At 45.6% G+C, this 44,422-nt stretch carries 47 protein-coding genes; 23 read left to right on the top strand and 24 right to left on the bottom strand.

What is annotated here, in order from left to right; all coding sequences use genetic code 11:
* The first annotated feature begins 210 nt into the window (after window positions 1-210).
* The 21 genes from ACZMIG_RS13815 to ACZMIG_RS13715 all read left to right on the top strand — a co-directional run bounded on the left by ACZMIG_RS13815 (window position 211) and on the right by ACZMIG_RS13715 (window position 21,531).
* Window positions 211-1,605 (top strand): hypothetical protein, encoded by a 1,395-nt coding sequence (locus tag ACZMIG_RS13815; protein WP_022163521.1) that lies wholly within the window; start codon window positions 211-213, stop codon window positions 1,603-1,605.
* A gap of 146 nt (window positions 1,606-1,751) precedes the next feature.
* Window positions 1,752-2,324 (top strand): TerD family protein, encoded by a 573-nt coding sequence (locus ACZMIG_RS13810; protein ID WP_022163522.1) that lies wholly within the window; start codon window positions 1,752-1,754, stop codon window positions 2,322-2,324.
* A 3-nt stretch (window positions 2,325-2,327) separates the two neighbouring features.
* Window positions 2,328-2,996 (top strand): TerD family protein, encoded by a 669-nt coding sequence (locus ACZMIG_RS13805; protein ID WP_487889706.1) that lies wholly within the window; start codon window positions 2,328-2,330, stop codon window positions 2,994-2,996.
* Window positions 2,997-2,998: 2 nt separating this feature from the next.
* On the top strand, window positions 2,999-3,637 hold the full coding sequence (locus ACZMIG_RS13800) for a stress protein (RefSeq protein ID WP_083610475.1): 639 nt from the start codon (window positions 2,999-3,001) through the stop codon (window positions 3,635-3,637).
* Window positions 3,638-3,652: 15 nt separating this feature from the next.
* The gene (locus tag ACZMIG_RS13795) at window positions 3,653-4,375 is read left to right on the top strand and encodes a TerD family protein (protein ID WP_022163525.1); all 723 of its coding nucleotides are present in this window, start codon (window positions 3,653-3,655) and stop codon (window positions 4,373-4,375) included.
* Window positions 4,376-4,381: 6 nt separating this feature from the next.
* Complete coding sequence (locus ACZMIG_RS13790) at window positions 4,382-5,020, top strand: vWA domain-containing protein (protein WP_022163526.1); 639 nt, start codon at window positions 4,382-4,384, stop codon at window positions 5,018-5,020.
* Window positions 5,021-5,081: 61 nt separating this feature from the next.
* Window positions 5,082-5,720, top strand: coding sequence for a vWA domain-containing protein (locus tag ACZMIG_RS13785; protein ID WP_022163527.1), 639 nt, complete (start codon window positions 5,082-5,084; stop codon window positions 5,718-5,720).
* Window positions 5,721-5,733: 13 nt separating this feature from the next.
* Entirely contained in the window at window positions 5,734-6,387 is a 654-nt protein-coding gene (locus ACZMIG_RS13780) for an AIM24 family protein (protein WP_022163528.1), read from the top strand.
* 14 nt (window positions 6,388-6,401) lie between these two features.
* Window positions 6,402-7,448 (top strand): TerY-C metal binding domain-containing protein, encoded by a 1,047-nt coding sequence (locus tag ACZMIG_RS13775; RefSeq protein WP_022163529.1) that lies wholly within the window; start codon window positions 6,402-6,404, stop codon window positions 7,446-7,448.
* A gap of 3 nt (window positions 7,449-7,451) precedes the next feature.
* Window positions 7,452-9,020, top strand: coding sequence for a PP2C family serine/threonine-protein phosphatase (locus tag ACZMIG_RS13770; RefSeq protein WP_022163530.1), 1,569 nt, complete (start codon window positions 7,452-7,454; stop codon window positions 9,018-9,020).
* A 12-nt stretch (window positions 9,021-9,032) separates the two neighbouring features.
* Window positions 9,033-10,532 (top strand): helix-hairpin-helix domain-containing protein, encoded by a 1,500-nt coding sequence (locus ACZMIG_RS13765; RefSeq protein ID WP_022163531.1) that lies wholly within the window; start codon window positions 9,033-9,035, stop codon window positions 10,530-10,532.
* Window positions 10,533-10,536: 4 nt separating this feature from the next.
* Window positions 10,537-11,700, top strand: coding sequence for a DUF2569 family protein (locus tag ACZMIG_RS13760; RefSeq protein ID WP_022163532.1), 1,164 nt, complete (start codon window positions 10,537-10,539; stop codon window positions 11,698-11,700).
* Window positions 11,700-12,737, top strand: a complete 1,038-nt coding sequence (locus tag ACZMIG_RS13755) for a PrsW family glutamic-type intramembrane protease (RefSeq protein ID WP_022163533.1) — start codon at window positions 11,700-11,702, stop codon at window positions 12,735-12,737. Before ACZMIG_RS13760 ends, ACZMIG_RS13755 begins: the two co-directional genes overlap by 1 nt.
* A 1-nt stretch (window position 12,738) precedes the next feature.
* Entirely contained in the window at window positions 12,739-13,572 is an 834-nt protein-coding gene (locus tag ACZMIG_RS13750; RefSeq protein ID WP_022163534.1) for a hypothetical protein, read from the top strand.
* 194 nt (window positions 13,573-13,766) lie between these two features.
* On the top strand, window positions 13,767-14,165 hold the full coding sequence (locus ACZMIG_RS13745) for a hypothetical protein (protein WP_022163535.1): 399 nt from the start codon (window positions 13,767-13,769) through the stop codon (window positions 14,163-14,165).
* Window positions 14,166-14,198: 33 nt separating this feature from the next.
* Window positions 14,199-14,624: a hypothetical protein gene (locus ACZMIG_RS13740; protein WP_022163536.1), complete on the top strand. Its 426-nt coding sequence runs from the start codon at window positions 14,199-14,201 to the stop codon at window positions 14,622-14,624.
* Between the two features lie 103 nt (window positions 14,625-14,727).
* A complete protein-coding gene (locus ACZMIG_RS13735) occupies window positions 14,728-15,066 on the top strand; it encodes an SPFH domain-containing protein (protein ID WP_390891789.1) in 339 nt (112 codons plus the stop codon).
* A gap of 15 nt (window positions 15,067-15,081) precedes the next feature.
* The gene (locus tag ACZMIG_RS13730; RefSeq protein WP_022163538.1) at window positions 15,082-17,766 is read left to right on the top strand and encodes a calcium-translocating P-type ATPase, PMCA-type; all 2,685 of its coding nucleotides are present in this window, start codon (window positions 15,082-15,084) and stop codon (window positions 17,764-17,766) included.
* Window positions 17,767-17,880: 114 nt separating this feature from the next.
* Window positions 17,881-18,357 carry a DUF1810 domain-containing protein gene (locus ACZMIG_RS13725; protein ID WP_234983983.1) on the top strand — a complete coding sequence of 159 codons (477 nt, stop codon included), beginning with the start codon at window positions 17,881-17,883 and terminating at the stop codon, window positions 18,355-18,357.
* Entirely contained in the window at window positions 18,354-19,424 is a 1,071-nt protein-coding gene (locus tag ACZMIG_RS13720; protein WP_022163540.1) for a hypothetical protein, read from the top strand. The genes ACZMIG_RS13725 and ACZMIG_RS13720 overlap by 4 nt, the downstream gene beginning before the upstream one ends.
* Window positions 19,384-21,531, top strand: a complete 2,148-nt coding sequence (locus ACZMIG_RS13715) for a hypothetical protein (protein ID WP_022163541.1) — start codon at window positions 19,384-19,386, stop codon at window positions 21,529-21,531. Before ACZMIG_RS13720 ends, ACZMIG_RS13715 begins: the two co-directional genes overlap by 41 nt.
* A gap of 62 nt (window positions 21,532-21,593) precedes the next feature.
* Here ACZMIG_RS13715 and ACZMIG_RS13710 read toward each other — a convergent pair whose 3' ends face one another.
* The 12 genes from ACZMIG_RS13710 to ACZMIG_RS13655 form a co-directional block, all read right to left on the bottom strand.
* Window positions 21,594-22,088, bottom strand: a complete 495-nt coding sequence (locus ACZMIG_RS13710; protein WP_487889707.1) for a PcfJ domain-containing protein — start codon at window positions 22,086-22,088, stop codon at window positions 21,594-21,596.
* 12 nt (window positions 22,089-22,100) lie between these two features.
* Entirely contained in the window at window positions 22,101-22,868 is a 768-nt protein-coding gene (locus tag ACZMIG_RS13705) for a TFIIB-type zinc ribbon-containing protein (protein WP_487889705.1), read from the bottom strand.
* Between the two features lie 3 nt (window positions 22,869-22,871).
* Entirely contained in the window at window positions 22,872-23,294 is a 423-nt protein-coding gene (locus ACZMIG_RS13700) for a PcfK-like family protein (protein ID WP_022163543.1), read from the bottom strand.
* A gap of 19 nt (window positions 23,295-23,313) precedes the next feature.
* Window positions 23,314-23,799, bottom strand: a complete 486-nt coding sequence (locus ACZMIG_RS13695; RefSeq protein WP_022163544.1) for a hypothetical protein — start codon at window positions 23,797-23,799, stop codon at window positions 23,314-23,316.
* A gap of 383 nt (window positions 23,800-24,182) precedes the next feature.
* A complete protein-coding gene (locus ACZMIG_RS13690) occupies window positions 24,183-24,725 on the bottom strand; it encodes a hypothetical protein (protein ID WP_022163545.1) in 543 nt (180 codons plus the stop codon).
* A complete protein-coding gene (locus ACZMIG_RS13685; RefSeq protein WP_022163546.1) occupies window positions 24,722-25,267 on the bottom strand; it encodes a topoisomerase C-terminal repeat-containing protein in 546 nt (181 codons plus the stop codon). Before ACZMIG_RS13685 ends, ACZMIG_RS13690 begins: the two co-directional genes overlap by 4 nt.
* Before the next feature lie 35 nt (window positions 25,268-25,302).
* Window positions 25,303-26,019: a hypothetical protein gene (locus ACZMIG_RS13680; protein ID WP_394334110.1), complete on the bottom strand. Its 717-nt coding sequence runs from the start codon at window positions 26,017-26,019 to the stop codon at window positions 25,303-25,305.
* Window positions 26,020-26,039: 20 nt separating this feature from the next.
* On the bottom strand, window positions 26,040-27,224 hold the full coding sequence (locus ACZMIG_RS13675; RefSeq protein WP_022163548.1) for a DUF3991 and TOPRIM domain-containing protein: 1,185 nt from the start codon (window positions 27,222-27,224) through the stop codon (window positions 26,040-26,042).
* Between the two features lie 36 nt (window positions 27,225-27,260).
* Window positions 27,261-28,595 carry an ArdC family protein gene (locus ACZMIG_RS13670; RefSeq protein WP_075316819.1) on the bottom strand — a complete coding sequence of 445 codons (1,335 nt, stop codon included), beginning with the start codon at window positions 28,593-28,595 and terminating at the stop codon, window positions 27,261-27,263.
* Complete coding sequence (locus ACZMIG_RS13665) at window positions 28,579-28,809, bottom strand: hypothetical protein (protein ID WP_022163551.1); 231 nt, start codon at window positions 28,807-28,809, stop codon at window positions 28,579-28,581. Before ACZMIG_RS13665 ends, ACZMIG_RS13670 begins: the two co-directional genes overlap by 17 nt.
* A 55-nt stretch (window positions 28,810-28,864) precedes the next feature.
* A complete protein-coding gene (locus tag ACZMIG_RS13660) occupies window positions 28,865-30,106 on the bottom strand; it encodes a MutS N-terminal domain-containing protein (RefSeq protein ID WP_022163552.1) in 1,242 nt (413 codons plus the stop codon).
* 12 nt (window positions 30,107-30,118) lie between these two features.
* On the bottom strand, window positions 30,119-30,898 hold the full coding sequence (locus ACZMIG_RS13655; protein ID WP_200806319.1) for a DUF3945 domain-containing protein: 780 nt from the start codon (window positions 30,896-30,898) through the stop codon (window positions 30,119-30,121).
* 83 nt (window positions 30,899-30,981) lie between these two features.
* Here ACZMIG_RS13655 and ACZMIG_RS13650 point away from each other — a divergent pair, with 83 nt between their 5' ends.
* Window positions 30,982-31,596 carry a glucosaminidase domain-containing protein gene (locus ACZMIG_RS13650; RefSeq protein WP_022163554.1) on the top strand — a complete coding sequence of 205 codons (615 nt, stop codon included), beginning with the start codon at window positions 30,982-30,984 and terminating at the stop codon, window positions 31,594-31,596.
* Between the two features lie 78 nt (window positions 31,597-31,674).
* Complete coding sequence (locus ACZMIG_RS13645; protein ID WP_022163555.1) at window positions 31,675-32,724, top strand: Abi family protein; 1,050 nt, start codon at window positions 31,675-31,677, stop codon at window positions 32,722-32,724.
* 57 nt (window positions 32,725-32,781) lie between these two features.
* Here ACZMIG_RS13645 and ACZMIG_RS13640 read toward each other — a convergent pair whose 3' ends face one another.
* From ACZMIG_RS13640 to ACZMIG_RS13585, 12 genes are all read right to left on the bottom strand, one after another.
* Entirely contained in the window at window positions 32,782-33,480 is a 699-nt protein-coding gene (locus ACZMIG_RS13640) for a conjugal transfer protein TraX (protein ID WP_258973830.1), read from the bottom strand.
* 14 nt (window positions 33,481-33,494) lie between these two features.
* A complete protein-coding gene (locus ACZMIG_RS13635; protein WP_022163557.1) occupies window positions 33,495-35,819 on the bottom strand; it encodes a type IV secretory system conjugative DNA transfer family protein in 2,325 nt (774 codons plus the stop codon).
* Between the two features lie 21 nt (window positions 35,820-35,840).
* Window positions 35,841-36,314 carry a hypothetical protein gene (locus ACZMIG_RS13630; protein ID WP_022163558.1) on the bottom strand — a complete coding sequence of 158 codons (474 nt, stop codon included), beginning with the start codon at window positions 36,312-36,314 and terminating at the stop codon, window positions 35,841-35,843.
* Window positions 36,311-37,198, bottom strand: a complete 888-nt coding sequence (gene traN, locus ACZMIG_RS13625) for a conjugative transposon protein TraN (RefSeq protein WP_022163559.1) — start codon at window positions 37,196-37,198, stop codon at window positions 36,311-36,313. Before traN ends, ACZMIG_RS13630 begins: the two co-directional genes overlap by 4 nt.
* A gap of 49 nt (window positions 37,199-37,247) precedes the next feature.
* Window positions 37,248-38,447 carry a conjugative transposon protein TraM gene (locus ACZMIG_RS13620; protein ID WP_022163560.1) on the bottom strand — a complete coding sequence of 400 codons (1,200 nt, stop codon included), beginning with the start codon at window positions 38,445-38,447 and terminating at the stop codon, window positions 37,248-37,250.
* On the bottom strand, window positions 38,444-38,935 hold the full coding sequence (locus ACZMIG_RS13615) for a hypothetical protein (protein ID WP_022163561.1): 492 nt from the start codon (window positions 38,933-38,935) through the stop codon (window positions 38,444-38,446). Before ACZMIG_RS13615 ends, ACZMIG_RS13620 begins: the two co-directional genes overlap by 4 nt.
* A gap of 11 nt (window positions 38,936-38,946) precedes the next feature.
* Window positions 38,947-39,543: a conjugative transposon protein TraK gene (gene traK, locus ACZMIG_RS13610; protein ID WP_075316817.1), complete on the bottom strand. Its 597-nt coding sequence runs from the start codon at window positions 39,541-39,543 to the stop codon at window positions 38,947-38,949.
* A gap of 18 nt (window positions 39,544-39,561) precedes the next feature.
* Window positions 39,562-40,689, bottom strand: coding sequence for a TraJ family protein (locus ACZMIG_RS13605; RefSeq protein WP_258973828.1), 1,128 nt, complete (start codon window positions 40,687-40,689; stop codon window positions 39,562-39,564).
* Between the two features lie 47 nt (window positions 40,690-40,736).
* Window positions 40,737-41,420 (bottom strand): DUF5045 domain-containing protein, encoded by a 684-nt coding sequence (locus tag ACZMIG_RS13600; RefSeq protein ID WP_022163564.1) that lies wholly within the window; start codon window positions 41,418-41,420, stop codon window positions 40,737-40,739.
* Window positions 41,410-42,111, bottom strand: coding sequence for a hypothetical protein (locus tag ACZMIG_RS13595; protein WP_022163565.1), 702 nt, complete (start codon window positions 42,109-42,111; stop codon window positions 41,410-41,412). The genes ACZMIG_RS13600 and ACZMIG_RS13595 overlap by 11 nt, the downstream gene beginning before the upstream one ends.
* 24 nt (window positions 42,112-42,135) lie before the next feature.
* Window positions 42,136-42,876, bottom strand: coding sequence for a hypothetical protein (locus tag ACZMIG_RS13590; RefSeq protein ID WP_022163566.1), 741 nt, complete (start codon window positions 42,874-42,876; stop codon window positions 42,136-42,138).
* Window positions 42,870-44,422, bottom strand: a 1,553-nt coding sequence (locus ACZMIG_RS13585; protein WP_487889704.1) for a TraG family conjugative transposon ATPase, incomplete at its 5' end; no start/stop codon positions are given. The genes ACZMIG_RS13590 and ACZMIG_RS13585, both read right to left, overlap by 7 nt.

The raw sequence follows: 44,422 nt of genomic DNA, 5'->3' as shown, positions 1-44,422 counted from the left end.
TCTCTTAAAAAGAGAAGTACACTCAAGATGGTTAAAAACAACTTTTTCCATCTTTTCCCCAATAATAGGAAAGTATTATTATGGGAATAATATAAGAAATTAAAAAAGAAAATGCTTGAATATCAAAGTCTGACATGTAAAAGCGGCAGCTCTATTATTTAAGTCTTATCGAAATTTCTTTTACATCTTGGGTTAATAAACAAAAAAGATATGAGGCAGATAGAAAGAGCAAGTGTTGTAAGAATCGTCTCTGATTTAATAAAAGCAGATGGCATAATAGATATAAGGGAAATAGATTTTTTTGATGCCCTTAAAGAGAAATATGGCATTATAGAAGAGGATGAAATATTTGCTGAATCATGTACTTTGTCCCAATCTTTAAGTGTTATAGCCAATTTTGATGAAAAAGATAGACATTCTTTAATGAACGACTTTTGGAAGACTACCATGTCTGACGATTTTTGTACAAAAGAAGAAGCCTTATTACTACTTGCCTTACGCCTAAATCTCACTGTTAAAATACCTAATGAAGTTACTGTTCTTTCTGTTGAATCCTCTACATTAAATTTCGAGAAATCGCAGATTTTATATTTGGAAAGCGAATATAATAGTGTAACGAATAATCAAATGAAGCTATTGTATCGGGAATTATGTACGGAAGTGAGATTGGCTGGCTTTGAATTGGTATATCTACCCAAACTCTCAGAACACTATAATAGTATTTTGGAAGCCGATTTACTTCGGATTGCAAAGTTCCTTTATCCAAAAGTGAGTAATGAACGTATATATACTATTGTAAAACAGGTGCAAAATTTATCTACCGCATCTTTTTGCTGTGATCATTTGGCAACTAAATTATCTATTAAAGAACTTCGTGTTATCAATCCGTCATTTCTTATTAAAATAGGGGAATCGATTGTTAACGATAAAAATATCTCTAATTTTCTATTAGTAGAGATAGTGGATAATCCATTATTTACGATAAGAATGATCTTGGATTTATTTGCCGAGAGTTATCATAACCTACGTTTGAATTATATACAAGAGGACAAAGGAAGATTCGTTTTTACAGGTTATTATAAACTGATTTTTGATATCCTAATGCTAAGGAAAAGTGTAAGAAGTAGTGTTGTGGTAGATCCTATGCGAGAACGAATATATTTTCCTGAAGCGGATGTTATGTTAGAGAAAGTACATAGACGTGAGAAAGCTCTATATGCTTTATTTCTAATGGAGTCTGCCAGTGGAGGAATTAATTTCAATCAGCCGCAATCTCCCAAACAAATGGAGCGATATGAGAAACGCATGAAAGCAATTATACATAAGTATCAATTAATTTATAGAATGTTCGGAGGAGATGAAGATAAAGCCCCTAATATTGGAGTTCCAGAAATTCGGCTTCCTATGATAAGTTTATTGAAACGGCAACTCTCAAAATTAGATAATGTGCTGTACCATGTAGATGACTATATGATACAACGGAATATATATGGTAATTATGCCGTGAATATATCTTCTTCATTATGCCTTTGTTGTGGGGCTGAGAAAAACGATATCAAACTCTTCACTGAATCGGAAGATTGGATAAAGATAGCGGCATTATAGGTAGTGGTTAAATAGGGTTCAAAGGTTGCAACCATAGTTCTTGTATTTCGAGTGATAACAGTTGTAACATTTCTGAAACCAAGAATATAAGAGAAGTCATTTATAATTTTGCATCAAAAGAAATTCAAAATTAAAACAACAGTATTATGATTAATCTTGAAAAAGGACAAAGAATCAGCATGGACAAAGGTCTTACGCTGGTGGGCGTTGGTCTCGGATGGGATCCCAATAAAGGAACAGGCTATGATTTTGATTTGGATGCTTCGGCATTTATGCTTGGTAGTGATGGGCAAGTTCCAGCACAAGAATATTTTGTGTTCTATGGTAATCAAAAATCACCCGATGGTTCTGTAGAATCGAGTGGTGATGATTTAACTGGAGGAAACAGCGATGGTGGTGATGACGAGACATTAAATGTTGATTTAACCAAAGTTAGCTCAAATATACAAGAAATTATATTTACTGCAACTATTTATAAGGCAGAAGAACGTAGGCAAAACTTTGGACAAGTACGCAACTCGTATATTCGCATATATGATGCTAAAACAAATATGGAAATCGCTCGTTATGACCTAGATGAGGATTTTTCAATTGAAACAGCTGTAGAATTTGGGCGTTTATACCGTCGTGGTACTGAATGGAAATTTGAGGCTATGGGGACAGGTAATAAAGGAGGAATGCAATCACTCGTTCATAAATATGCGAGTAAATACGAATAACCCATGGCTATCAATCTTGTAAAAGGACAACGGGTAGAAATAGACAACAGCTTATCCCACTTGAAAGTAGAAATGGGCTGGAAAGTCAATCCCAATGCCAATCCGCCTTATGATTTGGACGCTTCTACATTTTTGTTAGGTAATAGCGGACAAATTGAACATGAGTACAATTTTGTATTTTACGGTTCTTCAAACAAAGTTCCTGCTTTGGATAATGAAGAAAAACAAATATATGACGGGAATGGTAATCCTGTCTATCGCCCATGCTCAGTAGATAAAAGTGTGCTTGGTTCTATTGACGATCTTGGTGATGATGAAGACGATACAGGTGAAGGAAGCGAAGAAATTGATGTTGACTTGACTAAAACATCTTCAGCTGTAAAAGAAATACTCTCCACTGTAAGTATCTATTGGAATCCTAATAACCTCAATGACCCACGTCGCAAATATAATTTTGGTCAAGTTCGTGATGCTTTTATCCAGATTAAAAATGCACTAACTGGAGAAATAATTTGCCGTTATGATCTAGATGAAGATTTTTCTACAGACAAAGGCGTTGAGTTCGGCCGATTGTATCGTCGTGGAACTGAATGGAAATTCCAAGCTGTTGGGGATGCTCATACGGATGGACTTGAACCTATTTGTAAGAAATATGCTTCTAAATTTATGTAGACATGGCTATCATTCTTGAAAAAGGTGGGGATACACATCGTATCAATTTGGAAAAACGCGCAGGTAAACCTCTGATTGGTGAAATTGTCGTCAATCTTGATTGGAATAAAGGCGGTTTTTTCAAAGGCCTATTGGGTAAAGCTGTAGATCTTGACCTTGGCTGCTTTTATGAATTGTGTAATAGACAAAAAAGTTTAATAGACGGTTTGCAATTCTCACATGGTCGTGGTGGCGACCGCCATCATGTTACCCGTCAGGGTTGCTACGATAATGCGCCTTATATATGGCATCAAGGGGATGACAGAGGTGGTGGTTCTTCATCCGGTGAAACAATATTAATTAATTCTGCCGGTGTAAATAACATCAAGCGTATCATTGTCTATACTTTTATATATGAGGGTGTTGCAAAATGGTCTGAAACAAATGCTGTAGTCAAGGTTAAAGTTCCAGGTTATGAAGATATTGTCGTAGAAATGGGACAGCAATTCAGTAACAAAAAGTTTTGTGCAATAGCAGAACTCAACTTTGGAGGTGATAATTCCATAACCGTGAAGAAACTCGTTACATTTCATGATGGTCATCGTGACTGTGATATGCAGTATGGATGGGGGTTCAATTATTCACCGGGTAGTAAAGATTAATAAAATAAAAAAATTATGGCAATAAAACTTGAAAAAGGACAACGTATCAATCTTGAAAAAGAATCTGGTGCAAAACTCACAAATTTTTGTGTGGGATGTAATTGGGGAGCAATAGAAGTCTCTAAAATGAAAGAAATTGTCGTAAATGAGGGCTTCTTAGGATTTGGACGAAAAACAGAAATGCGTCCTGTAAAAGAAGAAATAGATGTAGATATTGACTTGAGTTGTATCATGCTTGATACTAATGGGAAACTTGTTGATACATTATATTCTCCATTATACAAAAAAGAGTTCTTCACTTCTGCTGGCTTGCCTATAGGAAAAGATTGGTCAACTGATAAAGCTATGTATCATACTCCTGATGATACAGAAGGAGACAAAGGTGGAGATGATGGATTAGACAATGAAATAATAACTGTTGATTTAACAAAAGTAAATCCTCAAATTGACCAAATCTTTTTCTTTCTAAACATTTATTCACCTAAAAACATTGATTTTCAGAAAATTCCTTATGTGGCTATTCGCATGTATGAAGGAACTCCAGAAAAAGTAACATCAGTTTTTGCTCAGTATGATGTTGCAAAGAATGCTCAGTTCACAGAAACCGATGCTCTTATAATGGGAAAACTTTATCGAAGAAGCAATAATTGGAAGTTTGCTGCAATAGGTGATGCATATAGAGATAATAATGATCTTCGTAAAACAATCAAACGAATCATAGAAAACTATTCAAAATAACGAACAATGAGAAGATTACCTGTTTATCTGTTGCTCGATACATCGGGTTCGATGTACGGAGAGCCTATTGAAGCTGTAAAGAATGGCGTTCAGACTTTGATCTCTACGCTTCGAAGCGATCCTTACGCATTGGAAACTGCTTATATCAGTATCATAACATTCAATTCTTCGGCTCAACAAGTAACACCGCTGACAGAATTGGCTGCATTCCAGCAACCTAATATTGATGCGAGTGGTTGTACTGCTTTAGGAGGCGCATTAGATCTTTTAGCCAAGAAAATTGATAGTGAGATTACCAAGACAACCGCAGAAGTGAAAGGTGACTGGCGGCCTTTGGTTTTTATTATGACTGACGGTGTGCCTACCGATGATATGTCGAAAGGACTTGCTGAATTTAAGAAACGCAAATGTGGTATGGTTGTGGCTTGTGCAGCTGGACAAGGAGCAAGTACAGATACCTTAAAGCAAATCACAGAAAATGTGGTTCAACTGGATACTGCGGACAGTGCCACAATCAAAGCATTTTTTAAGTGGGTATCTGCCAGCATCAGTACAAGTAGTAAATCTGTTGAGGAAACGGCGGCAGAAGCTACTACAATGAGTGAACTTCCACCTCCCCCTCCAGAAGTAAACATTGTTGTATAATGGACATTGACCCGAAAGACATTGATAAGTCAAATGCCTTTCGGGTATAAAAACTAAAATCATGAGTAGAAGATTACCAGTATATATTCTTATAGATACAAGTGGTTCCATGAGGGGTGAACCTATTGAGAGCGTCAAGGTCGGACTTTCAGACATGATTGCGTCATTAAGATTGGATCCCTATGCATTGGAAACAGTTTGTGTTAGTATTATTACGTTTGACAGTAAGGTTGAGCAAATTCTTCCTTTGACAGAATTGGAAAATCTCCAGCTACCTGATATTCATGTGCCAGACTCAGGTGCTACATTTCTGGGAGCAGCATTGAATTTGATGTGCCAACGTTATGATGAAGAAGTCAATATGGGATCACGTGAGCAGAAAGGAGATTGGATGCCTATAATGTTTGTTCTGACAGATGGGAAGCCTGCAGATTTAATGGCATATGATGAAGCTATACAGAAAGTGAAACGCCATCAGTTTACTAATATCGTAGCTTGTGCAGCTGGCCCGAAAGCAAAGACAGAACCTTTGAAAAAGCTTACCGACAATGTATTTACGCTTGATACAATGGATAGTAATACATTCAAGAAGTTTTTCCAATGGGTAACTATCAATGTACAACAAGGAGGGCGAACAATGGGTGTGACGGATCAGGTTGAATTACCGCCTCCACCAGCAGAAGTCAACTTGGTAATTTAATAGAAACAATGATATGAATTGCAAATTTGTTGGATATGAATTTAAGACACTTGAAGTCTCATTGGCTCCAAGAGAGGAATTTTATGCAGAACGTGGCAGTATAGTTTATGTAGAGGAATCATTGCAGCGCGAAGTTGAATTTACAAATGGTGGTACCGGTTTAGGAACTATTATTGGTGGAGTGGTTAAATCAGCTTTGTCTGGCGAGTCCATATTGATTATCCGTTTTTCTAATCCAACGAATACGGAGAAGAAACTTGTGTTGTCAGGTTCTTCTTGTGCTTTACTTCCTGTTAAATTACAAGGAGAAAATCTTATATGTCGTCGAGGACATTATGTTGCTTCAACTGGTCGGGTATCCTTGAACCTCAATCTGAATCTCCAAGGTCTACTTGGAGGTATTGGACTATTTCAAAAAATTGAAGGTAATGCAACCGTCTTTCTCAATTCGTTGGGAAATCCCATTGAAAAGCAGTTAAGGAATGGTGAAACTATAGAAGTGGATGAAAATCACATCATTGCCTTACACGGATTTTCTTCTTCACAGATACAGGCAGGATGGTCTGTCGGTAATGTTTTGCGAGGAGAAGGATTAAGTCTTATGAAAATAACAGGACCTGGGAAAATCTATCTCAGTCCTTTACCTATAATTATCAATCGAAATTAAATTAGTATAAAACAATGAGAAGATTACCCGTATATTTCCTTGTTGACGTTTCAGAATCAATGGTTGGTGCCCCTATCCAACAAGTTCAGGATGGCATGAGAATGATTGTACAGGAATTGCGTACAGATCCCTATGCTCTTGAAACTGCGTTTATATCTATTATTGCTTTTGCAGGAAAGGCAAAATGTATTTCACCGTTGACAGAGTTATATAAGTTTTATCCACCTATATTTCCTATAGGTGGTGGCACGTCTCTCGGTGTTGCTCTGAATTTCTTGATGGATGATATGGATAAGAATTTAGTTAAAACCACAACGGAGCAAAAAGGGGATTGGAAGCCGATAGTTTTTCTTTTTACTGACGGTACACCAACTGATAATCCATCTTCTGCTTTTGCTCGCTGGAACAATTCATATCGCAGAAAGGCAAATATTGTAGCCATATCCATTGGAGACAATGTAAATACTCAACTTTTAGGACAAATATCTGACAATGTACTTCGGCTAAATAAGACAGATGATATATCATTCAAAGCGTTCTTTAAGTGGGTGACGGCTTCCATTAAGGCTACCAGTGTATCAGTGACCGATGTAGGAGATGATGATGTAAAATTGGCTTCTACCAATGGTATTAATTTGGAAAAAGTTGATACAACCAAGCCCTGCATGGTGGATGAAAATTATGTAGTATTGCTTGGTAAATGTTCCAATACCAAGAGACTTTATTTGGTTAAATATGCAAAGCATCTTGCTAATATAGAAGGGCTTGAAACTCTGAATATAAAAACAACAGACTTCAAACTCGTGGGAGCCTATCCTATTGATGAAGAAAATTACAATGATTTGAGTGATGGAAAATCGAACCGTAATATCAATACGATGTCATTGCGGGGTGTGCCGACTTGTCCCTGTTGTGGAAATCAGCTCGGAGTAGTAGTTTGTGAATGTGGTAACATTATGTGTTCGGGCGGTCAAACGACAGCTTGTCCTTGGTGTGGTATGGAAGGAACTTTAGGTGAAATTGCTGAAGGAGGAATAGACATTACAAGAGGAAGGGGGTAAAATATGGATATTGATAAAATCATAGACACTCTCATTGGAAATAAAGATGATAAGAAAGTAGAAAATTTTCTCCGTTTTTTGTCAGACAAATTGTGGAATTTATACAATGACTATCTTATGGATAAAATAAAAATGGCAGAGAATAAAATTGTGTGGGATCTTAATATACCTAATGCAAAGGAAAATCAGGAATATGAAGTGACTGTAGATATGCCTGTTTTAGATCCCGATGGATTAGACGGTATGGAGATTGTTCTCGTAAGCGTATCTGGACTCGATAAAAATATTCATGGGTTGAGCCTTGTAACAGCTGCAGATGGGAAGTCTTTTACTATCTCAGGATGCCCGTCTTTGGAATATTTCCGTAAAAATGGTGCAACAGCTCAATCAACATTTGATTTGATTATACGCTATCAGTTTGTAGGTGTGGATATGCCAGAAGAACATCCTATTTTGGAACGGAAAGTGCCTTTCGTAATTAATCAAGATCCTCGTAAATTGTGGAAAGACCTACCTGTGGATTGGGGAAATATGCCTGAACCAAAGTATCAAAATAATGATATTCAGGTAGAGTATATAAAAGTAGAAGCCCTTGCTGACGGAACACCTCAGAAAGATATTGTGGCAGCCAGTAAGCGTGGACGTAGCCATGCACAAGAAGCTAAACCTCGCGATGACCATTTCAAAATGGCTCATATGGACAATGGATGGTATGTTATGGCCGTAGCTGATGGTGCCGGTTCTGCTAAATTTTCACGTGAAGGTTCTCGTATTGCATGTGAGGAATCAGTGAACTATTGTATTGTACAACTTAATGGCAATAAAGATTTTGAAAATGCAATATTGAAATACAACGAACAGATGGGTGACGGCGAAAGCGATGCACGCAAACAAGTTGGAGATCATATATATAAGATTGTTGGAACTGCAGCGTTTAAGGCTCATCGTGCGATTAACGCTGAAGCGGCCACCGTCAACAATCAACCTAAACAATATGCGACAACACTTTTGCTTGTCATTAGTAAAAAATTTTCTTTTGGATGGTTTCTAGCTTCATTTTGGGTGGGTGATGGTGCAATTTGTCTTTATGACAAACATACACATACGGCTAAAATACTTGGTGTACCGGACGAAGGAGAATTTGCAGGGCAGACTCGATTTCTCACCATGCCGGACATTTTCAAGGATGCCAAAAGTTTATACCAGCGACTTCGTTTCAATATAGTAGATGACTTCACCGCTCTTTTTATGATGACAGATGGTGTAAGTGACCCGAAGTTTGAAACAGATGTCAATCTGAACAATCCTGACAGATGGGATGCTTTGTGGAACGACCTTAAAGAGAATGGAGTGGAACTTACTGACGACAACGAATCATCAAAAGAGCAATTATTGAATTGGCTTGACTTTTGGTCGCCAGGAAATCACGATGACCGCACTATTGCCATTTTATATGAGGGTGAAGAGACTGATCCAAAATGTGAAGAAGTAACAGAACAAATGGCAAAAGAAATCTCCGATACAAATGAAACAGGAACTATTTCTTCTGATAAAATCAATGTAGAATCTTAAAAGGAAGAAGTTATGGCTAATATAATTAAACTGACTGCATCCGACGGTTCTACCGTTGAGTTCTATGACGAGATTAAGGCTCAAGGCGGAGTTAAGGATGTATATTTCTCAACCGATAAAACTTATGTTGTGGCATTCTACCGTAATCCTACAAATGCCAACGACAAAGCCCGATTGGAAAACATTGTTGGGGTGTATCGCGAAAAGATTTTCGTTCAGAACTCAGATGGAGATTACTGGAATGACATATTTGCATGGCCTACTAAAATGGTGGAATGGAAAGGACTCACGGGTATTGTTATTCCTTTCTATAACAAAAAGTTCTTCTTTACAGGAATTGATGCCCAATGGCCTTTCATTAAGAACGGTCAGGAAAAGAACGGCAAATGGTTCTCTTCGGCAAAACTCATCAACAAGTTCGTTCCTGCCGATCAGAAAGGTACATTTCTGTCGCGTTTGCATATGTGTTTGAAGATAGCACGTGGTATTCGCCGCATACATGCCGCAGGACTAGCTCATTCGGATCTTTCCTACAATAATGTACTTGTTGACCCCCTTTCTGGTTCGGCCTGCATTATTGATGATGATGGATTGGTTGTACCCGGCAAGTTCCCGCCAGAGGTGGTAGGTACTCCTGGTTTTATAGCACCCGAAGTTCTCGCCACAAAGACACTAAAAATAGACGATCCAAAAAAAAATTTGCCTAAGATTACTACAGACCGCTACGCACTTGCAGTACTCATCTATACTTTTCTGCTCAACCGCCATCCTTTGGACGGTGGAAAAGTGTGGAATATAGACGATCCACAAAAAGACGATGATATGCGTTATGGAGCAAAGGCCTTGTTCATTGAACATCCCACTGATTCTACCAATCGCGTTAAACCTAACCAGCTGGCACCGTCCCAATTGCCACAAGGCGATCCAAATCGGCTCCCCTATACTATTTGTGGTCCGTATTTGAAAAAATTGTTCGACAAAGCATTCATTGATGGGCTGCACAATCCATCTATGCGTCCCAGTGCGGCTGAATGGGAAGATGCACTTATCAAGACATGTGATTTGGTACAGCCATGCCAAAATCCAGATTGTCAGGCTCACTGGTATGTTTTCGACAATACTACCAAGCCTCACTGTCCGTTCTGTGGTAGAGAATATAAAGGACAGCTACCAATTCTTAACTTTTATTATGCACCTGCTCATGGAAAGTTCATTTCGGAAAACTATCGCTTAATGATTTATGATAAGCAGACTCTTTATCGGTGGCACTCCAACAACTTGGTATCAGCAAATGAAAAGACAAGCGATAATGATAAGAAGCCAGTCGGAGACTTTCATTTCCATAATGGACAATGGATACTTATCAATAGGCGTCTCCCTGATATGCGTGACATTACTGAACAAAAAGATATTCCAATCGGCGGATATGTTCCACTTACAGAAGGTCGGCAGATTCTCCTTGACAAAAGTCAAGGAGGTAGATTAGTCATTGTTCAACTTGTTAATAATTAGATTTATGGCTATAAAGGATCAATGCGAACAATGCAAGAAATATAATAGTACTTGTATAGAAAATATAGAATTTAATGGGCAGTCATGTGACCATTATATAAAGCGTATAAATTTGGAGAAAAAAACAAATCAAGTCATACATGACAATGCAAATTTCAATCAACAGGAAAAAGCATCGTGCCCTCAAATAGATTATCCTAATCCCAATGATAACATTCATGGATGGTTAGGATTTCTACTTTTTTCCATTGGTCTTGGTGGTCTGGTAAGTGCTTTATATCCTATACTTACTTATAATATAGAAGAATATGGGAGTCATTTTTTAGCACTTGCAGATGTGTTTTTGGGTATAATGTTATTAGCCTTAGCCATTTACACTATCTATGCTTTCCTCCAAAGAAAGCCAAATGCAGTTTATTTAGCCAAGGTATATATAGCTGCTGTCTTTATATCAAATGTTATAACTCTATTTAGTGGTGAATTTGAGGAATCTGGTATGGGGAGTATGCCTCGTCTTATACGTTCTTTGATATGGAGTATCGTTTGGTTCTTGTATCTGACAACTTCTAAGCAGGTCAATAATATCATTCCAAAAACATACCGTAAAATATATAGTCGTGACTATTATATTACAGCAGCATTTGTTATAGTTCCCCTATTTATGCTTGGCATTGGTATCGCAGATATACAGTCACAATACGATAAAAAAGAAGCTCAATTCATTTCATCGGTAGATTTAGCATATAATGAATACACAGATGGACGCATAGTGTTCACAAAACCTGATGGATTTATATGTGAAAAACAAGAAATAGATGAACCCAAAATCACTCTGTTTGATTTGGAACTTAGTGATTGTGCTTGGGTAAGAATATGCAGCGATTATGATTCCGATATTACAACCGATAATTTCAATTCTTATTGGGAAAATTGGAAAGACTCAGAACTTGAAAAATATTCTTATAAGGAAATCCTAAATGAAAAGCGTTTTGTTAATGACAATCCATATTTTATTAAAACGATTCAATATGAAACAGAAACTCCTATTCAATGGCATTATGTGCTATTATTTAATGAACGAACGGAAAAAGTTTGCGTAGTATCATATTATCAAATTGGGGATGGTTACAACTATCTTGATACATTATTAAAATCCATCCGTTTCTAATGGTATATATTGTACGAAATAATCAAGATTATGGCCCATACGATGAGAATACTCTCTTGTCATATGTAAACAATGGGCAAATTTTACTTCATGACAAAGCTAAAAGTGTATCTACAAATGAAGTAAATACAGTATATTATTTTTTGCATAGGGCTGGATTGAAGCCAAAAGTATCTCATGGTGGCGATTTAATAGCACAGCTACGCAAAATAGGAACAGAACTTATTATACCAAAGAATAGTTTTATCAACAAGCAATGGCTTTCGGAGAAACGCTTGTTAACCTTGGCTATAGTTGGATTGTCTCCTAGTATGTTAATGGTTATACCAATGTGGAATTTTGGCGTATTCTATGCGATTGCTTTGTACTTTTCATGTATATGGGGACTTTTCTTTTATTACCTCTTCAAGACACCGCAAGTATCTATAAAGAATACTATTTCAATATTCTTCTTGACTCAGTTATTCGTATTTGTCGCCTGGGATGTATTAGGTATTCCACGTATAAATCCATTCTATAGATTGATAGATTTATCTTTCCCTTTGAATCTATTTGGATATACCTTGGGAGTCGGTTTAATGGAAGAATTGGCTAAAGCAATTCCTCTGTTTGTTATTTATAGAAAAACAAAAGAACCGTTATTGCCACAGACATTAGTATATTATGGCTTAATGTCAGGTATTGCTTTTGGCGTTTTTGAAGGAGTACAATACCAAATGGAAGTAAATACTCAATTGGATTATACCGGAGCATTTTTTATGAATATAGCTCGTTTAACAAGTCTTCCTTTTCTTCATGCTATTTGGTGTGGTATAGCAGGCTATTTTATAGCCTTTGCAAATTTATATCCCAAATATAGAATATCCTTGTATTTCTTAGCAATTGCAATTCCAGCCATTATTCATGGTTTATATGATACATTCTGTGGAAGCTCATTAGGAATGTTAATAGCATTGCCTATTACTTTTATAGGAGTTATCATGCTTATGACTTACTTAAAACAAAGCGTAAATTATCAATCAAAACTTCGAAATTAATATGGGAAAATGTAAATATTGCCATAGAGATGCGGGATGGTTTCAACATTCGCATTCAGAATGTGAGAAAAAATATAACGACGGGAAATTAAAACTTCGCAATATACTAATGTCTTGTTTCTCTAATCTTCAGGATTTTTATTGTAGAGAACAAGAAATAAATGAAATAATAAGTAGTTCATACATTGATGAAGCAACAAAAGAAAAAATTTTTGTAGATGTATTAGACGATGTAATAGAGAAATATCTTGAAGACAATATTATAAATGATGCAGAAAAACAAAGTGTAGCCCGTTTTATACAATTTTCTCAAATTCCACAAGCGATACTTAACCAGCATCATTCCATAGAAAAAATGTTGCAAGCAGATGTTATTCAGGATATACTGAATGGAAACAAACCATCACCTAAAATAACTATTGCCGGAAACTTTCCATTTATGCTTTCAAGAAATGAAACTATGATATGGTTATTCCGAGACATAATATTCTATGAGCAAAAAATAAAAAGAGAATATGTCGGAAGAAGTAGTGGTATTAGTGTAAGGGTGGCGAAAGGTATTTATTATAGGACAGGAGGCTTTAGGGGACACCCGGTAGAAACTACTTATATGCAGAGGATTTCAGTAGGTAGTGTTTGTCTGACAGATAAACATATTTACTTTTCTTCGCCAGAGAAGAGTTTCAGATTGTCATTTGATAAAATTATAAACATTGATACATATTCAAATGGAGTTGGTCTACAAAAAGATGGGGCAAACAGCAAACCTATATTCTTGGAAGGAATAAATAGTTGGTTTGTGTATAATGTAATAATGAATTTAAGACATGTATAGAGGCATAGATGTAAAATATTACATTTCTGAAATATAGTCGTAACATGACGATGTTATAACCTTGCAACCCTTTAGCGATAGCAATAATGTAAAGGTGTTGTAATGTTTTGGAAATCCAAAAACTCCGTAAAGTTGAAACTAACTTTGCAGCATCAAAAGGAAATCAAATGTATAACAAATAAAATTCGAAGAAAATGAAAAATATTATTTTGACAGCAGCAATTGCTATTTGCGCAACTTTTGGAGTTCACGCTCAAAATATCTACGGAACTTCGTCCAAACGTAATTCAACCTCTTCATTGAGTATCGGCACAACGAATAGTTCTGTAAGATACCAACAGGGATATACCCGAAAGGACGGTACTTATGTACAAGGGCATTACAAGACATCTACTAATACGACTAATCATGATAATTTTTCAACCAGTGGAAATCTTAACACTTTTACGGGTACTATTGGAACCCATGCCCGTGATTACTCTTCCAATGCATACAATTATGGATCAGGTCGCACTATTCATACCGGTAGTCGTGGTGGACAATATTATATAAATAGTAAGGGTAACAAAACATATGTACCTAAGAGAAGATAATTTATTTCATAAAGCATAATAAACGAGGGAAATATGAAAGTAAAATTTTTATATGTTGTGTTTACTATGATGTTATTAGTTGCACCAACAGCTATGGCTCAATCTGTGTATGATTATGAGTATAACAGTCAAAAGAAAAACGCTTCGATCACATTTAGGAACAGTTCAGATTATACAATGACATTGAAGGTTATCTACTCTTTTGGAGGACTATATACGACTGTGTCTTTACCTGCACATTCATCAAGAACGGTAAACTTTAATAAAAGTGGCACATTTAAGCTGAAAATCAAAGCTACATCCTCATACGGACAATCTTCATATCACGATGGGGGAAAGTTCTCTGTAACATCTACTGAAACCGAATGGACGGAAGGAGAAATGGTTTTCAAAATGTCAACATATGGCAGTGGTCTTGGGCCATCTATATCAGCTAAAGAATTTGAAAGTAATGAATAAGTATTAATATTGATATCGTATGAATATGGATTTAGATTTCACCCCCAGTCTTATTAAAAAAGCATTATGGGGAATTTTAACAGTAATATTATTAACGGTAAGTATGGCTTTTATCAAACCTTGGTATAATGTTTGGTCGCAGGAAATGGAAGGTAAAGCAGAATTTGCCAAAGCCGAACAGAATCGTAAAATAAAGATAGAGGAAGCACGAGCAAATCTTGAAGCAGAGAAATTGAATGCACAAGCAGAAATAGAGAGAGCTAAAGGGGCTGCTGAAGCGATTAAAATAGAGAACGGTAGTATTACTCCTACTTACATCCAATATCTTTGGGTTCGCCAACAATCAGATTTGAGCGATAAGACTGTAATATATGTACCAACAGAATCAAATTTACCTATTCTTGAATCTGCAAGAATAAATCAGATACCGAAGAATAATTAATTTATAAAGAATAATATGGAACAAAAACATCATTTCACAGGCTTAACCGATGCCGAGGTGCTCGAAAGCCGTAAAAAACATGGCGCTAATATTTTGACACCTCCAGAGAAAGACCCGTTATGGAAACAATTTCTTGAAAAGTTTGGCGACCCTCTTATCATAATTTTGATGATTGCAGGTGTGCTTTCTATTGGAATCTCATTTTATGAATATTTTGGATTGGGAGAAGGTGGAGAAGTCTTCTTTGAACCGGCAGGAATTTTTGTTGCTATTCTGCTTGCTACTGGTTTGGCATTTTATTTTGAGCTCCAAGCTGATAAAGAATTTACAATTCTTAATCAAGTAAACGATGATGAACCTGTTGAGGTAATCCGTAACGGGAATGCCACACAAATACCTCGAAAAGATGTTGTTGTAGGCGATATAGTCATTCTTAATACCGGTGAGGAAGTTGCTGCTGATGGCGAATTGATAGAAGCTGTACAATTACATTTGGATGAATCCACCTTAACTGGAGAACCTGTATGTGGTAAGAGTATCAATGAAGAAGAGTTTGATAAGAATGCTACTTACCCAACCAATCATGTAATGAAAGGTACAAAGGTAATGGAAGGGCATGGTATATTCCGTGTACTTGCAGTTGGTGATGCAACCGAACAAGGCAAAGTGTTTGAGGCAGCACAGATTGATGACAGTGTGAAAACTCCGCTTAACGAGCAACTTGACGGATTAAGTGCTTGGATTACCAAATTGAGCTATGGTTTTGCTGCATTGATTATAATTGGACGTATTGCAGGTTATTTAATCAGCAACGGAACAGATTGTTTTGGCTCAATGGAACAAATTGCTCCTTTTATAGCATATGTTCTACAAACATTGATGATTGCCGTTACATTGGTTGTTGTAGCGGTACCTGAAGGGTTGCCTATGGCTGTTACACTCTCATTGGCATATTCTATGAGAAGAATGCTTCGAACAAATAATCTTGTTCGTAAAATGCACGCTTGCGAAACAATGGGAGCAACTACCGTAATTTGTACAGATAAAACAGGTACACTGACTCAAAATCAAATGAAAGTGGACGATATAAAAGTTTATGCAGATAATATTTCCGATAGTGTTATCAACGAAGGAATGGCAGTAAACTCCACCGCATCTATTGATTTCTCAGACGTCAAGAAACCTCAAGTACTGGGTAATCCGACAGAGGGGGCATTACTACTTTGGTTAAACAACAAAGGGGTGGACTATCGTATGCTGCGTGAAAGTGTAAATGTTGTACAAGAACTTCCATTCTCTACTGAGCGTAAATATATGGCTACTGTTGTTGAATCTGCTGTCATACCAGGCAAGAAAATACTTTATGTGAAGGGTGCTCCGGAAATAATCTTTGACTTATGCAAAGTCACCAATGTAGATAAAACTATTGTTGATAAGCAGTTAATTTCCTATCAGGAACGAGCCATGCGTACACTTGGTTTTGCCTATCAAGTGTTGGAAAACGATAATGCTGTGATTGAAAATGGCAAACTGGTTGCTACATCACTTCATTTCATTGGTATTGCTGCTATTGCAGATCCTGTTCGTGTAGATGTCCCTGATGCAGTAAAAGAATGTTTGGATGCAGGTATAAACATAAAGATTGTAACTGGTGATACTCCGGGTACGGCAAAGGAAATAGGTCGTCAAATAGGTCTTTGGACTTCTACAGATACAGAACGCAACATCATTACTGGCCCCGATTTTGCTGCACTTACAGAGGAACAATTGCTTGACCGTGTACAGGATCTAAAGATTATCGCCCGCGCACGTCCTATGGACAAGAAACGGTTGGTAGAAGCCTTGCAAAAGAAAAATCAGGTAGTAGCTGTTACTGGTGATGGAACAAATGATGCACCTGCATTACATACTGCTCATGTGGGACTGTCAATGGGCGATGGTACATCTGTTGCCAAAGAAGCATCTGACATTACCATCATCGATAACTCATTCTCAAGCATTGGTAAGGCTGTGATGTGGGGACGTTCACTCTATCAAAACATTCAGCGTTTCCTGTTATTTCAACTTACTGTAAATGTAACAGCTTGTTTCTTAGTTCTTTGCGGCGCATTTATGGGAACAGAAAGTCCATTGACTGTAACTCAAATGTTGTGGATAAACCTTATTATGGATACTTTTGCAGCAATGGCATTGGCATCACTTCCTCCTTCAGAGAGCGTAATGCAGGACAAACCCCGCGACCGTAATGCTTTTATTCTTAATAAATCAATGATTGCTAACATTATCGGTGTAGGTGGATTCTTTTTTGCAATGTTACTCGGTTTGCTTTATATATTCCAACACGCAGACATTCACCAACTCACAGATTTGTTATCACTTCAATTGGGTGAAAAAGGCCATGTATCTACGTATGAGTTGACTCTGCTCTTCACTATTTTTGTGATGACCCATTTCTTCTATCTCTTCAATGCGCGTGCATTCGAGACTGGTCGTAGTGCTTTACATTTCAAAGGTTGTAAGGGATTACTTATCATTGTGGCTATTATCATGATAGGGCAAGTGGCAATGGTGGAAATACCTGGTATTCAACAATTCTTCAATGTTCAAGGATTGAGTTTGCAAGATTGGATAATTATTATTCTTGGTTCCTCCCTTGTACTTTGGGTACGTGAAGGATGGCATCTGATAACTAAGCGATAACTAAATATTACGGGTTGGAATAGCTCCATACATCATACCGGGGTTATTCCAACCCTTTAATTTTATCTAAATATGGTAAAAATCAAATACAGGCATTCCTGATTCTCCTCCTTCATGGAAAAGAGCTATTGGGTATTGCATAAGCAAAACAAAGATATGGAGCAAGATAACTATAATCTTCAACGCTTTATAGAAGCACAGGATTTGATATATCCAATAGTTCTCAAAGAGTTACAGGAAGGCAGGAAACGAGGGCATTGGATGTGGTATATCTTTCCGCAACTCAAACAGCTCGGGTATTCTTTTAACTCAAAGTTTTATGGAATATCCGGAATAGAGGAAGCTACTGCATATTTAGGAAATCCAGTTCTCGCCCAACGGTTAAGAGAAGTTTCAGAAACAATACTTCATCTTTCTACCAATGATGCTGTTGAAGTATTCGGAGGCATTGACAGCCGTAAACTCTGTTCCTGCATGACGCTCTTTGACATCGTTTCGCCTGATGAAGTCTTTGCCCGAATTATAGACAAGTATTTCAATGGGCAGCAAGACAAATGTACAATTAAAATAATCAATCATTTGAGTACATGAAACACCTTCTCTTATTTCTCGCTTTATTTGCAATACTCAGTGGCTGTCGCCATGTAAATAAAACAGATTTTTCTCATGAAGAGAAAAATAGTGTGTATTATTGGAAAACAGTATTTGCACCGGATTCGTCCGATTTCGCATTCATGCGCAAGCACGATATTGGACGTATTTATTTGCGTATGTTTGATGTGTCGGTTGATAACGTTGGTACGATTGACGGAAACCGTACTGTGCCAAATGCCACTATGAGGATTCCGGAAAAGACTTATTATATATTAAACGATTCTTTGGGCTTTATAGAATTTGTTCCTGTGGTGTATATTACATTGGATGCAATGAAAGATGCAAAAGGACATGAAGGACAGTTGGCCCAAAATATCGTGACGCGCGTCAAGAATATGTGTTCATATAACGGATTGTCAAATGTGTCCGGCTTACAGTTGGATTGTGATTGGACAACTTCTACTGAACGTTCGTTTTTTGCGTTATGTGATTCTGTCCGACATGAAATCCGCAAGCAGAACCTGACTTGGAATCTTAATTCGACAATCAGACTACATCAACTGGCACAGAAGGTTCCACCGGTTGATTACGGTGTGCTGATGGTTTATAATACCGGAGATTTCAGTGACCCGGATGCGGCAAATTCCATCTTAGACCCAAAAGATATAAAGCCATATCTGAAATATCTGAGCGATTATCCATTGCACCTTGATGTAGCCTATCCCACCTATTCATGGCAGTTGTTGTTTCATAAACGCCAGTTTGTCGGTCTGTTGAATGGGATAAACGTACAGGATTCCACTAAGTTCAAAAACACTAAGAATCATCATACTTACCAATGTCTTGAAGATATTCCTTATAAAGAAATGATAATCCGGAAAGGAGACGAGATTAGAGTAGAAACCTCCAAATATCAGGACATAATAAGCGTAAAGTCCATGATAGAGCAAGAGCTATCCAATAATCCGTACAGTAATATTTTATATCATTTCGATTTACGCAATCTCTCAAAATATACAGACGATGAAATCAAAAAAATACTCTCTACTTCTGAAGTTAAGTAGCATAGTAATAATAGTATTTTCCGTATCATTCCATGCCAATGCTTGCGGTCCGTATCCTCCGATAATACCAACACCCAAGTTCTTCACATCCAATTGGGACGGCTTGCTTACTAAAGACTTTTACAAGCAGGAGAACTTGCGGTTGTGGCAAAAACTTACTTCTGAAAGAATACCATTAAACGACATTGAGCAGGCGGTATATAAAGATAACAGTGATACAGTCAATGATATAATGTTCAGTTATGACGAAAGTGTAAGCACGGATAATTTATTCTATATCTATCTGAAAAATACTCACGATTCGGAATTAGCTGATTTTTTGAGTACAGCCAAAGAGTTGGAAAAACGCAGAAATGAAATCAATTCACCGTGGTACTACCCATCATCCAGAGATTCAAGTGATGTAACAGGTGATTTCCAGGATATAATTGACAAGTGCAAGAGTTACACCGGAACCCGCATCAAGGACCGTTATGCCTTGCAAGTGGTACGGGCACTTTTTGCTTCACGTTGTTACGATAAATGTGTGGCATATTTCAATGAGGCTTTTCAGGAAATTTCTGATGACAACCTGTTCAAGCGTATGGCACAGGGGTATGTAGCCGGATGTTGGTACCGGCTGGGAAATGTTGATATGGCAAATGAATATTTCGCCCAATCTGGTGATTTTTATTCTATCAAAACCGACAATCCTGTTGCGTTCATGGCAGAACGCAATCCAGACAACCCGGAATTATTATCATACATCCAGACTATCTCAAATGATTCTGCCGAGTTTTGTGCAATAAAATCTGTTGCAGAAAATGTGCTAAGCAAGAAGAAAGTAAACAATCGTGGTGACTGGGAGTTTGCTTTGGCATATATGTACGGAGAGTTTTACTCTGACAGTCGCAAAGCCTCGCAGTATATCCGTAAGGCTTTGCGGCACACGTTTTCATCAGACGATTTACACGACCATGCCCGTGCCTATCGCATGAAGATAGATGCAGAGAACGATGATAATTCATCACTTTTGTCTGATTTGAAATGGATGGAATCAAAGATTGACATATTTTTGCCAGATGCTGTGGAATGGAACAGAATGATGCAGAACATAGTTTATGCCAGCCTGATTCCGAACTTGTGGAATAATAAGGACTATACTACAGCTATATTACTATGCGGTTATGCAGACAATCTGCTTGCCACCAAGCAACGCCATGATGAAATAGAGACAGATTATACATGCGCTTTTTGGGGAGGAGCTACCCAAACACAGACAATTGAAGAAATGAGAAGAAGTGAACGATTTTGGAATACGCAAGATTACAGTTCTCTTTCTTTTCAGTTGATGGGGTCTCTTTCGTCCAGTCAACTTATAGACGTGAAGCGGGGTATTGCTTCTGAAAATAAATTGTTTACTTATCTGAAAAAGTATATCCGGCACGATTCAGACTATTTCAATGAACTTATAGGGACTCTTGCCCTCCGTGAGGAAAACTATCAAAGGGCTGTCGGATATTTTACCAGTGTTTCTGATGAATATTTGCAAGCCATGAATGTATATAAGGGAGGCTATCTTAATCGGAATCCTTTCTATGCTTATCCGGACAGATGGTCTAAAAGCGGAGAATGGGAATGGGAGGCACAAACTGTCAATAAACCATTGCAAGACTCCCAAAGAATTAAATACAGGTTTGCCAAAAGAATGTTGGAATTGCAAGACCAGATGAAATACGGAAAGACTGCCGACATACGAGGTATGGCACGGTTCAAATATGCCATAGGCCGTCGTAATTCTTTTGAAGAGTGTTGGGCTTTAACCCAATATTGGCGTGGAGAATATATCGGCTTGTTTGAGCCTCGATTGGATTATTGGTCAATTGATTATATAAAAGGTTATGATGACATCCTATACGATTACAAGCATTCTGTCGGGCATAAAAAAACAGAAGAAATCTATCAGGCAGAAATTAAAAAGGCTTTGGAAATGTTCCAATCTGAGGAAGCTAAAGCCGAAGCAGAATATATATTGGGTAATCTTCGCACAATTATAAAGTGTTATGGTAATACCACTACTGCACGATACATCAAGAAGTCTTGCGATAATTGGCATTCCTGGTTATGATGTAAAGGCACTCCGTTCCACGCTTCCCAGCGTAGAACGGGGTTCGGAACATATATCAGAAATCATGCTGTTTTTCTTGCCTCCAGGAAGCGGTGTGCGTTATCATTGACCAATTTGACAATTCGTTCGTGATATTCCGTGTTGGAGTTGCACACTCCACGGCTCTGTATCACCTTACCCTCTTTCAATGAGAACTCCACGGTCTCTATGCGGTTGCCTTGTCGGTCGTGTGCCGAAAGGATAATGCTGTCCGTCTTTGCATAATATTCACACTGGAACACACAATGGTGCATGTGTTCGCCCTCCTCCTTGTAGGCTTCAATGGTGTCAAGCACGGAAATCTCAATGTCGCTGTCGCTGATGACAATCCCGAAGAAACAGGACTTGTCCCTGTAAAACTCGGCTTCATGCTCCTTGGCTCTCTGCATCCGCTCCCTGTTCCTGCGCCTCTCCTCCATGCCGTTTACTTTGGCCAGCCACCTGTCATGCTCGGCTTTGAGGTTTATCGGGCAGATATACCTCGGGCTGCGTGTGTCCTTTCCGCACCGTTCAAGCAGACGGACGGTGTCTCACCACATGCTGTAATCAACAGGCCGGTAATGATGCCGTGATGCAACCTTGTATGACTGCCAGCACCTGTCCAGCTCGAATGTATTGCTGACGAAATAGGCAACCGCCTTGCGGTCTTTGGTTTTCATCATGGTTTCGATGCGGTGGTCTGACAAAAGAGCCTTTGCAAGACGCATGGGGTGGCAGTCGGGAAGCCTGCCTCTCATGCCGTTGCGTCTCAGTCCTGCCGTGACTGAATAACGGGGATAGACATACGTGTTTGAGATAACCCAATGCACATCGGACATTTGCCTTAACTCAATATCGGTCATCCAGTTGAAGCTGTCCTGATAATAGCCTATCGTCCTCGCCCTTGAAGTGACGGCAGTCTTTCCGTCCCCACCAAGCCACAGACGGCACACCTCCCAACAGGTAGTTCTCATTGGCTCGCCTTTCCTGTAACAGACATTCAGCAGGAACACACGCTGCACCTGCAACCCGTCAATGGCTTCAAGAGTGGAAAAATAGCTTGTCTCCCTGCATTTCCGTTTCATCGTGTCAGTAACCTGCAAGCGGTGTCCGCAATGGGGGCAGCGTACAGACTTTCCTTTTCCCTTGTAGTCAAACTTTCCTCCGCAATCGCTGCACGTGCATTTGTGGCCGGAAGTGCGGAAAGCAATATGCGATACCACGTTTTTGACAGCCCACTCCACGGCTTTCGGGCTGATGGCGGACAGCCCCTCGTTGGAGGCTGCCACCGTCTTTTCAAATTTCGTTCTCGGTTTCATGGCTCAAAAATCAAAAAGTGAGAGTTCGGGTTGTTTGGGTTCGGGCTTCTTTGCAGCCTTGGGCTTGGAGTTGCGTTGCTGCAACTTGCGCATTTCCTCGTCCTGGTAGCGTTTGAGCGCAATGGCTCGCTGTTCCGCCTTTTCCTCCTCGGTCAGTTCAATGTGGTGATTGACAACGACCGAGCAGTTTATTGGCTTGCCGATGTCCAGTGTCGGCTCGTCTATCGCATGGACTGCCATGGAATAGATTTCCTCGTCTGCAAAGCCACAACAGCCGGATTTCTGCACTTCGTTGAGTATGAACGTAACCACATCGTCAATGGTGCGTGTCGTGGTCTCGTATTTGGCACGGAAGAGTTCGTCCTCTTTTGCCCTCTTGTCAAGATAGTTCCTGATGATTTCCTTGAAATGTTCCGTTCCTTTCATGATGTTTCCGTTTTAAGTATTAGAAGCGATAGCCGATTACCGCCCCGATATATAGTTTTTCCCCTGCTGCAAGCGTTTCAACCAACCGCATGAGTTCCCTTGACCGTTCAGCCGTTCCGTGTCCGTCACAAAACTCCGTGATGAAAAGGCAGTCCGTGGCGAGCGGATTGAGTATGGCTTTCTGAAGGTGGTAGGCAGTCCCTGCCCATTCCATGATGTTCTTCTCGGTGAGTGCGTCCGTCCGTTTGCGGATAAGGTCAAGATAAGTCTTTCGCCACTCCGTGAAGCCCCCGTTATAGGCCAGCGTCTCGTCCGCATTGAGGGTAAACATGCCCTCGGGCAAAATGCGCCCCGCAAGGTTCTTGATTTCCCTTTTGCGGTCTTCGTTGTCAATCTCGCAGGTGTAGTCCATAAAGACCATGTCGCCCTGTCCCACGTGTTCGATGCCGATATACTCCCTTTTTTCTATTGGTCTGTTGCTGAGTTGAAAAATAGTGCTAAACATAATTTTAATATATTTATGTAATTCTTAATTCTTTTCCCTCTTGTCTGAAGCCTTACGGCTTCTCGCATCCGGGGGATTTTTACGATACTTACCCACACGGAGGGCTTGAAGTGGCAAAAGGCGGACATGGCAAGCGGAAAGCGGACGGAATACCCAATTTGGCACAAATTGCGGAAGGCTGCCGGTCGTTTTCCGTGCGGCCAAGCATAGCGGTGTTTGCCGTCGCCACGGCCCTCCGTTATTTTGTATCGGAAAATCCACGGATGCGCCAAGCCTTGAGGCAGACAGGGATGTACTTGTATTCATTCAGTTAATGACGGCACAAAAAAATCCCGACACCGACGTGCCGGGACTCTGAAAGTGTACATAAAATTAAAGTATGCTTAAACCAATGGGATCTCAAACGACTTGATTACGCAACGGGCCTCCTTGTCAAGAATGAACCAGTATTCGGAGCGGTAGGGTTTTCCTTCCGCCGTTTTCGCCTCGAACTCAATCTTGACTTTCCACCCGTTGAAAGGTTTTAGGGTCTTGCCGTTCTGACCACCGGGAATTGTGAGCGACCGCAGGACGGCCATAGCTTCCATCTGCCGCTCCATCAGCCCGGCCATATCCCTGTTGTCCGGGTTAAAATTCTCCAGCCCATTCGTCTCTTTCATTACTTTTTCGTTGATTTTCATCATCGCCATGGAGAGTGCCATCTTTTCCTCCATGTTCACGTACTCCCTGCCGAAGACGGAATCCGCCTTGCTGATACCGATGACCCTGACGGATTCGGGGTTGTCCACCGAGGCTTTCAGCGCAAGCTCCGCCACCTCCACGGCTCTCTTGCCGGGGTTGTCTGGCCGGAACATGAAATAGAACACGCCGCCCCAGAAGAGGATGCCGGTAATCAGTATCACAATTAATAACGTACCCTGTCTCATACCTTGATGATTTGAAGTTTGTCGGGAGACACTCCGAGCCGCTTACGGTACACGGTGCCGTCCTCCCGGTACATTTCCAGTTCGGATGCCGTAATCTGTTTCTCGCACAGCTCTTTCGCCTCGTCGAGTGTAAGCTGGTGCCCTCCGATGTTCCTCCAGATGGAGAATGAACACGGTGCGGATTCGTTGTTGTAGTTGGAGCAGTTGAACGCCCGGCTTCCGACACGTATCTCTCCGCCGCAGTGCGGGCATTTGCCGATGACCGGCTGCATCGGCACGCTGCCGTCGTCCGCCAGCTCCAGCACGGTCGGGAACGCCTTGCCCTCCTTGGAGGTGAAGCCGTCCAACAGGACATGCCGTTTCTCCAGCAGTTCCGTGATTTCCGCATCGTTCATCTTGCGGTTGCCGATGATGCCGTTGATGTTCAGCACGCAGGACGGCTGTTCCCCGATGTTATGCTCGCAGCGGTAGCCCTTGCAGGTCTTTACCACGTTCCCGCCGCACAGGGGGCAGCGTCCGATGATTCTTTTTTCAGTTTCCATGATTGTTGATGTTACTTTGTTATTTTTTTATCTTTTCAGAAACCCCGGTTCCATTCGGCCACGATGCCGCCGACGATGTTCTTGCCGGACATCACGCTTGCCCAGCTTTCCGGGTCGAGCGAGAACCAGAGGTCGTTCCACGAGAGCGTTCGCACCTGCCATGCCAGTATGAACAGGTCTGTGTTGACGGCCTCCAGCCTCGTCACCACCTCGTTGGCGATGTAGTAGCGTTCGGAGGAACTCAACAGGTTCACCTTGTGCTTCCCGTTCTTGCCGTCCGTGCCGCCCACGTCATAGCTTCCCGATGTCACGAGCTGTTTCATGAACGGGTAGAGTGCAGCCATCTGCGTGGCGGCATCCGCCAGCTCGTCCGACACCAGTGCGGCGATGGCCGTGCCCTTGAGGTTTCCGCCCACCGATTTCAGGAGCAGGTCGCAGTTCCTGGGGATTTCCGTCGTCACCAGTTCCCCTGCACGTTTGATCTGGTACAGGTTCTGTACCGCACCCTGGGCATTGGAAAGGTATTCCAGCATTTTGTCCTCCACGTTATGTACCCGGTCAAGAGCCACTGTTACGGCGGTCTCTGCCGCAATGATTTTCTCCTGCCTTTCCTTGCGCTTCTTGTGGATGCTTTTCAGCTCGGCTGTCTGCGCGATGACCGCCCCGGTCAGTGCCGGGTCGGTCTGCTGGGCGAATACCGGCAGATTTCCTGTCATGCAACCGCAAATGACGGCGATTATTTTCAGTTTCATTTTCAATGATTCCATATACCTTACATTTTAAGTCCAGTATTCCGATATTCGGCCAGCTTCCGTTCCCGGTCATCCTTGTTGGGGGAAAGGACTGGTTGTAAAGGCCTGTTCATCAGGCAGTCGTTCCAGTCCTTGAAAGCCTTGGGAGGCAGCCACTGTCCCATGCGGTAGCGGATGCCCAGACGCTCGCCGGCCTGTGCCGTAAGGGAGCGTTCCGTGTCCAGTGTGAAGGATTTTCCTTTCGCCTCTATCCGTATGCCGTCCTCCGCCTTATGGATTTTCATCGGGATATTTTCCAGAAGGGCCATCATGCGAAGCCCGTAGATGCGCCCGGCAAGGTCGTTGTCGAAACAGTCGAAGGCACGGGCATGGGGAAAACGCTCCATGACACCGGTTATCTGCCTGTCCGAGAACGTGCCGCCGAGCGACACCAGTGCCACTTCCGCATTTATCCGTGCCCGGTTCACCTGGTAGAATGCCATCGCATCGAAAGCGGACTCACAGAAGAACACGCTCCGGACCGCCTCACGGTTGCCGCCCGTCAGGTCGGCCACCCATGCCGAGGAGGAGGAATCGGTGCCGGCCGCCTTGGACTTGTAGCCGCTGTGCCCCCGTATCTCGTAGCCCCTGACTTCATCATTTCGTGCGTCCGTGTAGGGGAAACCGATGTTGTAGCCGTCGAACTTGCCGTTCCGGCGGTCACGTATGAGGCAGACGAACGGAGAAAGTTCCCTGACCGTCTCGGCGGAAATGCCCCTGAGGGCGAACAGTCCCGGTGTCTTCTCCGTATCGACAGGCTTCACCTCATACCGTGAACTGTCAAATACGGCAGTGTGCATGGCGGATTTCACATACTCGCGGTCTTCCCGGTATTCGGGTTCGGGCATGTTGGCAAAGCGTGCCATGACCTTGGCGATTTTCTGCCACTCGTCCTTGCCCGACACCGTGAAGGAGGAAAGGTTCTCCCGTATGAGCGTGACCACATCGCCTTTCGAGCCGTTCCTGCGGAAGAACGTCTGCGCCGCCTTGTCGTTCGGGTGGCTGACGATGATGGTGTCACGCCTGTCCCTGCCTTCGCCCAGCACCAGCTCGATGTACCTTCCCACACCGGCCTTGCGGTCCAGACGGTAGCCCAGGGCATAGGCGATGTCGTCAATGCCCACACGGGATTTCAGTTCCTTGAAGTTTACCTTGTAGTCCGTCATAAGCCCGTCCGTATTACGGTGATATTCATATTCTTGTTAAATGCTGATTCCCGTACCGGCTTTCTGCGTGCGCTGCATGACCGCCAGTTCCGGCCCGTAGGTCTTGCGTGCCGTCATGTTCAGGAACGCCGCCTTGTCCTTCATGTCGGTGAGCTGGAAGAAGGTTTTTGCGGTGTCTTTCGACACTTTCTTCAGTCCCAGTTCCACCCCGTCGTAGGAGGCGCGGATGGCATAGTCACCGGAGCGTGTCTTGACGATGGCCGCATTCTTGAAAGGCACCTCCTCACCGGCATCCAACGGGGCCAGTGGGTCGTTCTTGGCCAGGTACGGCTGCTCGCCGAGTGCCAGCCGCTGCTTGTCCACGTGGTCGAGAATCAGGTCCGACGCCTTGTTCACGTCCGCCATGACGGAGACGATGAATTTCGGTTCCTGTTTCAGCGTGCCTATCCACGAGTCCAGGTAGGCGGCGGAGTTGTCGGTCACTTTGGAGTCAAAGCCCATGGAGTGGCTGATCATGGCAGCCGTGAGTTCGGCCACCAGCTCCTCCTTGGCGTACTTCGGGTCGCCGAAGCGTCCGCCCGTTTCACGGTTGAGCCGTTCGGGTGTCATGGTGGAGTGCGTCATCTCGTGCAGCATGGTGGAATAATACTCCATGCCGCCCCGGTAAGTCTCCTCCGGCGAGCTGCCGATGTTGAACTGCGCCTTCATGGGCACCACGATACGGTCCTGCGAGGGAGAGTAGAAAGCCCCGTCCACACGTTTGTCCGCCTGTATCGGGCAGAGCCACTGCTGCGTCTGCACCATGCGGTCGAGGGCGGCATGGGCGTACATTCCCTCCGTGTCCCGGAGTTCGGGCACCTTGAACCTGTCAAGGAGTTTCTGCATCCTTTCCGGCTGCATCTCGGCCAGGTTGGTCTGCGCCACGTTATAGACAGGGAAGGACTTGACGAACGGGATGGCCTCCAGCCCCTGCCGTTCCTCCTTCGTCATGGCACGGTACTCGTCGGAGCTGACGCGCCTGCCGTCCCTGTCCTTTACCAGCATGTCCCAGTACACCACGGGGAAGGCTTTCTCGCCTTTCAGGACATGGGCTTTCAGGTTATGGGCCTGCTTGAAGGTCAGATAGACCGGGAGCTGATACCCCATGGCGGCCGTGTGCAATTGCAGGAAGAAAGAGTTGGAGCCGGAATAGTTGCGTCCTCCCACGTTCTGCGGCAGCCCGGCATAGCCCGACTCGCCGCCTATCCAGCCTTTCTTCCAGCCGGTTTCCTTCATCTGCCGCATACGCTCGATCATCATTGCCGTAAACCGTTCCAGAGCTGCCTGGCCGGAACCGCCCGATGACGACAGTGAGTTAGTTCCATATGCCATAGTCCTCGTCGTCCGTTAGCTGGCGGTCCATCCCCTCGGTGTCCGTCTGTTCGACATAAAACTCCGCCGACTCGTCCGACGGGTCCGTACCGTGGGCACGGCACCAGTCGAGGTAGTCCTGCGCGTTCTCTCCCTCCATGACAAAGCGGAGGAAACCTATCTTGCCTTCCTGGAGGAGTTCCACCAGCTCCTCGTGTCTCATTGCTTTTGACATAATCGTTTACTGTTTTTAATGTGATATGAATTATTAATTACTCTTTCTCATTCAGTTACATTTTCATGGAAGCTGATTTTTCCACCCTGGCGGTGTTGCCCGCCAGCATATCGGTGATTTCCGTGTTCAGGTACTTGGCCGCTATCTGCTCCCGTGTGGCGGTCTTGGTCTTGAAGAGCGAATAGCCGTCGTCGAAGGAGATTTCATGCCGGGAGGTCTTGCCCCTGTCGCCCATGTCCACCGACACTTTCCACTTGTTGTCGGCATGGTCCTTGGCCACACGGACACCCTTGGGGTCGATGCCTTCGGGAAGCCGGTATTTCTCGTAGGCGGATTTCAGGTGCAGCCGTTCGCCGAAGTTCCTCTCCAACAGCTGCTCTGGTGTCATCACCCGGTCGAAGTAGGCGTTCAAATCCTGACGGGAGGCGACGGCCGACATCTTGGTATCGCCGACCTGCGCGTAAAACTTGTACTTGCCGTAATCGGGACGCTGCTCGTCCTTCTCCTTGTACACGTTGAACTTCTCCACCGTGACGCTGCCCTCCGGCCCGTCAATCGACTTAGGCATCCGGAAAGCCTCTTCGGGCACTTTGGGCATGAGCTTGGTCGGGTAGTAGCGTTCCATCAGCTGGGGTACGGTCATCTCCTTCTTCTGGTAGGCGGCAAGGTCAGCCGCATCCATTTTCTGCGGTTTCAGCTGCTGCCCGTCAATCTTGGCTGTAAAATACCAGTCTTCCGGGTTGTCCTTGCTCTGGTAGGCATGGCCGTGCGTCACTTTTTCACCGTTGGCCGTCACCATCTGCGGTTCACGGGGTTTGCGCTCCTTCCCGGCTTCGACTTTCGTCTCGGCCTTCTTCTCGTCGGCAGGTTTCTCCACGGCAGCGTTTCCCACTGTCTTGGCAGGCTCTTCCTGCGTAGCCTTCTCTTTCTTTTTCTTTGCCATAGCTTCATTGTTTGGAGTTATTTCTTCTTGCGTTTTCGCTTTCTTCATCAGCTTCGGGTCTTCAATCGCATCACAGATGGCGACCCTTTGCCCCGAACGGATCAGTTTGGGCAGATACGTGTCCAGGGCATGATGGGGAAACCCGGCCAGCTTGACAGGCTCTTTCTCGCCGGGAATGATTTTCTCCGAAATCTTCAAGGCAAGCAGTACGGAAGCCTTGACGGCATCCTCCCTGTACAGCTCATAGAAGTCCCCGTTGCGGAAAAGCAGCATCGCGTCCGGGTGCTTCTTCTTCAATGCGTCAAACTTTCCGAGAAGGGTGGTATCCTTGTCTGTATTCTCTTTCTTGGCCATGGGAAACTGGTTTTAGATTTTGAGACCCTTGGATTCTTTCGGGGAGGAATGGAACTTCAACGCCCGCTCCTGTGACTGACGGTCAACCACCTTCAGGTATTCCCAGCGGTTTTTGTCCGTCATCACCAGTCCGAGGTATTCGGGATGCCGTTCGTCATAGCGGAGTTTCTGCTGCCGTTCCCATTCTTTCAAGTCGCCCTGTATCACCTTGAACCCCTGCGGTTCTTTAAGGTCCACGCCGACGGAGACCTTTTCACCGCCCACGTTCAGCTCCACGGGCTTTCCCTCACGTACCTGCTGCTTCTGCTGTGTCCCCAGTTCGATGTCATTCACCTTCTCCATGTCCTTCAGCTTCTGTTCAATCTGAACATCAGTTACCCGTCGGTGTATGACGGACTTCGTTTCGGGATCAAGCTGGAGATACTGCCGTGTCTTCTCGCCGTTGATTTCCACGGCTTTTTGGATGACTTCACCACTATTGAGCCTTGCGGCTTCCTGTTCCGTCAGTCGGAGGATGCCGCTACGTTCCGCTTCGAGAGCGGCACGGACAGGATAGGCCATGAGTACGGGATTGCCGTTCTTGTCAGCGGTCATCTGCAGTTTGAGCGGTAACGTGATCACGTCACCGTTTCGGGCACTTATCGACACCTGCATGAGCGGTGTGACCTCGCCGGAAACAAGCCTGTCCTTCACTTCCTGCGGCAGAAGGTCGGCCTTTTCCCGGTCGATGCCCAGTGCTGCCAGTCTCTCGTATGGCAGCGGTTCGGGTTGATTTCTGTTGTGCATTTCCATTTTATGGTTGTTAAGCTGTTAATTTTGCGGCCGTGGCCGTCTGATTGCCACAAATTTATCCGCATCAAATCCCTGAAACAGAAATGCGCAACACTATTCTTATAGTATTCATGCTGACGCTCATGCCGGTAGCGGCATCCGCCCAGTTCTATACGATTACAAAAGAGTCGAAAATCATGCCTCCTTTTGTAAGAGATACCATTGAATATGTTGATAATAAATGGAATACGGAGGCTGGTTCAATAAATTCATTGGCTAAAGATACATTGAACCTTACAGTTGTCGGTCAGGAAAACAGTAACAGGAAAAGCCGAAACAGTGACAAAAGCACGTCCCAAAAGTTAAGCGAGATAAAGCCGGATAAAAAGCTTCCCGAACTTACTATCCCTAATCTCTATGAGGAAATTCTCCGTAACGGTATTCGTCATCCGAAAATCGTGCTGGCGCAGGCCATCCTCGAAACGGGCTGGTTCCGCTCTGCCGTATGCCGGAACAAGCACAACCTCTTCGGGCTGACCAATCCCCGTACAGGGAAATACTATGAGTTCGGGCATTGGACGGAGAGTGTCCGGGCTTATTACACGAAAGTGCAATACAGATATAAGGGTGGCAATTATTTGCTATGGCTTGATGAAATTGGATATGCGGAAGACCCCGGGTATATTCGCTCCGTTATTCGTGTACTGAAACAACTTTAGGTAGGAAAAGAACAAATCAAAAATGCAAAAAGCGAAGCTTATGTAGGACAAGATAACTTTTTTGTACAGACAAGAAACATGAAATCAACAGATTATCGTGTGGAAATCGTGTGGAAATCTATTAAATGTTTTGCAAATCAAAATTGTTTTATTACCTTTGCGGCATTAGAACCTGCCAAGCCTCTTTACAATGCTCAAATCGGCGGGTCGTTTTTTTATTATACCTATATGAAAACAAGTTTTGCCAAACCATATTCTTCCCCGGCAGAGATTGCTCAAATTCTAAAATCCCGTGGTATGCTCATGGACGATGATCAGAAAGTGGAAAATTATTTGATGAATATTGGTTATCATAGGCTTACTGCATATATTTTCCCCTTTTATCGGATTCCAAAGAGTGATAGGGTCTTGAAGGAAGGCATATCTTTCCGGCAGATACTGACCTTGTACCGATTTGACAAGAAACTGCGTATTCTGCTTTTCAATGAAATTGAAAAGATAGAGGTTGCTATACGAAGTGTATTGGCCAATATAGGATGTCAGGAATTAGGTGATAAGTATTGGATTACCAAATCCGAATACTTCGCTAACCCTGACAAGTTCAACCAGACTTTGGCAATCATAGAAAAGGAGTTGGTATCGAGTAAGGAAGATTACATAGAGGACTTTCGGCAGAATTACATTGAAGACTATCCTCCGGCATGGATGATAACTGAAGTGCTTTCATTCGGCAACCTTAACTATATTTACTCAAATATAGCGAGTAACAAACTGATGAAGCGTATTGCCGGTTATTTTGGGTTGAAACCACAGGTATTTACTTCTTGGCTGACGGTGCTTGCCAATCTTCGTAATATGTGCTGTCACCACGCAAGGGTATGGAATCGTGATTTCATGTTGAATCCTGCCGAGCCACGTAAGACCACATACGCATGGATTGACGCCTCAAATGTGGATAAGAAAAGGATTTACTATCGCTTGTGTATAATCCGGTATTTTCTTGCTTCGGCTTCTCCAAATAACAACTTCAATGAAAAACTATCAGTCTTGTTGAACGAATTTCCCTCAATAGATATTGCTGCAATGGGATTCAGCCCAAATTGGAGAAGTGAAGATTTGTGGAAATAATCGGTATTTATGAAACAACATGAATTTTATCTTGAAAAATATCTATATGTCAGTTTGTTATAAATTTAGGTATTTTACAATGATGACAAGTATAAACAGATGCGCTGGGTAAAAAGCATAGAATCCATACTTGGCCACATTGCCTTGTATAAATCCCCTTCTGCCATTATAAAACAGAATAACGGTGCAGGCGAGCATTGCGCCAATCACTCCATAGTGCATCATCAAGGGAAAAGTAAAAAGCAATTGAGCCATTCTGCATAAGTGGGAAGGGAAAGTGTTCCCGCACTTTTGAAACAGATAGAAGATTACAATCATCAGAATACCTCTCCACTCATAATCCACACCTGACCATGTGGCCAACCATGCTGTCAGAAGGATTGTGCAGTAGCAAATGACTTTATGCCCGTCCAGCCTTTCAAAAGCCGCCAGTACCGCCACACCCAAAGCCAGCGTAAACATCACGTTGTGCGTTCCGTCACTCCCGTTCAGCAGATGCCACGGCAGTTCGCTAACAGCAGCGAACCCCAGCAGTGTCAGGAAATACCGCATCCTGTTCCGGGTATGAGTGAACCCTTCCGCTATTAGGAAAGCGAACACCGGGAAAGCGATACGCCCCACGCAACGCATCACCCCGTATAGGAAAGTATCATCTTTCAAAAAATAGAGGGCAATGTGGTCTGTCACCATGGAAACCATGGCGATGACTTTCAATGCGCTGCCGCTCCATCCCGGTAAGCAGAATTTTGTATCCATAATCGTATAGTCATTCAACTCATGCCCAACAGTTCCTTTACCATGTCCTCGACCTCCTGGTTCACCCGCTTGAAGTTGCGGTTGAGCATGATTTCCCTCTCCCGGTCATTCCGGAACTCGTAGATTTTGGGAAGCGGCACGTAGTGATCCTCCTCCCGTTTGATTTTCTTCATGTCGAAGTGCGTCTTGCAGAAGTACTTGGTGGTCTTGAACTCCTCGGACCGTTCGATGTCGAATCGCTCCAGCATACTGTCGTCCGTTGCGGTAAAGTCACGCGCCGCCTGCCCGGCCAGCCAGCCGGTGGCCATGTCCGCAATCTTCGCCGCCGGAACGAGGTAGTCCATCTTCTCGGAAATGGTGGTCGACACCTTGCTGTCGTTGATGGAAATGGAGCGTGAGGTCTGCTTGGCCTTGCCGAACACGTCGTTCTGCGCCCATTCCAGCGTCTCCTTGTTGCGTGCCGCCCCCATGAAGATGTTGCCGCAGGTGGTGATAATCTTCTGCATCCCCACCTTGCCGTAGTCCGCCTCCAGCTGTGGCAGTTCCTGAAAGCCCAGCGTCACGGCCACCTTGTTGGAGCGTGCCGTGCCGATAAGCCGGTCTATCTTGTGGAAGTACAGGGTCGGCAGCTCGTCCACGATGATGCTCACCGGGATGTTCCCCTTGGAGTTCACACGGGTAATCAGTCGGTTCAGCACCAGTGCGTTCAGCGAGCCGATGACCTGTTCCTTCTCCGGGTCGTTGGCGATGACCAGATAGCTCGGATGTTCCCTGTCGGAAATCTTCAGGTCAAAGTCGTCCCCGGTGAACACCCAGTAGGCTTCCGGTGATACCAGCCGGGCGGCATTGACACGGAGCGTGCCCACCATGCCTTCCAGCTGGTCGTTGGCCTTGTTCTCGTAGGCACTCTTGAACGGAGCCATCAGCGAGGCAATCCTCTCGTCCTGCATCAGGATGTTGAACACCTGGTCGTATGGCCTCCCGAGGAAGGACAGCACGTGCGGCATATCGGAATACTCCCCGGTCACGGTGTCCGGCTCCACCTCGTTTCCCTTGTCGTCCTCGTACCAGCAGCGGCTTATCCTTATCTCCTTGCCGGTTCTGTCCTTGTAGGAAAAGCCCTCCAACTCCACGAACATGCGGTCTTCATCGGTCGAGACGTCGTTGCCTTTCTCGTCCACGAAGTCCAGCACCACGCTGCCCTTGCCGTCAAGGGCGTTGAAGTCGTCCCAGTTGCGGATGACCACCTCGTATTTCCTGCCCATGTGTTCCTTTCCCTCCAGTGAGATGAATCTTTTCAGCTTCTTTCCGTCCTTGAACCCTACCGGGTGGAAGTTCACGAAGAAATAGATGATGGCCGCCAGAAAGTTCTCCGCCGAGTTGGTGAAGAAGGCCTCCGAACCGCCTTTCTTCTCGCCGCCGCCCTTGTTCAGGGAGGCGAGCAGCGTAGCCGCCGTCTCCGATGCCGCCGCCAGGTCGGGAATATACTTCCGTTGTATCGGGTTGATGCGGTTGGAATACTCCACATCGGTAAAGTTCACTATCCTGAATCCGCAATTATCAGGAAGTTTTCCGGCTTTCCTGTTCTTGCAGTACTGGTAAAAAAGCGTCTTGGCAAGTGTCGGAAACTTAAAGTCATATACCATGAGGGCGAAACCCTTGGCCGAGTGCTGCCTTATGAACGGGTCGATGATGCCGAACGACTTACCCGAACCGGGCGTACCCAGCACGATAGTCCCACGGAACGGGTTGATGATGTTGATCCAGCCCCTGTGCATCTTCTGTTTCCAGTAATATATCATGGGAATGTTCACCGAGTAGTCGTTGTTTACCAGCACTTCCGACTGTTGGAAGGATTCGTTCTCGAAGTTGAAACGGTCTTCGCCCACCTTGTAGTTGTAATACCTGGCGATGCCGTCCAGCCCCTGATGCACCAGCATGGTGCCTGCCACCGAGCAGAGGGCATAGAGGATACGGCCTGCCGGGAAACCCATCCAGCTGACGCCGAAGTCCATCCCGTGAAAGACAAAACACAGCCCGACAAGGGTCAGTCCCGCCAGTACCGGGTAGATGACCATCGTCCTGACGTTGAACTTCAACGCCTTCTTCGCCTTCGTACCTATACACACCACACAGATGCAGACCAGTTCCGTCACCTTGCAGCCCGCCACCGAGTTGAACACCTTGAAACGTCCCAGTATGTCAAGAATGAACTGCGTGACGCGGTTGTCCGCCGTTACCGGCAGGTTCATCACGATCTCGATGATGAGAAAGATGTAGATACAGCTACGGAAATAACTGTACATCTGCTGCTGTTCCCTCGTTTCCTCAAATGCCATAAGCTATAAATTTATATTCTGTCAAAACGGTATTTTTATTCCCAGCAACAACCCGTTGCGGAAAGTGTCCCCGTGCAGGAAGTTCACGTTGTTCTTCTGGATAATTGAGAACTCCATTCCGCTTCGCAGCACGTAGCTGTACTCGAAGCCTCCCTCCAGACCGAGGAAGAACTTCCGGTTCACCGCACCGAACTGCGGGCCGAAGCGGAAACGGAGCATCCCGTTCTTGTAGCGGACAAGGCGGTGCTTGTACAGAAGACCGCCGTCCCAGTAATAATCCTTCCAGAAGTTCTTGGAAACGGGCCTGTGCCAGTGCGTGCCCGCCTCGCCGAATACTTCCACGGCATTGCCGTAGGACAGCGGATATTCATAACCGAGGGTCGCATTCAACGTGGAGGGGAAAAGGAAGCCGGCGTTCAGCGTCAGCTTGCCGTCCTGTGCGGACGCGCTCATGGAGGCTACCGCACACAAGAGAATAAACAATAATTTTTTCATGGCCTGTCAGTATAAGTGATGTGATAATAGGGATAGTACGGCGTGTCTTTCAAAATGTCCGAATCAAAGCCGTCGGCATTGAGGATGTCCTTGTACTCGATGGTCAGCGTGATGACACGCCCGCTGATCTGGTTCTCGGAAATTTCCAGCCGCAGAATCTTCTCTTCGGGGAAGGTGAGCTTCGGCAGTACCAGCACGTTGCGGTAGTCCTTCTTGAATTTCCTCACGTGGTTGACCGTGAAGACCGGCGTCAGCTCGATGGTCTGCGAGTTGGTCGCCTTGGTCTCCTTCTTGTCCGTGAGCTTTATCCTCGTCTCCTCGATGTCATAGGGTATTTTCGTCCGGTTGCGAAGCGAGTAGTCAATGAAGAAATAGTCCCCGACGGAGTAGATATTGTTCACAACGGCTTTCATGCCGTGCTCGTTCGATACAATCTGGTTGAACTTGCGGTCGCTGCCATAGACCGCCCACGCATAGCGTGCCATCTCCGCCATCGGCATGGAAACCTCCGGGTTGATGTACGACTGCAGGTCGTCGTATGACACATTATATATATTGGAAGCCATGCCGGGAGATTGGGTATAAAGGACATCGTACTGTGCGATATGCCGTTCCCCGATAAGGGTCAGCGTACCCAGCAGCTCGTTGTCATCATAACCCAAGTCCGGCAGGGAATCATTCTCGTGATAAGGCTTGATGCGTACAATGTTGTCGGTACACTGGTTGCCGGCAATCTTCGGGGTGGAAATGTCCACCATCTTGATATTTTCGGGCATGACAATGTGCGTGGTCACTTCCCGGTTGACGTAAATCCTCCTGTTGGCGAATATGTTGCCGGTAAGACAGAAGATGCTGATGAAAAGTAAAAGAATCCTGACTTTCATATTATGCGATTTAATGATTTCTTGTTCGGTGTGTAAAGTATTTGATAGTTTACCGTGCGTCATCCGAATTGATCAGATAGACAATGGTGTTGTACTTGATTTTCGCCTTGTTCTTCCTGATGCCGGAAGAGATGGCGGAAGTGGCGGAGTTGTACATGTTCTGCAAGGCCTGCAGGGCGATGGCCTCTCCCGATATGCCGGAACCGTAGCCGTCCTCCGACTCGAAGTTGATGTTCTGCTGTACCGTGCTGGAGCTTGCGTCCTTCACGAAGTCACGGAACTCGGATTCGGGAACGTAGAACCCCTCCATGCCGTCATTGTCAAAGACAGAGAGCTTGACCTTGATGAACCTGTCTCCCACAAGGATGCTGGTGATGGCAGCCCGGACACGCTGCTGCCCGAATCCTGTCACCGTACCGTAAAGGTATGTGCCTTTCTTCAACCGGGTTCCGCTCACGGTCACGTCGTCAAGCAGCTTGAAGCGAAGGCGCGTGCCTTCCCGTGCCTTGGTGGTCTGGTCTATCATGGCCCGTATCAGCCTGGCTTCCGCTGCTTCATTGGAGGCCGTGACGGTATGGAACTTGCCGGCATTGGTGTCGGAGGATTTCAGGACAAGGTTCGGGCGGTTGCGTTCCGCTTCCTCCCTGCGTACCCTGGCGATGGAGTCCGCACGCTGTTTTTCCGCAATTTTCTCCGCTTCCGACTTGCCGTAACCGAGTCCGGCTTCAATGGCCTTCTGCCGTTCATAGCTCCGTTTCTGTATCTCTTCAAGGTCACGGGCAAAGTCATCCTGCGAGGTGTAACCGTTTTCTGAACCACCACCGGAAGAACCGTCGCCGTAAGCGTAGGAGTTGATGTGCTTTCTTGATTCGGCCAGTGAACGCTCCAGTTCCTCCATTTCCTGCTGCCGGCGGATGCGCTCGGCTTCGGCGGCGTCAATGCTGTCAAGCTCGTCCTCGGTGTAGCCGTGACCCAGTTTTTCATTCTCTTTCTCTTCCTCCCCGAGCGCACCGACTGCCGTGAAGGCATCCTCGTCGTCGAAACGGCGTGACATCTCATACATCTTATCTCCGGTTTCCTGAGTTTGCGCCTCCGGCAGTTCCATGTTGATGTGGTCCGTGGCCACCGCCTCCGCTGTCTCACCGTCGCCGCCGAATGTCTGCATCAGGAAGTAAACCATGGCACACAGCGGAACGAAGACGACCAGCGGAAAGATATACTTGGGTTGTCTGAAATTAATCTTGATCATGAGTTGTCATTGTTTTTAAGGGATTTGACGATGTTTTCCAGTTTTTTGTAATGCCGCACGATACGGACGGAATCCGCGCGTGATTTCTTCGGGACGGCAATCAGGGAGTCCAGTTCCTTGCGGACGGCCTGCCCCTCGGCGGTCAGTTCCAGCAGTGTACGTCGATGCGCGTCCTTGTTCGCCTGAATGGTGCGGAAACCGCTGAAGAGCGGTTCCATGTTTGCAATGGCACTCACATCGGGTTCCGTCACGTTCCTGCCGGTCAGGAAATCCGAGACAATGCCTCCGACCAATAACAGGGATAACGAACCGACCACGCAGGCGAACGTCCTTTTGGGATGTTTCCTAGCCCATGCGTTGGCAAGCCGGATGCGCCCCGGCAACCGGCATTTCGTGCCGACCGAACTTAACCTGGGCTGCAACCACGCCCTGATCAGCAGGTGCGTTTTAAGCCTCTGTTCATGCAATTTTTTACCAAATGATTTCATATCCGATATTTTTAATAGTCCAAATCCTTGTTCTCGATGGTCCTCCAGCCGGTGATCATCAGCCCGTGGGGATTGTTTTGTGTCCTGGGCACGCTCTCGATGTACCCGGTCGTCACCAGCGAACGTTTCTGGTCACGGGAACGCCGCTTGATGAGCTGCGTTCCGTAATAGGTGAACTTGCGTTCGTTCCCGTCAAAGCGGATGGAGTCGCACATGACGGTGCAGACCGCCGACGAGGAGATGATGTCGGAGTAGAAGCCGTTCTCGTCCATGGCCTGTTTCTGTTTCAAGGCCGTGCCGTCCGCCATGTACATCGCCTTGCCGAGCGTCCAGCGGATGTAGTCGTCATCGGGCGGCAGGTTGAAGAAATACTGGTGGAAGAGCTGGATGTGCGCCTTCGCCTCCATGGTGAAGTTGGCCTCCAGCTTCGCACGCTCGGCGAGGAACGGGATGTCCCCGTCGAGTACATAAATCTGCTGCCGCTCCTCGCTTACGAGGGAGACGCAGCACCAGACGGTGAACCCGCAGATGACGGCACAGCCAGCTATGGTGGCCAGCACCGTCATCATGGCGAGTTTCGTTTTCTGTGCAAGGGATTCTATAAGCATATACTGTCGTTTTGAAGTTTACTTTACGAGTGATTTCCCCATGGAGCCTGCCGCACCGATTGTCGAGCCGACCGCACTTCCGGCCATCGAGCCTGCCGCGCTCGTGATTCCCATGGCGGTGGAGCCTGCCACGGAACCCGCTCCCGAACTTACGCCGCCCGGTATCAGCCAAGAGGCCACTTCGGGGACGAAGCGGATGATGTAGGCACCGACAAGCATACCCATGGCGTACATGCAGTTCGAGCCGATGCCCTGGAGGCCGAGCGCGCCGATTTGCTCCCACGAGTTCACCGAGCCGTGCAGGAGGTGGTCGTAGGCCACCAGGTCCTGCTGGAGGTTGTAAAGGAGGATGAAGTCAATGTAGTACAGGCACATGTAGGTCACGAATCCCCACAGCGAGAGGGAAAGGTATTTTGACATCCACTGGCTCCAGGCCGAGTTCCACGGCGGGGCGAGGGACAGGGCGAACATGATGGGGCAGAATATCATGAGGATGGCCATGAAGATGCGTTGCGCCACGAGGATGCCGTAGTAGGACATCTGGAAAATCAGTTCGCCGATGAAGCGTATGACGTCGTTAATCCACTCGCTGACCTTGGTCTCGGCGGCCACGGCGGCACGCTGGGCGTAGTTGTTGATGGTGGTGCCGAGGTTCTCCACGTTGTAGATGAGCTTGTCCCACCAGGCCGCATCCTGCCCGATGGCTGCCACCTGTTTGGCGGTGGCGATGGAGTCCTGCACCGTCCGGAGGCGGTCAAGGTAATCCCCCTGTTTCTGCGCCACCTTCAGCTCGAAGGCGGCCACTTCCTTGTTCTTGGCCTGCGCCATGGCCTTGGTGGCTGACTCCAGGCTCTTGCCGGGCACCTGCAACGCCTCGCATATCCATGACGAGGAGGAGATGCAGATGGAGATGCCGATGATGCGTAGGAGCTTCATCACGTCCATGCCGCGCCGTCCGAGCATCATCATCCAGCACTCGTAAGAGCCGACACAGAGGGCGAGGCAGAGTCCGAGGGCACGGGCCAGCGAGACCGCATCACCCAGCACCGCCACGTTGGGGAATGTCTCCATGGCGACCAGCAGCTTGTCAAGGCTCTCGTCGATGGCGGGCAGACCGATGGTCAGGAGTGTACACATTATATTCATACCGTTCTTACTTTATATTTATATTTTACAGTTTCTTGTTTCCCTTTTTAATAATGAGTGGCGGCCACGGCACAGAGATGCGCCGTCCGGCTGACCAGTTCCTCCATTTTCTTCCTGGCTTCCTCGTAGGCCTGCTGCCTCTTGGCGTTCTCCAGCCCGTAGCCGACACCGGTCTTGTGGATGTAGGCGATGTCCGCACAGAGGATCTCATTCTGCCGGCTCAGCTCGTTCACCTGGTACTTGAGCCTGCCATCGCTTTTCTTCATGCAGTAGAGCAGCCCGTCGGTGATGCAGTCCTGCATCCGGTTGAACTCGTCCTTGTAGGCAGGGTAACTCAAATCCACGTTGCGGTCCGCCTCCCGTGCCAGTTCCTCCCTGTACAGTCCTTCGATGTGTTTGCGTTCCTCTTCCGCCTTTTCCGCCTTCTGACGCTGGGTTTCCCCGGCCGTGACACGCACCGGCATGATACGCTTGATGTTGGAGTCCTTCTCCCTGAACCGCACCCGGAAGCCGGAATGGAAGCCCGCCCATTTCCAGTACATGTCCGCACCGGAATACCGCTTGTGGAGAAAATAGTAGTACCAGTCGGGAGCGAAGTCCCACGGGCCGTTCTCCATCGACTTCCACTGCCGTTCCTTTTCCTTGTCCCTTGTAGGCCGTTGGGCGTTGGAGACAAGCGGGATGCCGGCCAGTATGATTACAGCCATGATAATTGTCTTTCTAACCTGCATATCCTTCGTTCCATTTGTTGATGACATTTTCCGCTATCGCATCCTTTACCTCCGAGTTCAAAATCTCCCAGATGTAATCAGGTTTCCAACCGCAATCCGTTACAAGATAGCAGTACAGGTTTGCGTTGTCAATGATGTACCGTGCCTTGTCAACGGTGCTTTTGAGCGTCAGCACCAGATTCAGTTTCTCGTCCATGCTCGCCTTCATCAGGTTGATGCCCGAAGCGGCCACGGACGCATAGAGCTTGTAGCAGTGCTTTATCTCCCTTGATATGGCGAGGTTGGCATCCGTGTAGTACCATGCCACGAAAGGCTTGTCCTTCACATATTTGAAAGTGCTTTCCGTGAAGTCCTTGTATTCCCTTACCAGCCGGTACAGGGAGTTGGCGGTGGAAGAAATGGCTCCGGCCAGCACCAGGTAGGAATGGGCGTTGTCAAGCCTTGTGTTCAGCGTGGTGCGCACGTCATTGAACCTGACGGCTCCTTTCGTGATTAAAGACTGTTCGCCGAAACTGGTGGCCACTCTCTGTAACGCCTGGTCCTCGTCCTTCTTCACGGCCTTGTGGAGCGCAATCAGAGCCTCGATGGTCGGAAGGTCTTTGGGGATAATGAATGCGAAACTTTTGGCCGGAAACAACATGAGTGCCACTATCACACACGCTAATTGTATTTTTGCTTTTCTATGTGCCATACCCGAATGATTTATAATGTATTGTCAATAATTTGCAGCCACCAGTCCGTTCCAGCTTTGTATCAGGCCGCCCACATGGCTTTTCATGCTCACCACGTTGGCCCAGCCCTCCGGGTCGATGGCAAAGAACAGGTCGTTTGCCGTGGCGAACTGCGCCATCAGTACCATGCCGTCCACCTTGTAGCGTATCTTCATCAGGCCGGTATAGATACGGTTGGCCAGCGTCAGCCGCTCATAACGGTCGAGCAGGTTGTATCCGTCTTTCTTCCTTTCCGCCGTGCCCTGTCCTTTGAGAGGATTCTGCACCTCGGCATTGTTCACGATGTTCACGAAATCGCCCACGAGCTGCTGTGTCTCCGCCACCAGGCCACCCAACTCTGTCAAACAATAAAGTTTATTTGTAAACTTGGCTTCATTCACGGTCTTGACCAGTTCCGGCACGTCTTTGAGGATGTCAAAGGCGCACGAGCCGATTTCCTTGTAATACAGGCTTTCCGTCCCGAAACCGGACACGTTTTCCATCGTCAGCTTGTAGAGTTCCTTGATGGTGGCCATGCTGACCGTGTACAGCTCCACCTTCTGTTTCCTGGCAGCGATGGAGTCCAGCTGCAAGTTGTGCTGGTCCTCGATGAGTTTCTGCGAGGCGGTGTTGGCGGCCACCACCTTGATGCAGTTCTTGTCGATGACGACACGCCATCCGGCAAATGCCTGCATGGAGACGGTTGCCAATAAGAATGTGATGAATATGTACCTTGATTTTACCATAGCGACATTACCTTTTTATGTTCGTTTATTTTCCTTGCAAACTCACGGAAGAGCGGACTTCCTGCCTTATGGCGGTCTTCCTCTATCCGTATGATGGCCTCCTGCAACCCGCCGTAGTGGGCGATGTAGGTTTTCAGGGCTTCCTTTTCCGAACGCTCGGTGGTGTAGGCCCAGTAACATTCGGGGGCTTCCTCCACGCCATAGACATCCGAGTTCTGTCCCCGGCATATCCACACCTCCTTGAAATAGCTGCGTCCCTCGTGATTGTTCAGGGCGTTGATGGTGAATATCTGCTGCCGCTGGACGGGCGTAAGTCCCAGGATGGCGGCAATCTGTTCGTACCTGTCCTTGAACTTGGTCTGGTCGAGCAGTATCTTCACGTCGGAGTTGTTGATGATGGCCTCCTTGACGATGGGCGAGTCTATCACGTCGTTCAGTTCCTGCGTGACCACCCCGGCGATGCCGTGGAACTTGCGGACGGTCTTGTAGAGATACTTGATGTACTCGGCCATGGTCGGGGACGCGATGGCCTTCCACGCTTCTTCGATGATCAGTGCCTTGCGCCCTTTCTTGATGCGCATCTTCTGCAGGAACACGTCCATGATGATCAGCACAATGATGGGGAAAAGCACGGGGTCATCCTTTACCTTGTCGATTTCAAAGATGATGAACCGCTCGTCAAAGAGGTTCACGTCCATGTCGGAGTTCAGCGTGGCCTCCAGCTCTCCGCCCCGGTAGAACTGTTTCAGGATGGCGGCGAAATTATGGATATCGAAGCTGATCTTGTCCATGGCCATAATCTGGGGGATACGCTCCAGCGCGAACTCGTAATAGGAGTTGAAGGACAGCTCCCTGACTTTCAGCCTGCGCCTCTGCTGCTCGATATGCCTTATCTGCCGGTCCGTCTTCACCAGCTGTGTGTTCTCGTAGAGTTCCTGCTTGTACTTCTCTACGATGGCAAGGGCGCGTTCCCGCTCTCCTTTGCTGGCGGCCCCGTCCCGTGCCAGCGCAAGCAGGGAACGGCACTGTCGTAGCAGCTTCACCTTCCGGGCTTCCGCCGGGAGCATCAGTGCCCGTTTCTCCGTTTCCTCCGGCGGTGGCGGCTCGTTGATCTGCCGCTCGATGTCCTCCATGCCCTTGTTGTACTTGTCGGGGTCTTCCTCCATCTTGGATGCCACCAGCAGTTTCTGCCTTAATGCCTCACGCTCATCGTCGTTGAACCCATCAAACGGGTGGAAGTAGGTTTCATAGTATTCCACGAGGGTCTGGTTGACGAGCATGTCCTCTATCTTGTCGGGGAAGGCGTTGCCCTTGAAAATCAGGAATATCAGTGATTTGAGAAAATTCTTCTTCTCGCCGAAGTTCTGCTCGTATTCCTCCCTCGTTACCTTGAAGGGGTTCATGGAGATGGGCTTCTCCTTGGAATAGGCGATGTACGTGCCCTTGTAGTAGCCGCATATTCCCTCGTAGGAATCACCCGTATCCACCATGACCACATCGGTATTCTGTTCCAGAAGCTGGCGCACGACCGAGTTCATGTGGAAGC

Source organism: Xylanibacter sp. (assembly GCF_057607445.1).
This window is presented reverse-complemented; position numbering and strand designations above follow the sequence as displayed.

Bases quoted from the DNA above. Each gene is read 5' to 3' on its own strand.
- ACZMIG_RS13815 (WP_022163521.1), top strand. From the start codon at position 211: ATGAGGCAGATAGAAAGAGCAAGTGTTGTAAGAATCGTCTCTGATTTA.
- ACZMIG_RS13810 (WP_022163522.1), top strand. From the start codon at position 1,752: ATGATTAATCTTGAAAAAGGACAAAGAATCAGCATGGACAAAGGTCTT.
- ACZMIG_RS13805 (WP_487889706.1), top strand. From the start codon at position 2,328: ATGGCTATCAATCTTGTAAAAGGACAACGGGTAGAAATAGACAACAGC.
- ACZMIG_RS13800 (WP_083610475.1), top strand. From the start codon at position 2,999: ATGGCTATCATTCTTGAAAAAGGTGGGGATACACATCGTATCAATTTG.
- ACZMIG_RS13795 (WP_022163525.1), top strand. From the start codon at position 3,653: ATGGCAATAAAACTTGAAAAAGGACAACGTATCAATCTTGAAAAAGAA.
- ACZMIG_RS13790 (WP_022163526.1), top strand. From the start codon at position 4,382: ATGAGAAGATTACCTGTTTATCTGTTGCTCGATACATCGGGTTCGATG.
- ACZMIG_RS13785 (WP_022163527.1), top strand. From the start codon at position 5,082: ATGAGTAGAAGATTACCAGTATATATTCTTATAGATACAAGTGGTTCC.
- ACZMIG_RS13780 (WP_022163528.1), top strand. From the start codon at position 5,734: ATGAATTGCAAATTTGTTGGATATGAATTTAAGACACTTGAAGTCTCA.
- ACZMIG_RS13775 (WP_022163529.1), top strand. From the start codon at position 6,402: ATGAGAAGATTACCCGTATATTTCCTTGTTGACGTTTCAGAATCAATG.
- ACZMIG_RS13770 (WP_022163530.1), top strand. From the start codon at position 7,452: ATGGATATTGATAAAATCATAGACACTCTCATTGGAAATAAAGATGAT.
- ACZMIG_RS13765 (WP_022163531.1), top strand. From the start codon at position 9,033: ATGGCTAATATAATTAAACTGACTGCATCCGACGGTTCTACCGTTGAG.
- ACZMIG_RS13760 (WP_022163532.1), top strand. From the start codon at position 10,537: ATGGCTATAAAGGATCAATGCGAACAATGCAAGAAATATAATAGTACT.
- ACZMIG_RS13755 (WP_022163533.1), top strand. From the start codon at position 11,700: ATGGTATATATTGTACGAAATAATCAAGATTATGGCCCATACGATGAG.
- ACZMIG_RS13750 (WP_022163534.1), top strand. From the start codon at position 12,739: ATGGGAAAATGTAAATATTGCCATAGAGATGCGGGATGGTTTCAACAT.
- ACZMIG_RS13745 (WP_022163535.1), top strand. From the start codon at position 13,767: ATGAAAAATATTATTTTGACAGCAGCAATTGCTATTTGCGCAACTTTT.
- ACZMIG_RS13740 (WP_022163536.1), top strand. From the start codon at position 14,199: ATGAAAGTAAAATTTTTATATGTTGTGTTTACTATGATGTTATTAGTT.
- ACZMIG_RS13735 (WP_390891789.1), top strand. From the start codon at position 14,728: ATGGCTTTTATCAAACCTTGGTATAATGTTTGGTCGCAGGAAATGGAA.
- ACZMIG_RS13730 (WP_022163538.1), top strand. From the start codon at position 15,082: ATGGAACAAAAACATCATTTCACAGGCTTAACCGATGCCGAGGTGCTC.
- ACZMIG_RS13725 (WP_234983983.1), top strand. From the start codon at position 17,881: ATGGAAAAGAGCTATTGGGTATTGCATAAGCAAAACAAAGATATGGAG.
- ACZMIG_RS13720 (WP_022163540.1), top strand. From the start codon at position 18,354: ATGAAACACCTTCTCTTATTTCTCGCTTTATTTGCAATACTCAGTGGC.
- ACZMIG_RS13715 (WP_022163541.1), top strand. From the start codon at position 19,384: ATGAAATCAAAAAAATACTCTCTACTTCTGAAGTTAAGTAGCATAGTA.
- ACZMIG_RS13705 (WP_487889705.1), bottom strand. From the start codon at position 22,868: ATGAAACCGAGAACGAAATTTGAAAAGACGGTGGCAGCCTCCAACGAG.
- ACZMIG_RS13700 (WP_022163543.1), bottom strand. From the start codon at position 23,294: ATGAAAGGAACGGAACATTTCAAGGAAATCATCAGGAACTATCTTGAC.
- ACZMIG_RS13695 (WP_022163544.1), bottom strand. From the start codon at position 23,799: ATGTTTAGCACTATTTTTCAACTCAGCAACAGACCAATAGAAAAAAGG.
- ACZMIG_RS13690 (WP_022163545.1), bottom strand. From the start codon at position 24,725: ATGAGACAGGGTACGTTATTAATTGTGATACTGATTACCGGCATCCTC.
- ACZMIG_RS13685 (WP_022163546.1), bottom strand. From the start codon at position 25,267: ATGGAAACTGAAAAAAGAATCATCGGACGCTGCCCCCTGTGCGGCGGG.
- ACZMIG_RS13680 (WP_394334110.1), bottom strand. From the start codon at position 26,019: ATGAAACTGAAAATAATCGCCGTCATTTGCGGTTGCATGACAGGAAAT.
- ACZMIG_RS13675 (WP_022163548.1), bottom strand. From the start codon at position 27,224: ATGACGGACTACAAGGTAAACTTCAAGGAACTGAAATCCCGTGTGGGC.
- ACZMIG_RS13670 (WP_075316819.1), bottom strand. From the start codon at position 28,595: ATGGCATATGGAACTAACTCACTGTCGTCATCGGGCGGTTCCGGCCAG.
- ACZMIG_RS13665 (WP_022163551.1), bottom strand. From the start codon at position 28,809: ATGTCAAAAGCAATGAGACACGAGGAGCTGGTGGAACTCCTCCAGGAA.
- ACZMIG_RS13660 (WP_022163552.1), bottom strand. From the start codon at position 30,106: ATGGCCAAGAAAGAGAATACAGACAAGGATACCACCCTTCTCGGAAAG.
- ACZMIG_RS13655 (WP_200806319.1), bottom strand. From the start codon at position 30,898: ATGGAAATGCACAACAGAAATCAACCCGAACCGCTGCCATACGAGAGA.
- ACZMIG_RS13650 (WP_022163554.1), top strand. From the start codon at position 30,982: ATGCGCAACACTATTCTTATAGTATTCATGCTGACGCTCATGCCGGTA.
- ACZMIG_RS13645 (WP_022163555.1), top strand. From the start codon at position 31,675: ATGAAATCAACAGATTATCGTGTGGAAATCGTGTGGAAATCTATTAAA.
- ACZMIG_RS13640 (WP_258973830.1), bottom strand. From the start codon at position 33,480: ATGGATACAAAATTCTGCTTACCGGGATGGAGCGGCAGCGCATTGAAA.
- ACZMIG_RS13635 (WP_022163557.1), bottom strand. From the start codon at position 35,819: ATGGCATTTGAGGAAACGAGGGAACAGCAGCAGATGTACAGTTATTTC.
- ACZMIG_RS13630 (WP_022163558.1), bottom strand. From the start codon at position 36,314: ATGAAAAAATTATTGTTTATTCTCTTGTGTGCGGTAGCCTCCATGAGC.
- traN (WP_022163559.1), bottom strand. From the start codon at position 37,198: ATGAAAGTCAGGATTCTTTTACTTTTCATCAGCATCTTCTGTCTTACC.
- ACZMIG_RS13620 (WP_022163560.1), bottom strand. From the start codon at position 38,447: ATGATCAAGATTAATTTCAGACAACCCAAGTATATCTTTCCGCTGGTC.
- ACZMIG_RS13615 (WP_022163561.1), bottom strand. From the start codon at position 38,935: ATGAAATCATTTGGTAAAAAATTGCATGAACAGAGGCTTAAAACGCAC.
- traK (WP_075316817.1), bottom strand. From the start codon at position 39,543: ATGCTTATAGAATCCCTTGCACAGAAAACGAAACTCGCCATGATGACG.
- ACZMIG_RS13605 (WP_258973828.1), bottom strand. From the start codon at position 40,689: ATGAATATAATGTGTACACTCCTGACCATCGGTCTGCCCGCCATCGAC.
- ACZMIG_RS13600 (WP_022163564.1), bottom strand. From the start codon at position 41,420: ATGCAGGTTAGAAAGACAATTATCATGGCTGTAATCATACTGGCCGGC.
- ACZMIG_RS13595 (WP_022163565.1), bottom strand. From the start codon at position 42,111: ATGGCACATAGAAAAGCAAAAATACAATTAGCGTGTGTGATAGTGGCA.
- ACZMIG_RS13590 (WP_022163566.1), bottom strand. From the start codon at position 42,876: ATGGTAAAATCAAGGTACATATTCATCACATTCTTATTGGCAACCGTC.